Origin of the sequence: Micromonospora citrea (assembly GCF_049629545.1) — a bacterium.
Lineage (GTDB): Bacteria > Actinomycetota > Actinomycetes > Mycobacteriales > Micromonosporaceae > Micromonospora > Micromonospora citrea_A.
In genome coordinates, this window is the sequence record NZ_JBNADX010000003.1 from 55,821 (window position 1) to 112,168 (window position 56,348).

Here is a 56,348-nt window from a genome sequence, read left to right on the forward strand (position 1 = left end):
CTCGTTCGGGGTGGACTCGGGAGTATCGGTCACTGTTAACCCTTATCAGACTCAGAGTCGTTTTCGTGCTGTGGATAACGGCTGTGGAAACCGGCCAAGCTGTGGATAACTCTGTGGACCGGCGGGCCTGCCGGTGGATGCCGGCCGACCCGCCCGCGCCGTCAGATGTCGAGGAAGCGCACGTCCTTGGCGTTGCGCTGGATGAACGATCGGCGCGCCTCGACGTCCTCGCCCATCAGCACGCTGAAGAGCTCGTCGGCGGTGGCGGCGTCGTCGAGCGTGACCTGGCGCAGCGTACGGGTGGCCGGGTTCATCGTGGTCTCCCACAGCTCGGGATAGTTCATCTCGCCGAGACCCTTGAACCGCTGGATGTCGTCCGGCTTGGCATTGGCCTTCTTCTGCTGGCGCAGCGCGATCAACCCGTCCCGCTCCCGGTCCGAGTACGCGTACTGGGCGTCGTCGCCCTTCTTGTTCCACTTGATCTTGTAGAGCGGCGGGGCGGCCAGGTAGACGTGGCCCAGCTCGACCAGCGGTCGCATGAAGCGGAAGAGCAGGGTCAGCAGCAGCGTCTGGATGTGCTGGCCGTCGACGTCCGCGTCGGCCATCAGCACGATCTTGTGGTACCGCAGCTTCTCGATGTCGAAATCGTCGTGGATGCCGGTGCCCAGCGCGGTGATCAGCGCCTGGACCTCGTTGTTCTTCAGCACCCGGTCGATCCGGGCCTTCTCCACGTTCAGGATCTTGCCGCGGATCGGCAGGATGGCCTGGGTACGCGGGTCCCGGCCCTGCTTGGCCGAGCCGCCGGCCGAGTCGCCCTCGACGATGAAGACCTCGGACTCGCGCGGGTCGGTGGACTGGCAGTCGGCCAGCTTGCCCGGCATCGAGCCGGACTCCAGCAGCGACTTGCGGCGGGCCAGCTTGCGCGCCTGCTGCGCGGCGATCCGGGCCCGCGCCGCCTGGGACGCCTTCTGGATGATGATCTTCGCCTCGGCCGGGTTCCGGTCGAACCAGTCGACCAGCCACTCGTTGCAGACCCGCTGCACGAAGCTCTTCACCGGGGTGTTGCCCAGCTTGGTCTTGGTCTGGCCCTCGAACTGCGGGTTGGCCAGCTTGACCGAGATGATCGCCGCCAAGCCCTCGCGGATGTCCTCGCCGGAGAGCTTCTCGTCGCCCTTGAGCAGCTTCTTGTCCGCGCCGTAGCGGTTCACCACGCTGGTCAGCGCGGCCCGGAAGCCCTCCTCGTGGGTGCCGCCCTCGTGGGTGTTGATCGTGTTGGCGAAGGTGTAGACCGACTCGCCGTACGACTCGTTCCACTGCATGGCGATCTCGACCGACATGCCCTCCTCCTCGGCGCCGAACTCGACCACCGTCTTGTGGATCGGGTTCTTCGAGGCGTTGAGGTGCCGGACGAAGTCGGCGATGCCGCCCTTGTAGCAGAAGGTGACCTCGCGGAGCTTGCCCTCCTCACCCTCCGGCACCCGCTCGTCGAGCAGGTGGATGGTGAGGCCCCGGTTGAGGAAGGCCATCTCCTGGAGACGGCGGTAGATGGTCTGGAAGTCGAAGTCGACGGTCTCGAAGACGTCCGGGTCGGGCCAGAAGGCGACCGCCGAGCCGGTGCGGTCGGTGGTCTCACCCTTCTCCAGCGGCGTCGGCTTGGAGTTGGCGTACTGCTGCCGCCAGACGAAGCCGGACTTGTGGATCTCCACCGCCATCTTCGTCGAGAGGGCGTTCACCACGGAGACGCCGACGCCGTGCAGACCGCCGGAGACCGCGTACGCCTTGCCGTCGAACTTGCCGCCCGCGTGCAGCACCGTCAGCGCGACCTCGACACCCGGCTTCTTGAGCTTCGGGTGCAGGTCGACCGGGAAGCCACGGCCGTTGTCGGTGACCCGGACGCCGCCGTCGGCCAGCAGCACCACGTCGATGGTGTCGCAGTGGCCGGCGAGCGCCTCGTCCACGGCGTTGTCCACGACCTCCCACACGAGGTGGTGCAGACCGCGCTCACCGGTCGACCCGATGTACATACCGGGCCGCTTGCGGACCGCCTCGAGCCCCTCGAGGACGGTGATCGACTCGGCGCCGTACTCCTGCTTGTCCTGCGCTGCCACCCTCGGCCACTTTCTCGCACCGGGCGCGCCAGGGGCGCGTCAGGCGCGGGTTCGGCGGACAGGACGCGACGTCGGCGCACGGACCGGCCTCCGGGGATCGCCAGGTCGCGGATCGTGTGCGCCGGTCGCCGCGGTTGCCCGCGGATCGCGATCGGCTCGACCCGACACAGGACTTTGATCAAGGGCCAGCCGGGCCCCTGTCCGTCGCTCCGCGTCGGGTCTTCGTCTCGCCCCCAATCCTACTGTGCGCAACCGACGAAGACGCCACTCGGCACCCCCTGCGCGGCGTCTGAGACCTCCGTAGCGGGCCGAACCGTGCTGTCCGCGACTCCCCCTACGTGCCAGGGCCCGATCTCCGGCGGCGTCGCCCGGGAATCGGGTGCGACGGCCGGTCGGCCGGGGGTCGCGCGCGGAGCGGCCGTACCGTACCTTTGCGGCGCCACCGGTGCTTGTCTTGATCTTTACCGTCCACAACCGGGACGATCGACCCGATCGATCCGACACGTGCTCACAAGGGGTGACGCCAGATGGGGCTGGACAACGTCGCGGTGCACTGGCCGCGGACCGGCCGCTTCTACGATCCGGTCGCGCCGGCCGAGTTCGTGGACTTCAGCGAGATCGCGGACATTCCCAGGATCTCCGCGCCCACCGCCGCGCTCGCCGAACACATCGCCAAGACCGGCACGGTCCGGGCCACCGCGTACACCGAACTGGTGGACCTGATCCTCGGCCTGGAGAATGTGCTCTACGCCACAGAGGCCGCCGCCGAGGACGAGGATCCGGTGATCGACCCGGACGGCTGCTCGTGGATCGCCGGCGGGGTGGAGAAGTTCGTCGCCCAGCACCGGCCGTACGGCGAGGTGGTCACCTTCGAGTCGGTCAGCGAGGTGCTCCGCTCGCTGCTGGCCGACGGGCGGTTGGCCGAGCAGCAGCTGCGCTGGCTGGACAGCCGGCTCGACCGGCTGCGCGACGAGAGCGGCGACCCGCCGCAGTGGGACTTCACCTGCGCCGAACTCGGCGTGCTCGCCGCCTTCTACCGGCGCTGCGCCGACCGTGGCTTCGCCGTCTACGCCGACGCCGAACCCGGCCGCCGCCCCGGCGCCCAGCCGTAGTCGTCCCCCGCGTCGCGGGCGGGCGGCTCGCCGCCCGCGACCAGGTCGACCACGACCGGCCCGGTCAGCCGTAGGTGTCGCGGGGGCCCCGGCCGCGTACCCGGCGCGGGCCCCTCGACCAGGACGGCGCCGCCGGGCCGTGGATGTGCAGCTTGCGGACCACGTTGTGGCCGACCTCGCCGGCGATCCGCTTCAGCAGCGACCCGGCGAGCAGCCGGAGCTGGGTGGCCCAGGCGGTGGAGCGCGCCTCCACGGTCAGCTCGCCGTCCTCCAGCTTGACCGGGCGGCTGTGCTGGGCGATCTCCGGCCCGACCACCTTCTCCCAGGCGCCGAAGACGGTCGCCTCGGCGGCCGGCTGCTGCCAGCCACGCGCCTTCATCAGCCGCTCCAGCACCACGCCGAGCGGCTGCGGGTCCCGCGGGTCCGGTCCCGGCCCGGAATAGCCGCGCAGCCGCCGCTCGCCGCCGTCACCGGAGACCGCGCTGCGGCGGCGGGTCTTCGCGGCGGCCTCCCGGCGGGACCTCGCGGCGTCCAGCACCGCCCGCGCGAGCTGCGGCCCCGACGCGTCGGCCGGACCCGGCCCACCGGCCGCCTCACCGGCGACCGGACCGTCGCCCGCCGGCCGGACCGCGGCGTCCCCGCCGGCCCGCGCGGCGTCCGCGCCGCCGTCGGCCGAACGCGCCGCGCCGGCCCGGTCGCCGCCGCCGGCTCCCCCGGAGGTACGCGCACCGCGCCGGCCACCCCCGGCCACGCGGCCCGCACCCGCCGCGCCGGTGGGTGCGCCGCCCTCGGCAGGGCGACCCGGTCCACCGGTGCGGCGGGCCGGTGTGTCCCCCTCGCTGTCGCGTCCCGGTTCAGTCGACACGTCGTACCGTCCCCTCGCCCACCGCGTACCGGGCGCCGCGCAGGGCCGCCGGCACGTCGTCGTCGACGGCGCAGGTGACCAGGAGTTGACCGGCCCCGCCCACCAGCTCCGCCAGCCGCTCCCGCCGGCCGGCGTCCAGCTCGGCGAAGACGTCGTCCAGCACCAGCACCGGCTCGATGCCGTCGGCGCGCAGCAGGTCGTACCCGGCCAGCCGCAGGGCCAGCGCGTACGACCACGACTCGCCGTGACTGGCGTACCCCTTGGCGGGCAGCGGCCCGAGGGTGAGGCTGAGTTCGTCGCGGTGCGGGCCGACCAGCGTGGTGCCCCGCTCGATCTCGGCCGACCGGGACTCGGCCAGCGCGGCGGTCAGCGCCTCGGCCAGCACCGTCCGGTCGGTGGTCGGCTCGGCCAGCTCCACCGACGGCCGGTACGCGATCCCCGCCGCGCCCTTCCCGGCCGCCACCGCGTCGTACGCCTTGGCCACGTGCGGGGTGAGCGCGTCGACCAGCTCCAACCGGCCGGCCAGCAGCTCCGCGCCGTGGTGCGCCAGGTGGGTGTCCCAGACGGCCAGGGTCGACAGGTCCCCGCCCCGCGACCCGCCCGTCTTGCGGGCCAGGTACGCCGTCCGGAGCAGGGCGTTGCGCTGCTTGACCACCCGGTCGTAGTCGGCGCGTACGCCGGCGTACCGGGGCTGCCGGAGCACCAGCAGGTCGTCCAGGTAGCGGCGGCGCTCGGCCGGGTCGCCCCGGACCAGCTCCAGGTCCTCCGGGGCGAAGAGCACCAGCCGCAGCGCGCCGAGCACGTCACGGGCCCGCCGGGCCGGTGAGCGTCCCAGCCGGGCCCGGTTGGCCTTGCCCGGGACGATCTCCAGCTCGATCAGGAGTTCCCGGCCGTCGTGCACGACCGCGCAGCGGATCACCGCCGAGGCGGCGCCCATCCGGACCAGCGGGGCGTCCGTGGCGACCCGGTGCGAATCCAGGGTCGCCACGTAGCCCAGCGCCTCGACCAGGTTGGTCTTGCCGACGCCGTTGGCGCCGATCAGGACGTTCGGTCCCGGCTCCAGGTCGACGCCGACGCGCTCGTACGAGCGGAAGTCGACCAGTTCGAGCCGGCGGACGTACACAGGTGCGTGGCTGCCGGGTCAGCGCTTGCGGACGGCGTGCCCGCCGAACTGCTGGCGCAGCGCGGCGACGGCCTTCATCGCGGGCGAGTCGTCCTGCCGCGAGGCGAACCGGGCGAAGAGCGAGGCGGTGATGACGTTCAGCGGCACGGCGAGCCGGACCGCCTCGTCGACCGTCCAGCGCCCCTCGCCGGTGTCCTCGGTGTAGCCGCTCAGCTCGGCCAGCTCCGGGTCCTCGTCGAGTGCCCGGTCGAGCAGGTCGAGCAGCCAGGAACGGACCACGGTGCCCTCGCGCCAGGACTTGAAGACGCCCGGCACGTTGGTGACGATCTCGGACTTGGAGAGCAGCTCGAAGCCCTCGGCGTAGGCGTGCATCAGGCCGTACTCGATGCCGTTGTGCACCATCTTGGCGTAGTGGCCGGCACCGACCGGGCCGGCGTGCACGAAGCCGAACTCGCCCTCCGGCTTGAGCGCCTCGAAGACCGGCATGAGCCGGTCGACGTGCTCCTGCGCACCGCCGACCATCAGGCCGTACCCGTTCTGCTTGCCCCAGACGCCGCCGGAGACGCCCACGTCGACGTAGCCGATGCCCTGCTCGGCGAGGCGCTCGGCGCGGGGGGCGTCGTCGCTGAACCGCGAGTTGCCGCCGTCGATGATGATGTCGCCCTCACCCAGCACGGCGGCGAGCTCGTCGATGGTGGCGTCGGTGACCCCGGCCGGGACCATCACCCAGACGGCGCGCGGCGACTCCAGCTTCCCGGCCAGCTCGGCGAGGCCGGCGACGTCGCTCAGCTCCGCGTTGCGGTCGAAGCCGACCACCTCGTGCCCGGCGGCGCGCAACCGATCGCGCATGTTGCCGCCCATCCGGCCGAGTCCTACCAGGCCGAGCTGCATCTGCTCCTACCTCCGTGCGTCTGGTCGTGCGGGGCTGCGATCAGCGGGAGACGCGGATCGGCATGATGAGGTACCGGTACCCCGGGATGACCTCGCCATCCTCGCCGGCGGGAGAAATCACCGCGGGCTTGAAGGCGTCGACGAACGCCAGCTGCGCGAACTGGGCGCCCAGGTTGGCCAGGCCGTCGATCAGGTACTGCGGGTTGAAGCCGATGGTCAGCGGCTCACCGGTGAAGGTGGCCTCCATCGCCTCGCTGGCCCGCGCCTCCTCGGTGCCGCCGGCCTCCACCACCAGCCCGTCGGAGCTGAAGCTCAGCAGCACCGGGGTGGTCCGCTCGGCGACCAGCGCGACGCGCTTGACGACCTCGATGAGCGTGCTGACCGGCACCCGGGCCTCGGCGTTGTGGGTGGCCGGGAAGAGCGAGCGCACCGGCGGGTAGTTCGCCCCGTCGAGCAGCCGGCTGGTGGTACGCCGGGTGCCGCCCGCGAAACCGATCATGCCCTCACCGGCGGAGCCCTGGGAGAGCGCCATGACGACCTGGCCGCCGAGCGGGCCGAGCGCCTTGGCGGTGTCGTTCAGGGTGCGCGCCGGCACGAGGGCGTTGATGCTGATCTCCGCGTCGTCCGGGTTCCACTCCATCTCGCGCAGGGCGAGCCGGTAGCGGTCGGTGGCGAGCATGGCCAGCGTGCCGCCGGAGAGTTCGAGCCGTACGCCGGTCATCATCGGCAGCGTCTCGTCCCGGCCGGCCGCCACGGCGACCTGGGCGACGGCGGCAGCGAAGGCGGCCGCGTCGACGGTGCCGGTGCTCTCCGGCATCTCCGGCAGGGTCGGGTAGTCCTCCACCGGCATGGTCGGCAGGGTGAACCGCGCGCTGCCGCAGACCAGCTCCAGGTGGGCGCCGACCGCGGCGATGTCCACCGGCTTGGCCGGCAGCGCCTTGGTGATCTCGGCGAGCAGGCGGCCGGAGACCAGGGCGGCGCCGTCGGCGTCCCCCTGCACCTCGACGGTCACCTGGCTGGAGACCTCGTAGTCGAAGCCGGAGACCTGCAGGTTGCCGTCGGTGACCCGGAGCATCACGCCGGCGAGCACCGGTACGGACGGCCGGTTGGGCAGGCTCTTCGCGGTCCACGCCACCGCTTCGGCGAGCGCGTCGCGCTCCACTCGGAACTTCATCAATGCCTCCGCGTCGACGTCAGCGACAACTCTCTCATGCCGACCGCTGCCCACCGTCCCGCCCGACCGTGCGGGTACCCATCGCACCTTAGGGCGCGCGGGCATCGGCTGTGCGCCCGACCCCGTGGATCCAGGTGCCGGGGCGACTGCCGACGGCAGCGCTCCGGCCCGATCCACAGGAAGTCCAACGGTGATGATTGGTTTTTGATTCTTTTGAAGAGATAACTCATCGTCTTCATCGCACCTGTGCAAACTGTGGAGAACCCGCGTCTGCGCAGTTCAGGCAGGTTATCCACCGGTGGTTTGGCTGTGGAGAACCGGGGGGTAAACCCGGGTGCGGATCCACAGGACGTCCGTTCCCCCGAGTTGTCCACGGTTGTCCACCGGTTGTCCACCGGTAATCCACCGGGTTTCTCCCCAGAGCTGTGGACACCGCCGACGACTCCGGTCGAGGTTGTCCCCAGAACCTTCAACAGGCTGCCCACAGGTGGACCGTCGTCGGTGGACGACGACGCCGTCGTCCCCAGGCGTCCACAGCCTCGTCCCCAGGGTTTGTCCACAGTCTGTGGGTAACCGACCCGAAGCGGAGCGTGGTTTTCCACCGCCTGTGGAACAGGGGGTGTGGACAACCGGGTCGACCTGTGGACGAACATGACACCGATCCTGGGCCCTCGACCGGGTCGAGGGTCGAGTCCGCCGCCGCGCGAGGACACGGAAGCGCCCGGCCGGTGTGGCTCGGCCGGGCGCTGCGGGTGCGAGGGGGCGTGACGTACGCAACGACTGCTTCGGTCCGGCGCGGCCGACGCCGCGCTGCGACCCGAAGCCGTCAGGTGGTCTGCTTGATCCGGTTGGTCAGCTCGGCGATCTGGTTGTACAGCGAGCGGCGCTCGGCCATCTGCTGACGGATCTTGCGGTCGGCGTGCATCACCGTGGTGTGGTCCCGGCCGCCGAACGCCTGCCCGATCCGGGGCAGCGACAGGTCGGTCAGCTCCCGACACAGGTACATGGCGACCTGGCGGGCGTTGACCAGCACCCGCGAGCGGGAGTGCCCGCGCAGGTCCTCCAGGCTCACCCCGAAGTACTCCGAGGTGGAGATCATGATCTGGTCGGCGGTGATCTCCGGACCGGTGCCGTCCGGGATGAAGTCCCGCAGCACCTCCTCGGCCAGCGACAGCTCGACGTTGGAGCGGGTCAGGCTGGCGAAGGCGGTGACCCGGATCAGCGCCCCCTCCAGTTCCCGGATCGAGTTCGACACCCGCGAGGCGATGAACTCCAGCACGTCCGGCGGGGCGAAGAGCCGCTCCTGGGCGGCCTTCTTCTGCAGGATCGCGATCCGGGTCTCCAGGTCCGGCGGCTGGATGTCGGCGAGCAGACCCCACTCGAACCGGGTCCGCAGCCGGTCCTCCAGCGTCGCCAGCTGCTTCGGCGAGCGGTCGGACGTGATCACGATCTGCTTGTTGGCGTTGTGCAGCGTGTTGAAGGTGTGGAAGAACTCCTCCTGCGTCCGCTCGCGGTTCTCCAGGAACTGGATGTCGTCGATCAGCAGGATGTCGACGTCGCGGTAGCGGCGCTGGAACGCGCTGGTCTTGTCGTCGCGCAGCGAGTTGATGAAGTCGTTGGTGAACTCCTCGGTCGAGACGTACCGGACCGAGCGGGCGTTGCCCAACGTCGTCGCGTAGTGCCCGATGGCGTGCAGCAGGTGAGTCTTGCCCAGCCCCGAGCTGCCGTAGATGAACAGCGGGTTGTACGCCTTCGCCGGCGACTCGGCCACCGCGACGCTCGCCGCGTGCGCGAACCGGTTGGACGAGCCGATGACGAACGTCTCGAACATGTACTTCGGGTTGAGCCGGTTGCCGCCGCTCTCCGTGCCGCCGGGGCGCCGGTCGGCGCCGCCACCGGGGCGGCGGTCGACGCCGGTCCGACCGGGGCCGCTGTCCGTACCCCCGTCGCGGGGAAGCTCACGCGGCGGGCGGGCCTCGCCGCGGTAGGCCGGCTCGAAGCCGCGCCCGTCGCCGCCGCGCCCGTCGCCGCCCCGCCCGTCCGGGGTCGACCGCTCCTCGAAGCCGCGCCGCTCCGGTGTGGGGCGGTTCACCCGCATCGGCTCGGTGAAGGCGGCGCCGAAGAGGGTGTCCTGACCGCCGTCCCGACTCGCCGGGATCCGGCCCGTCGGACGGTGTCCGTCCTGGTGCGCCGGCCCGGCCGACGACTCGGGCGGCGCCGGCCGTTCGCCGTACGGCTCGTCGGAAAAGCCCTGCCCGGGGTAGGCGGCCTCGGGCTCGAAGGCGGACTGCCGTCCAGTGGTGAAGTCGTCCTGCGGAGCTTCGGGCTCGGTCTCCGGCGCGCTGCGGTAGACGGTGCCGGCGGGACGGCCGGAGGCGTCCTCGGCGACCCGTACGGTCACCGCCACCTGGATGGGGCGGCCCAGCCGGCGGGTCAGCGCCTCGGTGATCGCCGGGCGCAGCCGGGACTCGATCACGTCCCGGGTGAAGGCGTCCGGCACGGAGAGCAGAGCGGTGTCCTCGACGATCGCCCGCAGTCGGGTGAGCCGCAGGTACGCGCGCTGCTGCGCGGAGATGATCTCGTCGGCGAGTTCGTCCGTCGCCGCGGTCCACACCGCGGCAAGGTCGGTCGTACCGGCCACCGTCGTGCCACCCCCTCGCCTCTGCTCCCGGCCGCCGCTGTGGTCCAGTCGACCGTTCCGGGCCCGCCACCGCGTTCGAGCGGGTGGTTCCGCACTCCACCGGGCGGATCACCGACCGGCATCCACAAGTTATCCACAGCCTGTGTGTACCGACCGATTGTGCCGTCCGCCGGACGCGGGCCGGACCGTGGCCCCCCATGTCCCCGAGGGCGTTGAAGCGGGTTCACCGTGCCGAACGATTCACTGCCTTGTCCGGTCTTGCCCGTCAGCGACGTACCGGACCCGACGATGACCGCAATCGGGCACGGTAACAGCGACGAAGGGCGACCATCAACCGCCGCCGCCCGGCTCCGGGCGGCGGCGGTTGTCGGCATCAGTGAAAAGCGCCGGTTCGGTCGCCTCCCCGCCCTGCTCCTGCCCCTCGGTGGGGTGTTTGACGGTCATTGCCCCCCTGCGTAGGCTGGAACGGCTGCTCTGTCGCCCTCTGCTAGGGTGATGGGTGCTTGCTGTCCGCGGTCGGATCCCCGCACCGCCGAGGTCCCGCGTCGCCGGGCAGCACCGATCGGGGGCCACCGCCGAGGTGGCCTGGACCACCACACGACCCCGGCGATCCCGCGCCGTGGACGTACGAAAACGGAGAGCCTGACGTGAGCAAGCGCACCTACCAGCCGAACAACCGCCGGCGCGCGAAGACCCACGGCTTCCGGCTGCGCATGCGCACCCGTGCCGGCCGCGCCATCATCTCGACCCGCCGCGCCAAGGGCCGCGCCCGCCTGTCGGCCTGAGCCGACCGGGCCCGATCCGGGGGACGTGGGCAGTCGTGCTGGCGGCCGCACAGCGACTGCGGCGCAGCACCGACTTCGCCGCAGCGGTCCGCGGTGGCCGACGGGCCGGCCGTGGCGCCGTCGTCGTCCACCTGAGCCTGCCGACCACCGAACCCGCCGCGACAACCTCGCCGGAGCCGGCGTGGGACACCGACACGGAGCTGATCTCCCTGTCGACCCGCGCCGGCTTCGTCGTGTCCAAGGCGGTCGGCCCCGCCGTGGTCCGTAACAAGGTCCGGCGCCGGCTGCGGCACCTGGTCCGCGAACGGCTCGCCGCGCTGCCCGAGGGGACCACCCTGGTGGTACGCGCGCTGCCCACCGCGGCCGAGGCGTCGTACCAACGACTCGGGGCCGACCTGGACGCGGCGGTCGCCGCCGCCCGGGCGCCTCGGGGACGGCGGTCGCGGTGAGCGACGGATCCGCCGCCACGCGGCCCACGACCTGGGGTGCCCGAATGCTGAGTGGCCCCATCATCGCGTACCGTCGTTGGATAAGCCCGGCGCTGCCGGCCCGCTGTCGGTTCTACCCGTCGTGCAGTGCGTACGCCCTGGAGGCGGTGGCCCGCCATGGCGCGCTCCGGGGAGCCGGCCTGACGGTCCTGCGGCTGTTGCGCTGCCAGCCCTTCCACCCAGGTGGACATGACCCGGTGCCGGAGCCGGGCGGCCGCCGCCGTGCCGACCTGACTGGAGCCTGAGAATTGAGTCTCGACTGGATCTACTTCGCGATCTCGTGGATCCTGCTGACCTGGCACTCGGCCTGGGACGCCATCGGGGTGCCCGTCGGCGCGGTCATCGGCACGAACTGGGCCTGGATCCTGGCCATCGTGTTCCTGGTGGTCACCGTCCGGGTGATCCTCTTCCCGGTCTTCGTCAAGCAGATCAAGTCGCAGCGGGCGATGCAGGCGCTCCAGCCCAAGGTCAAGGAACTCCAGGAGAAGCACAAGGGTGACCGGGAGACGCTCCAGAAGGAGATGATGGAGCTCTATCGGAAGGAAAAGGCCAACCCGCTCATGGGCTGCCTTCCGATGTTCCTCCAGATCCCGGTCTTCCTCGGTCTCTTCCACGTGCTGCGCCGGCTCAACCCGGACAAGAGCGAGGCCGGCAAGACCCTCTACGGCTGGACGGTCGGCCAGTTCGACAGCGCCTCCAGCGCCACGATCTTCACCGCGCCGATCGCCGGCAAGTTCGGCTCCACCGCCGAGGAACTGGCCCGGCTCGGTGCCAACGGCACCACCGTGAAGGTCATCGCCGGCATCCTGGTCCTGGTCATGATGGGCACCACCTACCTGACCAGCCGCCAGATGATCCTCAAGACCGGCTGGGCGGAGGACCCGCAGCAGCGGATGATCCAGCGACTCATGCTCTACGGCATCCCGCTGTCGCTGCTGATCTCCGGCGCGATCTTCCCGATCGGTGTGATCATCTACTGGGTCACCAACAACCTGTTCACCCTGGCCCAGCAGCAGTGGGTGCTGCGCAAGTTCCCGCCGCTGGTGACCAACACCAAGCCCGGCGCCACGGCCGCCCGCAACCCGGTGCAGCCGGCCAAGACCGGTGGCTTCCTCAACCGCAACAAGCCGGCCGCGCAGGCCCCGGTCAAGCCGGCCGCGCCGAAGGTCGCCGGGCCGAAGCCGGGCGCCAAGCCGACCAACCCGAAGAAGGGGGGCCGGCCCGCCAAGCGGCAGGGCTGACCCACCGGCCGCCGTCGGCACGACCGGCGGCGGCCTTCCGGTACCGCGCAGCCGCCGTACGGCCGGCGCCGGGCCGGAACCGCCGCGCACCGCGCGATCACGGGCGAGACTGCCCGTACAGACGTGCCCGTGGGCACCGGCCATCTCCCGCCGGCGCCCCGGGAAACCAGCGGACCCGACGGTCCGGCCGAGCGAGTACGGAGATGAGACCGTGACCGAGACCAGCATCCCCAGCGCGGAGCAGTCCGTGGACGAGGTGAACGAGCCCACCGCCGCCACGGGTGAGGGCGAAGCCGCGGAGACCGGGGCGGGCACCTCGAAGAAGGCGGCCAGCGAGAGCGAACTGTTCGCGCAGAGCGAGATCGCCGCCGACTACATCGAGGGACTGCTCGACATCCTCGACTACGACGGCGACATCGACGAACTGGTCTCCGGTGGCCGCCCCGTCGTCGAGGTGGTCGGTGGCCGGCTGCAGAACCTGGTCGGCCAGCGCGGCGCCACCCTGGAGGCGCTCCAGGAGTTGGCCCGGCTGGCGGTGTTCCGGCAGACCGGCACGCCGAGCCGGCTGCTGCTGGACGTCGGTGGCTACCGCGCAACCCGGCGCAAGGAGCTCGCGGCCGTGGCCAAGAACGCGGTGGAGAAGGTCAAGGAGCACGGCGAGCCGGTCCGGCTGGAGCCGATGTCCGCCTTCGAGCGCAAGTGCGTGCACGACGTCGTCAACGCCATGAGCGGCGTGGAGAGCGAGTCCGAGGGCGTCGAGCCGAACCGGCGCATCATCGTCCGGCCGGCGGACTGACCGGGTGACCCACGACGACACGGCGGACGCCGTGACCGGCCCGGGTGGCACGCCGCCCGGGCCGTCGGCTGTCCGCCCCCAACCGTCCCCGGCCGACGCCGTCCTCCCGGCCGAGTTGGCCGACTCCGCCCGGACGCTCTTCGGCGACCGGCTCGACCTGGCCGCCGCGTACGCCGAGCTGCTCGCCACCGACGGCGTGGTCCGCGGTCTGATCGGCCCGCGCGAGGCACCCCGGATCTGGGACCGGCACCTGCTCAACTGCGCGGCCGTGGCGGAACGGATCGCGCAGGGCGCGACGGTGATCGACGTCGGCTCCGGGGCCGGGCTTCCCGGCCTGGTGCTGGCGATCGCCCGCCCCGACCTGCAGGTGACCCTGGTCGAGCCGCTCGCCCGACGCACCTCCTTCCTCATCGAGGCGGTCCAGCACCTCGGGCTCGCGAAGATGGTCCGGGTGTTCCGAGGCCGGGCCGACGAGGCCGCCTCGGGCGAGACCGGCGTCGGACCGCTGAGCGCGGACGTCGTCACCGCCCGCGCGGTCGCCCCGCTCGATCGGCTCGCCGGCTGGTGCCTGCCGCTGGTGGTGCCGGGCGGGCGGCTGGTCGCCCTGAAGGGGTCCTCGGCCGCCGACGAGATCGCCGAGCACGCCGCCACGGTGGAGCGGCTCGGCGGTGGGGAGCCGACGGTGCATCTCTGCGGTGTGGGAGTGATCGATCCCGCCACCACCGTGGTGGAGGTCGTCCGGGAGCGGGTGGTCCGGCCCCCGTCGGTCAAGAAGGCGCCCAAGCGGTCGCGCGGCGGCCGCAAGAAGGCGCGCTGACGCCTCGGCATCCTGTTAGCTCGCCCTCCGGCGCGGCCGGACGGCCGACCCGTCGGTGCGTTCGGCCTCGTCGTGGGCCGGAGGCGAGACTCGTCGTGGGTCGGCGGTGAGAACGGAGATGGACCCGCCGCGCCCGTCCCCCGTAGGCTGGCCGCGCGTCGATAGTGTGGAGCGGGCGGGCGCCGGGCGCACCGAATCCCGACCGCTCCCGCCGGGCCGTACGCACCGCGGCGCGAGCGCGCGTGCGGTCAGTTGACGGGGTGCGGACCGACCATCCGGAGCGGGCAGGGATGACAGGTGCATGACGACGACAGGTACGACGATCCACGGGTGAGTCGCCCCGAGGGCCTTCCCCCCGGTGCGGAGCCTGTTTCACGTGAAACCGAGCAGCAGCCGTGGCCCTCGGGCGGACAGCCCGGCCCTGCCGCCCGTCCGCCGGACTGCGATCCGGTGGTACGGCGGGACGTGCCCGCCGTCGGCGCGGCGCGCCCGTCGCCGGAGTCGTACGTGCCGCCACCGTCCACCGCCGACGGTCGACCGTCCAACGCCCCGATCGGCAGGGCCGCTCCGGTCCAACGCAACGCCGGAGTGCCCTCGCGGTTCGAGCTCCCGGTCGGCGGGAACGTGCCGCCGCCCGTACCGCAGCAGCCGCACCCGGGCGCGGTGCCGGACTCGGTGTCCGTCACCATCGACACGCCGGCTCCGGTGTCCGGGGTCGTCGCCGCCGACCCGGCCAGTGCCGCGTACGTTTCACGTGAAACCCCGACGCGCGAAGAGGATGACCCACCGTTGGCTATGGAGGCGATGCGCGCCGTGCAGATCCTTAACCCGAGCGGCGAGGTGACCATGCCTCGTCCCGAGCGGACGCGGGTGATGTGCGTCGCGAACCAGAAGGGCGGCGTGGGTAAGACCACGACCACGGTGAACCTGGCGGTGGCGTTGGCCCTGCACGGCAACCGGGTCCTGGTGGTCGACCTCGACCCGCAGGGCAACGCCTCGACCGGGCTGAACGTCCCGCACCACACCGGTGTGCCGGACGTCTACGACTGCCTGATCAACAGTGTGCCGCTCGAGGAGGTGGCGCAGGAGGTCGAGGGCATCCCCAACCTCTGGTGCGTACCGGCCACCATCGACCTCGCCGGCGCGGAGATCGAACTGGTGTCGGTCGTGGCCCGGGAGTCGCGCCTGGCCCGGGCCATCGCCGCGTATCCGGGCCACTTCGACTACGTCTTCATCGACTGCCCGCCCTCGCTCGGCCTGCTGACGGTCAACGCCCTCGTGGCCGCGCAGGAGGTGCTGATCCCGATCCAGTGCGAGTACTACGCGCTCGAAGGGCTCAACCAGCTCATCAACAACATCAACCTGGTCCGTCAGCACCTGAACCCGAAGCTGGAGGTGTCCACGATCCTGCTCACCATGTACGACCGCCGTACCCGGCTGGCCGACGCGGTGGAGCAGGACGTGCGGAACCACTTCGGCGACAAGGTGCTCCAGGCGGTCATCCCCCGCAACGTCCGCGTGTCCGAGGCACCCAGCTACGGCCAGTCCGTCATGACCTACGATCCCGGATCGCGGGGGGCGACGAGCTATTTCGAGGCCGCCCAGGAGATCGCCGAGCGTGGCGTCAAGGAGCCGGTGAGCCGGAATGCGTAGTGCGGACGAGTCGCTGGGAGGCGTCGCATGAAGAACCGACCCCGTGGCGGTCTGGGTCGAGGACTCGGGGCGCTGATCCCGACCGGTCCGGTGGCGGGCGCGCCGGGCACGGTGGTCGCGCCGGCCGAGCCGGACGCCGATCGTACGGTGGCCGAGGCGCCCGTCGAGGCGGTCGCGGAGCCGGTGCCGTTCGCCCCGCCCGCGCCGCCCGAGCCGCAGCCGCAACTGAGCCCGGTACCGGGGGCCCGCTTCGCCGAGATCCCGGTCGACGCGATCGTGCCCAACCCCAAGCAGCCCCGGCAGGTCTTCGACGAGGAGGCGCTGGAGGAGCTGAAGACCTCGATCCAGGAGGTCGGCTTCCTCCAGCCCATCGTCGTCCGCGCGCTCGACGGCGAGAAGTACGAACTCGTCATGGGTGAGCGCCGGTGGCGGGCCGCCCAGGCAGTGGGCCGGGAGCACATCCCCGCGATCGTCCGGGACACCAAGGACGACGCGATGCTCCGGGACGCGCTCCTGGAGAACATCCACCGGGCCAACCTCAACCCACTCGAAGAGGCCGCCGCGTACCAGCAGCTGCTGGAGGAGTTCGGCGCCACCCACGAGGAGTTGGCCCGGCGGATCGGCCGGAGCCGGCCGCAGATCTCCAACACCATCCGGCTGCTGAACCTCCCGGCCCAGGTGCAGCGACGGGTCGCCGCCGGGGTGCTCTCCGCCGGCCACGCCCGGGCGCTGCTGAGCCTGGAGGAGCCCGAGGCGCAGGAGCAGCTCGCGCTGCGGATCGTGGCCGAGGGCCTCTCCGTACGCGCGACCGAGGAGATCGTGGCCCTCGCCCTCGCCGACGGGCCGGCGAAGACCCCGGCCGCCAAGCGGCGGACCAAGCCCCACGCGCCCGCGCTCACCGATCTGGCCGATCGTCTCTCCGACCGCTTCGACACCCGGGTCAAGGTGGACATCGGCCGGAGCAAGGGGAAGATCACCATCGAGTTCGCCACCGTGGACGACCTGGAGCGCATCGTCGGCATCATCGGCGTCGGCCAGGAGGAGCCCGAAGAGGGCTGAGCGGCGATCTGACGGCATGAACGGCCGTGTCTCCCCCCGTACCGGGAGGCACGGCCGTTGGCATGCGTGCGGCCCGCTCAGCGGCATCTGCACGTGTCTCTCCCGGTTCGCTGATCGTCAGACGGCCGGGCGACGTGGCAAGTCACTCCTCGCCGACGACTGCGGAGCGGGCGACCGGACCACAGCGCCGACCGGACCACAGCCGATGGGTCGGGCGGTGCGGGTGACGGTGTCGTCGGGGTCGCACAGGGGCCGAGGCGTCAGACGTCGGCCGCCACCGATCGGCTGCCCGCCATCGGCTGCGCCTACCGCGTCGATCCGACCCGACGGCGACCAGTGTTCGGCGTGGCCGTCCCCGCTCAGGGTCTGTCACTCGACGCGGGGCGTCTCGGTGGGCCGAGGGCCTATCGCCCGGCGTCCAGGAACTCGCTCAGTCGCAGGGCCAGTCGTGCCATTTCCCGGCTCGCCTCGATCACGAAGAGGACCGTGGCCGACCAGGGGGCGACGGCCGGGTCGGCGTCCGCCGTCCGCAGGGTCACGCCGAGCGAGACGTGTGACGTCCCGTCGTGGGTGGCTTCGAGGACGAGCTGTCGCTGGCTGGAGGTCCAGTACCGGACACCCTCCCACCCACGCCAGTCGGCGGCGAGGCCGGTGAGGAAATCCGGCAGCCTGACCGCCTTCGGGTTGACGAAGATGCCGTCGAGTTCGACGACGGTGGCCGCGGCCAAGCCGTCGCCGTACAGCTCGGTCGAGAGCATGAGGACGTAGCCGTCCCCGTACGGGTCGAGCGGGGCATGGAGCACCCAGCGCGAACCGAGGCCGGATCGCAGGACGAAGGGCTCGTTCATCGCGGCCCAGCGTAGGTGGAAGCTGCCCGGGCTGTCGTGCCCCGTGCTCTGTGGCCGTCCCGTCTGCCTGGCCGCCGGTGGGACGACGCCGACCGGGTCGGTCCAGTCGCCGGCGATGGACTCGCCCTCAGCGCCGCCGGTCCGGCGGCGCTGACGGCTGCCGGTGGGGCCGTGGATCCGCGGTGTGTCTGTCAGCTGGCGGCAGCCTCAAAGACAGGGCCCCCGGTTTCACGTGGAACCAGGGCGCGGGCTCGGGGTTTGGCCGCTTCGATGGGCCGGCCGCATCCTGAGGATGCACCGGCGGAGCGTTCTGTGCCGCTCCGGCCGGGGTCGGTCCGACGGGTTGCTGCCAGCGTGTGTCGGGCTGACGGTGACCCGCCTGACGGCGGGCAACCCGGTGGAGACAACGACCGGTCCAGACGCGGATCAGCCGTCGCTGGGCATCGGTACCAATCGCCATGAGCCGCGCCCGTGCTTGTTTCACGTGGAACCGGATCGGCTCAAGACACTGGGCCACGAAAGATGTTGCGTGCGGTGCGTGCCCGGTCCGGGGAGCGGCGCGTGCGGTAGAGCGACTGGCGGGTGAAGACGCATGACCGACCGCAATCGGCGACGCCGGACCCGCAGGGCGCGATCACGTTGAAGCGGCCCGTCAGCCGCACGGGTCGGACCGCCCGATCAGCGTTTCACGTGAAACACGCCCCTCGGCTTTCCGGCACCCGGCACCACGTGACGCGTGACGCCAGATGGGTCGGGCGGTCTTGCGCCTGGAGCATGGGCATCCTGATGACCGCGCCGTCAACCGTCCTCAGGATCGGCGTGGCGTCGCGCGAAACCGCGTGCGGGCGCGGTTGTGGATATCGCCGACCGGACCGGTGCGCCGCTGCGGCCTGAGATCGGTACATCCGATCACCGCGCGGCACCTGGCCGTTTCACGTGGAACCAGCATCCTCGACGCGGCCGGTCTCGCCCGGACTCGATGATCGGGACGGCCCGGCGTCGCCAGGGCGCGGGGCAGGGGCCGCGCGCCGCGTGCCGGTCCCGCTGCCGCTGGCAACCGTGGAAGGTGCCCACCGACCGTGGCGCGGAGCGCGCCAATTCGGAGGCTCAGAGCAGCAGCCGATCGACCGTCTGGATCGTTGGACGGACGGGCCCCTCCAACCCTGTGACCGACGTTGTGGATGGGCCGATAGTTATCCACAGCGGTTTTCCACAGGCGCACCCTGTTTCACGTGAAACAGCGCTCAGCGGAGGTGCTCTGACCTGTGGATGACGTGGAGTGGTGGTGATCTCATCAGCCTGTGGACAACTCCTCTCCGCCGGCTCTCGACCGCCCTCGGTCACCACGTCCGGCGGCGTGAGACCGGCTCATGATCAGCGTCGTTCGGAGTAGGGACAGGGGTGCAAGACTCGGTTAGGGTCAGCCTCGTGCACGACACCCCTCCCGCGCTTCCGGACTTCACCCAGTGGCCTTCGTTCCCCTTCGAGGGCGAGATCCGTATCAAGCAGCTCGACGACCCGGTCCCGGTCGAGCCGCCCCGCAAGGGCGAGGCGCATCGGGAATGCACCGCCTGCAACGCCCCCGACGACGCGTACATCTGGGTGGGCGAGCGATGGCGGGTACGTGCCATGGACCGTCCCACCGGTCTGCCCATGGTGCTGATCCTGGAGTCCCGTTCCCACCTCGACCTCGGGGACCTGCCCAACCTGCTCGCCGCCGAACTGGGGGTGATGACGGTACGGCTGGAACGCGCCATCCGATCGCTGGACGGGGTCGCCCGCGTGCACGTGAACCGTTGGGGCGACGGCTCGGCGCACCTGCACATGTGGTTCCTGGCCCGACCGTACGGGCGGCTCCAACTGCGGGGCACCTTCCTATCCCTGTGGGACTCGATCCTTCCGCCCATCTCCGAGTCGCAGTGGCGGGAGAACCTGGCCATGGTCGCCGCCTGGCTCGCCGAGTTCGGTGGGCGGCCGCTCGCCGAGCCGCCGCGCATCCAGTGGCAGGCGCCGTCCAGCCTCGCCGACCAGTCCGACGCGGCGCAGAGGTCCGGGGATGAGGACGCTGTGTCGGTGATCGAGGCCGAGGAGGAGATCCCGGTTCCGGCCGACGGGGAGATCACCGACGACGTCGGACAGACCGCCGCCCGGCCGGCCGCGAACGAGTCCGCCACCGCCCGCTCCACCGGCGGCTCCGACGTCACTGAGCCCGACGTCACTGAGCCCGACGCGGTCGAACCCGACACTGCTGAACCTGACACTGCGGGCAGCGGCACCGGCGCGTCGGCGGAGGACGTCCGGTCGGGCACGGAGAGCGGCAGTCCCCGGACCGGTACGGCAGCGAGCGGCGACGCGAAGACGGGCGACTCGCCGGCCGTCGACGGCCGCTGACCATCGCGGCCACCACCGGCGATCAGTGCGTCAGGCCCACGCCGTCGGCCGGCCCGCGGTGGTCAACGACCGCTGACCACCGCGGGCCGGGCAACGAGCTGCCACCGGCGATCAGTGGAACCAGGGCCCACGCCGTCGCCGTCGTGAGCGGGAACCGACCGGCACGAGACGCGGCCCGCCGGGGAGTGGAGGCGATACGCCGCCCGATCCCCGACCGGAACCGAGGGGCCAGAGTTCAGGCGGCGAGACCCGTTCGGGTCAGGACCGTCGGGTGGCGGCCCGCGCCACCAGCGACCCGAGCACCCGCCCGAAGTCCAGGCCCGCCGCCTGGACGGCGAGTGGCAGCAGCGACGTCTCCGTCATGCCGGGCGAGACGTTGACCTCCAGCACGTGGGGCCGTCCCTCGGCGTCGACGATCATGTCGACCCGGGAGAGGTCCCGCAGACCGAGCGCGGTGTGCGCGGCGAGAGCCACCTCGGTGACCGTCTCGGTGACGGCCTTGTCCAGCCGGGCCGGGGCGTGCCAGGTGGTCCGGCCGGCGGTGTAGCGGGCGGCGTAGTCGTACACGCCGTTGCGCGGCACGATCTCCACCGGCGGCAGCGCATGCGGCCCGTCGCCCAGGTCGACCACGGAGACGGCCACGTCCATGCCGGGCACGTACCGCTCGACCAGCGCCGTCGAGTCGTACGCGAAGCAACCCACCATCGCGGCCGGGAGGGCCGCGACGTCCCGGACCACGGCGGCGCCCAGGCCGGACCCGCCCTGAGCCGGCTTCACCATCAGCGGCAGGCCCAACCGGTCGACGATCCGGTCCAGCACGGCCACCGCGCCCAGCTCGGAGAAGCGGTCGTGCGGCAGGGCCACCCAGTCGGGGGTGGGGATGCCGAACTCGCGCAGCACCGCCTTCGCGGAGGGCTTGTCCCAGGCGAGCCGGGAGGCGCGGGCGTCGCAGCCGACGTACGGCACGCCGCAGAGGTCGAGCACACCGCGCAGCGAGCCGTCCTCGCCGGTGGCGCCGTGCAGCGCGATCACCACCGCGTCCGGCGGGTCGGCGGTCAGCGCGGGCAGCAGCGCCACGTCGGCGTCCCGCAGCTCCGCCTCGACACCGACCGTCTTCAGCGCGTCGAGCACGCGACGGCCGGACCGCAGCGAGACGTCGCGCTCGTACGAGAGGCCGCCGGCGAGCACCAGCACGTGCAGGTCGGTGGTGGCGGGGTCGGTCACGGAAACTCGGTCGGCAGAGGTGACAGCCATGCCGGAATCATGCCAAGTCGGGGCCCGGCGCGTCCGCGCCGCCCTGCCGGCGGCGGCCGGCCGGTGTGACCGTGCCGAAGACCTTGCGCATGGCGATGTCCTGCTCCATCACGCCGGCCAGCCGGCGGACGCCCTCCCGGATCCGCTCCGGCGGCGGGAAGGAGAAGTTGAGCCGCATGTTGCCCGTGCCGGATCCGTCGGCGTAGAAGCCGGTCCCCGGCACGTAGGCGACCCGGGCGGCGATGGCGCGCGGCATCATCGCCTTCGCGTCGAGCCCGTCGGGCAGGTTCGCCCAGACGAACAGGCCGCCGGCCGGGTTGGTCCAGGTGGTCCCCTCCGGCATCAGGTCCTCCAGGGCGGCGAGCATGGCGTCCCGTCGCTCCCGGTAGACCTCGCGGTAGACCTTCAGCTGCTCCCGCCACGGCATGGTCGACAGGTACGTCGCGACGGCGGCCTGCGCGTACCCGCTCGGGCAGAGGATCTGCGCCTCGCTGGCGATCACCAGCTTGTCGCGCACCGCGTGCGGGGCCAGGATCCAACCCACCCGCAGGCCGGGGGCGAAGGTCTTGGAGAAGGTGCTCAGGTAGAAGACCCCGTCCCGGCGGCGGGCGCGCAGCGGCGCGGGCGCCTCCCCCTCGAAGCCGAGCTGACCGTACGGGTCGTCCTCGACGACCAGCAGCCCGGCGCGCTCGCAGATGTCGAGGACCCGCTCGCGCCGCTCCTCGCTCAACGTCACGCCGGTCGGGTTCTGGTACGTGGGGATGGTGTAGAGGAACTTCACCCGGCGGCCGGCGCGCGCCAGGTCGGCGATCGCCACCTCCAGCGCCTCCGGCACCAGCCCCTCGTCGTCCATGGGCACGTGCACGACCTGGGCCTGGGCGGCCTGGAACACCCCGAGCGCGCCGACGTACGTCGGGCCCTCGGCGAGCACCACGTCCCCCGGGTCCAGGAAGAGGCGGGACACCAGGTCGAGGGCCTGCTGCCCGCCCACGGTGACCACCACGTCGTCCGGTGAGGCGCCGCAGGCCGCGTCGATGCCGGAGAGGGCCATCACCTCGCAGATCCGCTCGCGCAGCTCCAGGGTGCCCTGGCCGATGCCGTACTGGAGGGTGGTGACACCGTGTTCCGAGCCCAGCTTGCCGAGCATCTCGCCGACCGCGTCGAGCGGCAGCGCGGCGATGTAGGGGGCCCCACCGGCGAGCGAGACGACCTCCGGCCGGCTGGCCACCGCGAAGAGCGCCCGGATCTCGGAGGCTGTCATGCCCCGGACCCGCCGGGCGTAGCGGTCGGTGTAGTCGTCGAGCGTCGTGCCGGTCATGACATCACCTCGATCGGGTGTCGGTCGGGCTGCCGCGTGCTGGGGTACCCGCGGTGCCGGCGACCATGGCGGCGCGGGACGCCGTCCGCTCGATGGTAGTCCGCCTGCGCCGCATCCGGACCGGTGACTTCGGGTACGTCCACATCCCGGACCGGTCGTGGCCGGCTCGGGTGGGCATTCGCGCGTCCTCTCCCGTACGGTCGGCGGGGGGCGTACGATCGCTCGTCGGGGGCGGAGAGGCGGCGGTGGTCCGCGCTGGTTCCACCCCGAGCCTATTGTGGGGGCCCGCCGATGTCGCGACGTCTGGTCAGTCTGACCCTGGACACCTTGGAAGACCTGCCCCGCCCGTGCCGGGAGTGCGTGTACTGGGAGCTCGACCCGGTCTCCGCCGACCGGGCGTGCGCCGCCGGCGACCCGGGGCTCGAGAAGGAGGCCTGGGTCTCGCAGACCCTGCTGGAGTGGGGCTCCTGCGGCAAGCTGGCGTACGTCGACGGGATGCCCGCCGGGTTCGTCATGTACGCCCCGCCCGCCTACGTCCCCCGCTCGATGGCCTTCCCCACCTCCCCGGTCTCCGCCGACGCGGCGCTGCTGATGACCGCGAACGTGGTCCCCGCGTTCGCCGGCGGCGGGCTGGGCCGGATGCTCGTGCAGGGCGTGGCCCGGGATCTCACCAAGCGGGGCATCAAGGCGATCGAGGCGTTCGGCGACGCCAAGTTCGGCGACGACGCGGGGGACGCCACCCGGGCCTGTGTCGCCCCGGCCGACTTCTTCCTCTCGGTGGGCTTCAAGACGGTCCGCCCGCACCCCCGCTACCCCCGGCTGCGCCTGGAGCTGCGGACCGCGCTGAGCTGGAAGTCGGACGTCGAGTACGCGCTGGAGAAGCTGCTCGGCTCGATGAGCCCCGAGACGCTGCTCCGACCGGTCCGCCCCGCCCCGGCCACCCGCAGCACGTCGGGCTGACGCGGCCGGAGGTCCGGCTCAGTCGACCACCGCCCCGGCGGCCACCACCGCCCGCAGTTCGCTGACGTCGATCGAACCGGTCGGCACGTCCCGTTCGACGGGGAAGTACATCCGCTGCACGGCGGCCACGATCGCCTCCACCACCCGGTCGCGGAACCGGGGGTCGACGAGCCGTCCCCGGTCCCGGGGAGAGGTGAGGTAGCCGACCTCGACGCGGACCGCCGGCATCCTCGTCAGCCGCAGCAGGTCCCACGCCTTGGCGTGGGTACGGCAGTCCCGCAGCCCGGTCCGCGCGACGATCTCCCGCTGCACCAGGCCGGCCAGTCGTTCCCCGGTCGTCGAGGTGACGCCGTTGTCCGTGCCGTAGTGGTAGGTGGCCACCCCGTCCGCCTCCGGGTTGGCGTGTTCGTCGGTGTGCAGCGAGATGAACACGTCCGCGCCGAGCGAGTTGGCCAGCTGCGCCCGGTCGGCGTCCGGCAGGCAGGTCTGCGGCGCCGGTCCCCGGGTGAGCTGGACCCGTACGCCCGCGGCGGCGAGCCGCCCCTCCAGGCGGCTGGCCAGGTCGTGCACCAGGTCCGCCTCGGTCCAGCGCAGCGGGCCGTCCGGTACCACCACCCCCGGGTCGGTGCCGCCGTGGCCGGGGTCGATCACCACGGTCCGCCCGACGAGGGTCGGCCCGGACTGCCGGATCGCGTCGGACTCGCGCAGCCACTGGGGTCGCCCGCCGACGACCTTGCGACCGAGGCGGCGCAGCGCGCCCATGGTGTGCGGCCCGCAGGACCCGTCCGGCTTCAGTCCCACCTCCCGCTGGAACTGGGCCACCGCGCGGGAGGTGCGGATGCCGTAGATGGCGTCGGCGTGGCCGACGTCGTACCCCATCTCCAGCAGTCGCTCCTGGAGCGAGCGGACGTCCTCGCCGGTGAGGGGTTCGGGCACCGCGTGGTACAGGGTGCGGGCGCCCAGCCGCCAGCGGGCGGCGTCCAGGGCACGCCACGTCTCCGCGCCGACCCGTCCGTCGATGCTGAGCCCACGGGACTGCTGGAAGGCTCGCACGGCGCGCTCGGTGGCCCCGTCGAACTCGTCCCCGGTCGACGGGGGGAGCAGGTCGAGGCCGGTGAGGACCGTGCGGATCTCCGTCACCGCGGGTCCACGGTCACCGGGTCGGATCGGACGCACGTACGACCCCCTCTGCTGCTGGTTGGCCGGGTGCCACGGTCACGTGCTTTCGTGGCGGTCGGCACGCTCCGACCAACGGACGCTTACGGAGCGTATCGTGACCGGTCCTGCTCGGGGCGAGGGTTCGCCCAGGTCAGGAGCCGCAAGGACGCGACCCCCGCACCAGCGTGGGTGCGGGGGTCGCGGTGGTACGTCGTCTCAGAGCGCCGACTCGATGAGCCGGACCAGCTCGCCCTTGGGCTTCGCGCCGGCGATCGACTGCACCGGCTCCCCGTTCTTGAAGATGGTCAGGGTCGGCACGGACATCACCCGGTAGGCGCGGGCGGTCTCCGGGTTCTCGTCGATGTTGAGCTTGACGATGGTGACCTTGTCAGCCATCTCGCCCGCGATCTCCTCCAGCAGCGGGGAGACCTTGCGGCACGGCCCGCACCACTCGGCCCAGAAGTCCACCAGCACCGGCTTCGCGGACTTCAGCACGTCGGTGGCGAAGTTCGCGTCGGTGACGACCTTTGTTGCTCCCACTATGACCCTCCTCCTCAGGCGTTCGTTCTCGGTTGTTCAGCCCTGCAGCGTGGCGATGAAGCGTTCGGCGTCGAGGGCGGCGGCGCAGCCGGTGCCGGCGGCGGTGATGGCCTGCCGGTAGGTGTGGTCCACCACGTCGCCGGCGGCGAAGACGCCCGGCACGCTGGTCCGCGTGCTCGGGGCCTGGACCTTCACGTACCCCTCGTCGTCCAGCTCCACCTGACCCCGGAAGAGTTCGCTGCGCGGGTCGTGGCCGATCGCCACGAAGACGCCGGTCACGTCCAGCACCTTGGTCTCGCCGCTGTGCACGTTGCGGACCCGGACCCCGCTGACCTTGCCGTCCTCGCCGAGGATCTCCTCGACGGTGGTGTTCCACTCGACCTTGATCTTGTCGTTGCCGAGCGCCCGCTCCGCCATGATCTTGCTGGCCCGGAACGAGTCGCGCCGGTGGATGATGGTGACGGAGTCGGCGAACCGGGTGAGGAAGCTGGCCTCCTCCATCGCGGAGTCACCGCCGCCGACCACCACGATGTCCTGGCCGCGGAAGAAGAACCCGTCGCAGGTGGCGCAGGACGACACGCCGTGGCCCAGGTACTCCTGCTCCCCCGGCACACCCAGCGGACGCCAGGCCGAGCCGGTGGAGAGAATGACGGCCCTCGCCCGGTAGGCGGTCTGCCCGACCCAGACGGTGCTCACCGCGTCCGACCCGATCATGCCGGTGTCCTTGAGCTCGACCCGGGTGACGTCGTCGGTGAGGAACTCCGCGCCGAACCGCTCGGCCTGCTTGCGCATGTTGTCCATCAGCTCGGGGCCGAGGATGCCGTCCGCGAAGCCGGGGAAGTTCTCCACCTCGGTCGTGGTCATCAGCGCGCCACCGGACTGCACACCCTCGATGACGAGGGGCTTCAGGTTGGCTCGCGCGGCGTAGACGGCCGCCGTGTAGCCGGCCGGCCCGGAGCCGATGATGATCAGGTTGCGGACCTCGTCCACTGCCGTCTCCCGATGTGTGTGTTCGACATCTGTGCCGGCTGACCTGCCGCCGGGACGACGTCGATCCCGAGTACCGACGGCTCAGTGACGTCGGCGACTGACTTGCAGAACGTCATCGTACGAACCGGGGATTCCCGAACCGGTCATCCGGTGGGTCACGTCACGCGGCGACGGCCGACCGTTGACCGCGACCTCACCCTACCCGCGCCCGGTAGCGGGTGTCCGCGCCGGACCCCGGCACACCGCACTCCGCCCCGCTCACCCAGGCCCAGCGCTCGCTGGACGGGTCGGCGAACCGGAGCACCAGCGCCGGCTCACCCCGGAACGCGGCGTAGTCGACGAGTTCCACGGTGATCGGACCGCGTCCGTGCGCGGCGGATACCTCGGCAAGGCAGCCGTCCAGGGCGTCGGGCGCGCCGAGCCGGTCCAGCCCGCCCGGGCTCGCCCGCCGGCTCTCCCCGGGGACCTCGCCGGGCGCCAGCCCCGGCACCTCGGTGGCCAGCCGGGGCAGCACGCTCGCGGCGGCGCCGCCGGCCAGCGACTCCGGCGTCCAGTCGGTGCCACTGCGCTGTGGGGCCACGGTCACCCGGAACGGACCCTGGTCGGCGGCCGCGGCGGGACCGGCGACCGTCGACTCGGCGCTGTCGGTGGCGCCCGAGCGGTCGAGCAGGTGCCCGACGCCGAACCCGACGGCGGCGATGGAGGCCGCGGCGAGCGCGGTCGGGGCGGCGAGGTGGGCCCAGCGCCGACGTCGTCGGCCCGGCCCGGCGACGTCGTCCCGCCGGGATCCGGGGGTACGGGGGGCCGCGCCGCCGCCCTGCGTGGGCAGCACCGGGGATCCGGGCCGGTGGGCGGGGCCCGACCGGTCGGCGGGGGCGGTGACCGGCAGTGGGCCGGGGTCGCCCGGTCCCGCACCGGCCAGCACGGCGGTGAGTCGCTCCACGACGGCGGGGGGCATCTCCGGTGCGGCGAGCGCGCCCAGGTCGGCGGTGACCCGGGCGACGGCGGGGGCCAGCGCGCCGTACGCCTCGGCCCACGCCGGGTCCTGTGCGACCAGCCGTGCGACCGTCGCCTCCTCGGGGGTGCCGTCCAACGCCCCGCCCAGGTAGTCGGCGAGCAGGTCGTGGTCGACCCCGCTGAACTCCCCGGTCGTCACGTGTCCTCCTGGTTGGCGTCCCGCCGGGAGCGCCCCGACCCCGATCGGACGCCGTCCGGGGTCCGTGGGTTCCCGATGGTGACACCGGGCACGTCCCGGCCGGCGGGGTCCGGGCCCGGCGGGGCCGGATCGACGCCGGTCCGCAGGTGCCCGAGCTGTACCGCGAGCCGGGCCCGGCCCCGGGCGCAGCGGCTCTTGACCGTGCCCTCGGCGACGCCGAGGATCCGGGCGACCTCGGCGACCGGGTAACCCTGCACGTCCACCAGGACGAGCGCGGCCCGCTGCTCGACCGGCAGCGTCGCCAGGGCCTGCCGGACCACCAGCGCGGTGTCGTGGTCGGTGGCCGGGGCGGCCGGCTCGACCCCGCCGGTGCCCTCCTCCGTGCGGGTGCCGTCGGGCAGCGGCACGGTCGGATGGGCCTGACGGCGGCGGATCCGGTCCAGGCAGGCGTTCACCACGATGCGGTGCAGCCAGGTGGTGACGGCGGAGTCGCCCCGGAACCGGGCGGCGGCCCGGTGCGCGGACAGGAGCGCGTCCTGCAACGCGTCGGCGGCCTCCTCGCGGTCGCCGAGGGTACGCAGCGCCACCGCCCAGAGACGGTCCCGGTGCCGGTGGAGGAGTTCGGTGAAGGCGTCCCGGTCACCGGTGACGTGGGCGCGGAGCAGGTCCAGATCGGAGGCCTCGGCGGCCGACAGCGCCACCGGCGGGAGGGAGCCGGTCGCCGGGTCGGGCGTACGCCCGCCGCGACCCGCCATCACCACACCCGGCGGGGGCGGTGACGGGATCGCGACGGACGACTCACGAACCCTGGACCTTGATCTCCTGGACGCCGAGCTTCCAGCCGTCGCCGCTGTCCTTCTCCGGCAGTTCGGTGATCCAGAAGAGCAGGTACTGGTACGTCTTGTCGGCGTCGAACCCGTTGAAGGTCATCTTGGTGCCGTCGTGCCCCTCGAACGGCTGCCCGATCAGGGTGGTGTAGCTGGCGACGAGCTGCTTGTCGCCGGAGGAGCTGGACGGGAAGTCGGCGGTGCCCGCGCGCAGTTCGGCGGAGGCGCCGGTGGACGACAGGGTGGCCTGGAGCGACTTGACCGTGTGCGGGGCACCCAGGTCGATCCAGACGCCCATGCCCTTCTTGAGGCCGCCGAACTTGCCGTTGTTGCGGTAGCTGGCGGTCTCCCAGCCCTCGTCCTCGTCGCCGTCGATGACCTTCTCGGCGTCGCGCACCTCGGCACGGTCGCTGCTGTCCGGGTCGATGATCCGGACGTCCTCGATGCGGAGGTTGCGGACGGCCGGGGCGGGGGCCGGCGCGGTCGCACCGGCGGGGGCGCCGCTCACCGAGGGGCGGGCGACCGGCTGGGTGTCGGGGGACTTGTCCCCGCCGAAGGCGCTGATGCCGATGAGGAGGCCGACCAGGGCGACCGCCAGCAGGCCGGCGATGCCGATCGCCACCTTGCGGCCACCGGCGGCGGCCAGCGGCGAGGGGTCCTCGCCCGGGTCCGCGCTGAAGCGGATCGTGCCGGTCTGGTCGAGGAAGTGGTCCTCGGCCGGGATGTCGAGGCGACTCAGCTCGGCGGCGAGCACGTCCGACGAGGGCGAGGCGATCTCCGGGTCGAGGAGGTCCATGGTCAGGTCGTCGAGGTACGCCGGCACGCCGGCCCGGACCTGCCGGGGCGCGGCGATGGAGCCGCTGGCGTCGCGGACGGCGTCCACGATGGCGGCCCGGCCGTGCCCGGCCGTCGCGCCCCGCAGCGGGGCCTCGGCGTGCGGCCAGTGCCCGGTGAGGGCGAAGTAGAGGATGCCGCCGACCGCCCGGACGTCGTTCTCCTGGCTGTCGCCGCCGTCCGTGCGGGCGTCGGCCAGCACCACCCGGCCGTCGTCGCTGATCATCACGGTGCCGGGGTGCACGTTGCCGTGCACCATGCCGGTCGCGTGCACGGAGGCGAGCGCGCTGGCGACGGCGTTGCCGATGGCGGTGGCGCGGGCCGGGTCCAGCGGGCCGTCGGCGACCAGCTCGCGCAGCGACCGCCCGTCGACCCACTCGCGGACGACGTACGCCCGCTCGCCCTCGTCGATCGCGTCGTAGACGCCGACCAGGTTGGGGTGGATGACCCGACTGGCCGCCACCGCGGCCTGGAGCATCTCGGTGGCCGAGTCGCCGCCCGGGTAGCGCAGCACGACCGCGACCGGTCGGCGCAGCACGACGTCGACCCCTCGCCACACGAGTCGCCCGGCGCTGTCGTTGTTGATGTGCTCGACCAGTTCGTACCGCTCGGCGAGGATCTCACCGGCCGTGGGAGCACCGAAGGTCATGACCGGAGGAGCGGATTCTTCCGCCTCCTGACCCTCGCCGACCTGGGTCACCCGTCCTCCCTCGGTGATCGTGTCGATCGATGGACCCGCGCTGCTGGGCATGTGGCTTCCCGCTCTGCCTTCGATGGAACCGGTCGGCGCGTCGACGCGAGCCGTCGGCCACCTGCCGTGTCCGTCCAGAGCGACCTTACCCGGACTGCCCGTCATACCGACATGTCATCTTCCCGCCGCCCGCGGCGACGTGCCTGATGTGACCGACCTCGTCCGGTTGCGACCGTTGTCAGCCACGTTGCTGGCACATGTACTAGCCAATCTACGGGTTGACCGCAAGTAGCCGCCGCAGGGGCCGACCTGGGTGTGGCGGTCCGGCGACGTCCGGACGGGTTCCCGCCGTACGGCGTGCCATGCTCCACCGTACGGCTGGTTATCCACAGGCCCTTTCGGTGGCTGACCGGGGAATCGCGGAGTTATCCACAGCCGTGTCCCCAGGCTGGTGATCCTCGTTGACACTCCGTGTCCGCCGGCCGGAGCAGGGCGCGCCCGTCCCGCGTCAGCGGCCGAGGCGCCGTCGCACCATCCCGACCACCTCGGTGATCTCACCGATCCGCAGCACCATCGCCAACCCGAGGTACGTCCCGCCGATCACCGCGCCGCCGACCACGAGCTGGACCGCCGCCGCCACCCAGCTCAGCTCCTCCGGGTCACCCGGCAGCACGGCCACCACCAGCAGCCCGACCAGGGCCGCCCCGAGCGCGGCCACCAGCACCTTGCCCATCGTCCGCGTGATCAGGCCCAGACCGATCCGTCCCACCCGGGGACGCAGCAGCATCGCGGAGATCACCGCCGCGGCCAGGTACGAGATCGCGTTGCCGAGCATCATGCCCGCCGCCGCGAAGGTCGGTGAGAAGAGGACGAAGAGGCCCACCTGGACCAGCACCCGCAGCGCCACCACCGGGATGTTGACCAGCGCCGGGGTGCGGGTGTCCGGCAGGGCGTAGAAGGCGAAGGTGAAGAGCTGGCTGATCGCGAACGGCACCAGCCCCACCGCGGCGACCAGCAGCACCGTCGAGGTGGCCACCGCGTTGTCGCCGGTGAAGGCCCCGTACCGGAAGACCACCACCGAGATCGGCGCGGCCAGCACCGCGTAGCAGACCGCGATCGGGGCGAGCACCGCGGTGACCATCCGGGTGCCCCGGGACAGGTCGGCGGTGAGGTCGTGGAACCGGCCGTCGGCGGCGGCGCCGCTCATCCGGGGCATCAACGCGGTGATGATCGAGACGGCGATGATGCCGTGCGCCATCATCAGCAGCAGGAAGACGTTGTTGTAGATCAGCAGGCCGGCGCTGTTCTCGCCCGCCGCACGGGTGAGCAGGTTGACCACCACGAAGAGACCGAGCTGGTTGACCGCGACGTAGCAGAACATCCACGCGCCGAGCTTGGCCAGCTCACGCAGCCCCAGCTCGCGGAAGTCGAAGCGCCACTTCCAGCGGAAACCCACCTTGCGCAGCGCCGGCAGCAGGCCCGCGGTCTGCACCGCCACGCCGAGCAGGGTGCCCCCGCCGACCAGCAGGATCCGACCCCACCCCATCTGCTCCGGGCGCAACGCCTTCGCGCCGTAGACCACGATGTAGAGGCCGAAGACGCCGATCACCACGAGGTTGTTCAGGATCGGTGCCCACATCGGCGCGGCGAAGTGCCCCCGGGTGTTGAGCACCGCGGCGATCAGCGCGCTCACCCCGGTGAAGAACAGCATCGGCAGCATCAGGTACGACAGGTTCGTGACCAGGCCGGTGTAGTCCTCGTCCTTGCCGCCGGCGTAGATGGCGGTCAGGGTCGAGGCCAGCAGCAGCGCGATGACCACGGTGACGGCGAGCGCGAGCACCGCCAGGGTGAGCAGCCGCTGCGCGTACGCCTCACCCCGGTCCGGGTCGACCTTGCGGCGGCGTACCAGCACCGGGATCAGCACGCTGGTGAGCACCCCGCCGAGCAGGAACTCGTACACCTGGTTGGGCAGGAACAGCGCTGTGGTGAACGCGTCACCGACCAGGCTGCCGAGCGCCGCGCCGATCATCAGGTTGCGGATGAAGCCGGTGCCCCGGCTGACCAGGCTGCCGACCGCCATCACCGCGCTGTTCGCGGCGGCGCTGGTCTCCGCCACCACCTCCTGCGGGGGCGCGGTGGCCTCCACGCCGGGCTGGTTCAGCGGGTCGGCGGAGATGAAGGTGGCGTCGTCGCCCGGGGGCGGCCCGCCTCCCTGCGCGGCGTTCGCGCTGCGGTAGAGCCCGCCGCTCATCTCCAGCCTCCAAGGGGTACGTCGGAACCGGCGCCGGCCCGCACGCCATGACCATAGTCAACCCGGGTGGCATACCCGCGCCCGGCGGATCGGATCACGGCCCGGCCCGATAGGCTGGCGCTCCCATGTCCGAAGCCTCCGCTCCCCACGCCGCCGACCGCCGCGAACTCACCGCCGCGCAGCGCAACGCCGTCGCCGAACTGCTCCGCGTCTCCCCGGTCGCCGACGAGCTCGGCCGCCGGTTCGCGCGTGCCGGACACGAACTGCACCTGGTGGGCGGATCCGTCCGCGACGCCCTGCTCGGTCGGCTCGGCGACGACCTGGACTTCTGCACCGACGCCCACCCCGACGAGACGCTGCGGATCGTCAAGGGCTGGGCCGAGTCGATCTGGGAGACCGGCCGGGAGTTCGGCACCATCGGCTGCCAGCGCGACGGGCTCCGGCTGGAGGTCACCACCTACCGGGCCGAGGCGTACGACCAGGTCAGCCGCAACCCGATCGTCGAGTACGGGACCAGCCTCACCGAGGACCTGCGGCGGCGCGACTTTACCATCAACGCGATGGCGGTCAGCCTCCCCGACCACCGCTTCACCGACCCGCACGGCGGCCTCGACGACCTCGCCGCCAAGGTGATCCGTACCCCCGGCACGCCCCGGGAGTCGTTCGGCGACGACCCGCTGCGGATGCTGCGCGCGGCCCGGTTCGCCGCCCAGCTCCGCTTCGCCGTCCACCCGCAGGTGCGGGAGGCGATGACCCGGATGGCGGCCGACCTCGACCGGATCACCGCCGAGCGGATCCGGGACGAGTTCACCAAGCTGCTCTGCGGCGCCGATCCGATCACCGGGCTGCGGCTGCTGGTCGACACCGGGCTGGCCGAGCGTTTCCTGCCCGAACTGACCGGGCTCAAGCTGGAGATCGACGAGCACGCCCAGCACAAGGACGTCTACGAACACACGCTGACCGTGGTGAGCAACGCGGTCTCGTACGAGACCGACGGGCCGGACTTCGTCCTGCGGATGGCCGCGCTGATGCACGACGTCGGCAAGCCGGCGACGAAGGCGGTCGGGCCGGACGGCCGGGTCAGCTTCCACCACCACGAGGTGGTCGGGGCCCGGCTCACCAAGGCCCGGATGAAGGCCATGCGCTACCCCAAGGACGTCACCTCCCAGGTGACCAGGCTGGTCGGGCTGCACCTGCGCTTCTACGGGTACGGCCGGGGCGAGTGGACCGACTCGGCGGTGCGCCGGTACGTCACCGACGCCGACGACCTGCTGTCCCGGCTGCACAAGCTGACCCGCTCGGACTGCACCACCCGCAACCGCCGCAAGGCCGCCCAGCTCGCCGCGGACTACGACGCGCTGGAGGAGCGGATCGCCCGGATCGCGGCCGAGGAGGACCTGGCCCGGGTCCGCCCCGACCTGGACGGCAACGCCATCATGGAGCTGCTCGGCGTGCCGCCGGGGCCGGTGGTCGGCAGGGCCTGGCAGCACCTCAAGGAGCTGCGCCTGGAACGCGGCCCGCTGGACCGCGACGAGGCGGAGGCGGAGCTGTTGCGCTGGGCCCGCGAGCAGGGCCTGACCTGACGTACGCGACCTGACGTACGCGCGAAAGGGGCCGCCCGGTTCGCCGGGCGGCCCCTTCGTCGTCGTACCGTCAGCGGGTCTCGACCGCAGTGCCCTCGACGGGCGGCTTGCCGTTGGCCGGCGCGCCCGTCGCGGATGCCGAGCCCAGCCTGGCGAGCAGGCCGGCCAGGTCGATGCCGGTCAGGTCGCTGCCGAGCTGGAGCCCCTGGGCGACGTTGCCGGCCACCGACTTCGTCAGTGACGACGCGCCGTCGGTGGAGATGACGGTCATCTTGTCGATCGCGCCGATCGGGGCGCTGGCCGCCTCGACCACCTGCGGCAGCACCTTGACCAGCAGGTCCAGCACGGCCGCCTCGCCGTATGCGGCGAACGCCTCGGCCTTGCGCGCCATCGCGTCCGCCTCGGCCTGCCCCTTGGCGAGGATCGCCGCGGCCTCGGCCTGGCCCTCCCGCTCGACCGCCTCGGCGATCGCCGAGCGCCGGCGCTGCTCCGCCTCACCCTCCTTGGCGCCCTCGATCGCGTTCGCCTCGGCCAGCGCGGCCCGCCGGGCCCGCTCGCCCTCACCGGTGAGCCGGGACTGCTCGGCCGCGGCCTGGGCGGCGGCGATGACGGACTGCCGCTGCGCGTCGGCGTTCAGCACCGCCGCGTTGCGGGCCGCCTCGGCCTCCTGCTCCACCTTGTACCGGGCTGCGTCGGCGGGCTTGCGCACCTCCGTGTCGAGCTGGCGCTGCTTGAGTTCGGCGTTGCGCTCGGCCACCTTCTGCTGCTCGGAGAGGATCGCCTGGTCCCGCTCTGCCTGGGCGAGCGGCCCGGCCGCCGCGGACTTCGCCTTCGCCGCGTCGATCTCCGCCTGGATGGCGGCCTGCTTCAGCGACAGGTTCCGGTTGGCCTCGGCGATCGCCTCCTCGGCGAGCAGCCGCTCCTGCTCGGCCTGCTGCCGGGCCCGCGCCTCGGCGATGGCCGCGTCCTTGAGCACCCGGGCGGCCTCCGGACGGCCCAGGTCCTGCAGGTAGGAGCCTTCGGCCAGGATGTCCTGGAGCTGGAAGGTGTCCAGCACCAGGCCCTGGTTGGTCATCGAGTGCTCGGCCTCCTCGGCGACCGCGCTGGCGAACGCCGCCCGGTCCCGGATGACCTCCTCGACGGTGAGCCGGCCGACGATCGAGCGCAGCGCGCCGGCCAGCACCTCCCGGGTGAAGTTGTCGATCTCGTCCTGCTGGTGCAGGAAGCGCTGGGCGGCGGCGCGGATGGCGTCCTCGGTGCCGCCGACCTTGACGATGGCGACGCCGTGCAGGTCGGCCCGGATGCCCTGCTTGCTGACCGCGCCCCGGATGCCGACGTCGATGCGGCGGCTGGACAGGTCGAGCGACTGGAGCTTCTGCACCACCGGCAGCACGAAGACGGACGCGCCGAGCACGACCTTCTGCCCGGACATGTCGGTGGAGCGGCCACCGTCGGCGGTCTGCGTCGTCCGCCCCTTGCGGCCGGTGACGATGAACGCCTCGTTCGGACCGGCGACCTTGATCCGGGAGAGCACGAAGAGCACGAGGACGAGGACGAGGAGGACCGCGCCGCCGATGGCGATGGCGAGGGGCATGGGCAGGTTCCGTCTCTGCGAGGAGGAGAAGGGGGTCAGTAGGTCTCGACGAGGACGCTGGTCTCGCTCAGCGCCTGCACGACGAAGATCTGCGCGCCGACCGGGATCGGATGGTCCGCGCGGGCGTTGAGTTTCAGCGGCTGGCCGGCGACGCGTACCCGGACCTCGCCGTAACCGGCGGCGGGCACCGGCGTGACCACCAGGCCGAGCGCGCCGACCAGGTCGTCGCGGGTGGGGGTGGGGTCGGTGCGCATGTCCCGTGCGGCGCGGCTGAGGCGGGCCGCCAGCCAGGCGGTGGGCACGGCCGCGAGCGCGCCGCCGGCCACCGCCACCGCGACCGTCCCGGCGGTACGACCACCGAGCAGCTCGTTGACGATCGCGGCACCGAAGCCGAACGCGCCGAGGAACCCGGCCACCGCCTCGACGGAGACCGGCCCGTCGACGTCGGCGTGACCGAAGTGGAACAGTTCGGCGCCGAGTAGCGAGAGCGCCAGCACGGCGACGCCCGCCCCGCCGACGATCAGGAAGATGAAGGTCCCCGTGGCCACGACCTGCACCGTATCGACGTCGTGCAACATCTTCGGGCGGTCAACGTGGCGCCACCGTCACGTTGAGTTCGACCAGTTCACGGGGCAGCGGCTGCCGTTCCCGCTCACGGCCCTCCGGGTCGGCAAGGACGACGTCCCGGCTGCCGTACGGCCGCCGGTAGAGAAGCCGGTCGTTCGTGACCCAGGCGACGTCCGCCGACGGCAGTTTCCGTACGACGGTCCCGGTGGCGGCGTCGACGAGCACCGGATCGTGCTGGCCCTGCACCACCACCCGTCGGCCGTCCGGCGACCAGACCCACGGTCCGGCCGGGTCGCCGGGGATCTTCACGAACCGGGTCGGCCGGCCGTCCTCGGCGGAGAAGAACTGCACCCCCCACCGGGGGTGCCGTGCGCTCTCGGTCCGTTCCTTGAAGGCGTCGGTCAGCGGGAGGGTCACCTCCCGCCCATCCCGCGTCCAGGTGAAGGCGCAGTAGTCGGTACAGAAGAACTTCGTCCTGTCCACCGTGTACTGCTGGAATCTGCCGTTGAGGTCCAAGAGGCCGAACTGGGTGGTGTCCTGACGAAGCCCGGTCAGGAGCAGCCGGCGACCGTCCGGTGACCACTGGGGATCGGACCCCGGAGCGCGGTACCAGCGCACGGTCGCCTTCCGCGCGTCGATCAGCCCGATCTGCCCGGGGCGGTCCTCATCGGCCACTGCGGTGACCGTGCCGGTCGGCGCTGGCCACACCTCGTCGTACCCCTGGGTGCGGACGTAGCGGTCGCGGGTGCGGTCAAGGAGGTGGCCGGAGCCGTCGAGGACCCCGCCGGTGACCACCCAGCCGCCGGGCAGCACCAGCGGCGCGTCCTTCCACCGTGTGTCCGGCACGGGGTGCAGGAGGGTGGTCGGCTGCGGTTCCGGTATCGCGACCCGGGTGGCGGGTGCGGGTCGGAGCAGCACGAACGGCACGGTGACCGCGATCACCGCGACCAGCGCCGCACCGGTCGCGGTGGCACGACGCCGGGCCCGTAACCGCCGTCCACGACGCAGGGCCGAACCGGCCAGGTCCGGCACCGGCCGGACCTGGTCGGAAAGTTCGTGTACGGCCGCCCGCAGCGCGTCCTCCATCGGCCTGCTCATCGGTTCACCTCCCGACGGGTGGCGAGGTCGTCGAAGGCCGGCACCAGTTCCCGGAGCCGGGCCAGCGCACGGGATGCCTGGCTGGCGACGGTGCCCGCCCGGCAACCGAGGACCTCGGCGGTCTGTTCGAGGCTCATGTCCTCCAGGTACCGGAGGGTCAGCACCGCGCGTTGCCGGGGCGGCAGCGTCCGCAGCGCGTCCCCCAGCAGCAGCCGCAGGTCGGTGTCGTGGCCGCTGTCACGCCGGCCGGCCCGCTCGGGCAACTCGGCCACCGGCACCTCCCGCCGCCGGGCCAGCCTCCGCCACCCGGAGACCTGGTCGTGGTAGAGAATCCGCCGCACGTACGGCTCGGCGTCACCCCTGATCCGTGGCCAGCGGGCGTACGCCTTGGCCAGCGCGTTCTGCAACAGGTCCTCGGCGGCGTGCTGGCTGCCGGCGAGCGCGTACGCGACGCGCAGCAGCGCGTCACCCCGCTCGGTCACGAACGCGGTGAACTCCCCGTCGGTCACCTCGGTCACCCGCCCACCTCCGTACCACTGACGCCGGGGGGCGGCGGAACTTTGCCTTGCCGGCGAAGATCCCGCCGTGCCGACCGGTCCCGTACGTCCCGGAGACCGTCACGCCGGTCGGCGTTCGACTGTTCACAGGATGCCGCCCGACAGGGACGAGACGGAGGTACGGAGGTGTCGACGGACACGCTCACCACTGCCGGGATCCTGCTCATCACCAACCCGGTGCGGCGGGGGCTGTGGACCGCCGGCCACGCGCACGCCGGTGTCCTCGTCCTGATGGTCCTGGTCGCCCTGCCCTACCTCGACCGGGCGGACACGTCGGACGGCGTGCGGACGCTGCTGGTCGCGGCGCCGATCCTGATGCCGCTCGGCTTCTTCCTCTCGGTGCCGCGCCCCACCGACACCCGGCCAACAGGTTGATCTGGCTCGCCGTGGCCGGTGGGGTCAGCCTCAGCGTCGGAGGCGTGCTGCTGTGACGGCGACGCCGCGGTGACGGTCGCGGCCGGGGTGACGCCCGGCTGTGGCGACACGCGTGCTGCGGTGACCCACGCTGTGGGCCGCTTCCTGCGGTTAGGCCGCGCTGGTGGTCCGCCTCGAGCGGAGGAAGAATCGGTGCATGCGCTGGACCGTGCTCGACTCGCCGATCGGGGAGTTCTCCGTGGCCACCGACGACGAGGCGGTGTGCGGCGCGCACTTCGGCCGGGTGGAGTCGGCGGTCGACGAGCCCGGTGACGAGCTGGCCGGGCGGGCGGTGGTGGAGCTGCGCGCGTACTTCGCCGGTGAGCTGACCGAGTTCGGGGTGCCGGTGGCGGCGCGGCGCGGCTCCGAGTTCGAGCGCGCGGTGTGGCGGGAGATGGCGCGCATCCCGTACGGGGAGACGCTCACCTACGGCGAGGTGGCCCGGCTGGTCGGCGATGTTGGAGCCGCCCGGGCGGTCGGGGTGGCCTGCAACCGCAACCCGGTCCCGGTGCTCGTGCCCTGTCACCGCATCGTGGGGGCCGGCGGGAAGCTGGTCGGCTTCGGCGGTGGCGTGGAACGCAAGGTGAAGCTGCTGGAGTTGGAGGCCGGCGTCGCGTTGCGGCGCGCCTGGTCCTGAATCTGAAAGTTTCCGCCCCCGACTGCAACCTGATCGCCCGATCGCGCGTGCTTGAGGCACAGGATGCCTCGATCACCGGTACGACCGAGGCGTCATCCGGCAGGACCACACGGGGAGAGACATCGTGAACAAGGATCAGGACAGCGTCGTCGACCGCCGTCGCCTGCTGCGTCGGGCGGGCACCGTCGCCGTCGGCCTCGCCGGCACCGCCGCGGTGGGCGCGGCCGCCGCCGGCCCGGCCCGGGCCGCACCGGGCGATCCCGTGCTGCAGGGGCGGGTCAACGAGGCGGGCACACCCACCACGCTGCGCGGCGGCTCGGCCACCTCCGCGCCCCTGCGGCTGGAGAACACCCACGTCGAGGCCGATCCGGACGGCATCCCGAGGTCCGGTCCGGCCCTGCGGCTGACCCCCACCGGGAAGGGCATCGACTGGAGGGCCGAGGTGGGCTCGGTCTCGATGGACACCTCCGGGACGATCTGGGCGGTCACCAGCCCGGGCCTGCCGCCCATGGAGCACAACTTCGCCGAGTACGTCCGGACGAACGTCAACTCGAACGAGCTGGTTCCGGTCGTGCCGCAGCGGGTGATCGACACCCGGACCGCCGCCGGCCGGGCCCGCATCGGCGACCCCGCCGACAAACTGGACAGTTCGGGGCGGCTGCTGGCCGGTCAGACGATCGACGTCGACCTGGGAGACTTCGTTTACAACGGCGTCGCCGTGCACGGCAACCTGACCGTGACCGGTGCGCTGGCGGCAGGCTTCGTCCAGGTCTTCCCGCACCGCAGCCCACGTCCGCCGGCGTTCTCGACGATCAACTTCCAGGCCGGCCAGACCGTGTCGAACGCCTTCCTCACCGGCATCAGCAGCGTCATCGACTACATCTCGGTCTACACACAGCGCACCACCCACGTGATCCTGGACGTGGTCGCGTTCGTCGTCGCGTCCGGCAGCGTCAACCCGTCGATCCTGCCCTCGAACGGCGAACTGGCGGCGGAGGACCGGCGGGCGCAGCTGGCCCGGCGGACCAAGCCGTCCTGGGCGAAGTAGCCGTACGCGACGAGGGCCGGGTCCGTGCGGACCCGGCCCTCGGCCGTGCTGCTGGTCAGCGCGTCAGCGCTCGACCTCGCCGGCGATGAACGCCTCGACGGCGGCGTGCGCGTCGTGGTCGGCGTACTGCACCGGCGGGGACTTCATGAAGTACGAGGAGGCCGAGAGGATCGGGCCACCGATCTTCCGGTCCAGGGCGATCTTCGCGGCCCGGACGGCGTCGATGATGACACCGGCCGAGTTCGGCGAGTCCCACACCTCGAGCTTGAGCTCGGCGTTCAGCGGGGTGTCACCGAAGGAACGACCCTCCAGCCGGATGTACGCCCACTTGCGGTCGTCGAGCCACGGCACGTGGTCCGACGGGCCGATGTGCACGTCGCTCTTGCTCATCTCGTGCGGGATCTGCGAGGTCACCGACTGGGTCTTCGAGATCTTCTTCGAGACCAGGCGGTTGCGCTCCAGCATGTTCATGAAGTCCATGTTGCCGCCGAAGTTGAGCTGGTACGTACGCAGCAGCTCGACACCGCGGTCCTCGAAGAGCTTCGCCAGCGCGCGGTGCACGATGGTGGCGCCGACCTGGCTCTTGATGTCGTCACCGACGATCGGCAGGCCCGCGTCGGAGAACTTCTTCGCCCACTCGGGGTCGGAGGCGATGAAGACCGGCAGGGCGTTGACGAACGCGCAGCCGGCGTCGATCGCGGCCTGCGCGTAGAACTTGTCGGCCTGCTCGGAGCCGACCGGGAGGTAGGAGACGACGACGTCGACCTGGGCGTCACGCAGCGCCTTGGCCACGTCGACCGGCTCGGCGTCCGACTCCTCGACGATCTCGCGGTAGTACTGGCCCAGACCGTCGAAGGTCGGGCCGCGCTGCACGCTGACGCCGGTGGGCGGCACGTCGCAGAGCTTGATGGTGTTGTTCTCGCTGGCGACGATCGCCTCCGCGAGGTCCATGCCCACCTTCTTGGCGTCCACGTCGAACGCCGCGACGAACTCCACGTCCGATACGTGGTAGTCGCCGAAGGTGACGTGCATGAGACCCGGGACGCGGTCGTTCGGGTCGGCGTTCCGGTAGTACTCCACGCCCTGCACGAGGGACGAGGCGCAGTTACCCACACCGACGATGGCGACGCGGACGGAGCCCATAGCGTCTGCCTCCTTCTTCTTCATCACGGCCGCTCTGTCCTGGACTCTCCAGGCGGGGGCGGGCTGTTGTTGTCTCGTCGGCCGCCGGCCGTCCCGGGCTGCGGGACTGTCGGGGCACGGCCGGAGCGCTCGTTGGCGATGAGCTCCTCCAGCCAGCGGACCTCGCGCTCACAGGCGTCGAGCCCATGGCGTTGCAGTTCCAGGGTGTACGCGTCGAGGCGCTCGGCTGCCCGGCCCAGCACGTCACGAAGTCCTTCGCGACGCTCCTCGATCGTGCGGCGGCGACCCTCAAGGATGCGCAGGCGGGTCGCCTGGTCGGTCCGCGCGAAGAACGCGAAGTGCACGCCGAAACCCGTGTCGTCGTACGTCTCGGGCCCGGCCTGTGCGATGAGCTGGGCGAAGCGTTCCTTGCCCTCCGCGGTGATTTTGTAGACCACCCGACCGCGTCGGCTGGTCAACGCGGGAACCTCCTCGGCGGTCGCGGGTGTCTCGGCGGCTTCGGTTATCCATCCCGCCGCCTGCAGCCGGCGAAGGGTCGGGTAGAGCGAGCCGTAGCTGATCGCCGCCCGGATCGCTCCGAGCTTGGCGGTCAGCTCCTTGCGGAGCTCGTAACCGTGCATCGGAGACTCCTGCAGGAGGCCGAGGATGGCTAGCTCGAGCACGGGCCATCCTTCCTACCCCCGGCACAGGGCCGTTAACCGTCTCGATGTATCGGACCGATACATCGCACGTTAGTACCTCACCCGCGATCAGGGCAAACCCCCGTTCCGGGGTGTCGTCATCACGGATCGTGACGGCGGTCGCCTCGCCCGTCCGGACCGCGTACCCTTCACCGCATGCGTACGCAGCGCCAGGTGGTGGACTACTCGCTCCAGAAGCGGGCGGTGCTGCGTGAACTCCTCGCCGGTCGGGTCGGCACGTACGACGTCTGCGACGCCTCGCCGTACCTGAAGAACGCGGCTCGGTTCCACGGCGAGCCGACCGAGCAGCGCTGCCCGATCTGTCGCAGCGAGAACCTCACCCACGTCCACTACATTTACGGGGACGAACTCAAGCAGTCCGCCGGACAGGCACGGAACCTGGCCGAGTTGCCCGCTTTGGCGATGACGCTGCGTGAGTTCCAGGTCTTCGTGGTGGAGGTGTGCCTCGGCTGTGACTGGAACCATCTCGTCGAGCAGTTCCTGCTCGGCCGGGACGGGCTGGCCGAGGGCGGGTCGGAGCAGGGTGCGGCGGGCGTGAACGCCCCCGGTGCGGGCCCGGCCCACGGGCGAAGGCGAGAGGCGCAACGGTGATCCTGGCTGGACCGGTCCTTTCCGGCGTCGTCGACGCCGGGTGCCCGGACCGGCAGCTCGATGGCCCGATTGGTCCGATTGGTACGGATGCGGCGCTGCCCCCGCGGGGTGCGGCGTCACGTGTGTCAACTCACGGCAACCCGGTGGCGGCGCCCCCGCGCCCCACCGCGACCGGCAGGGTGTGAGGAATGAACTCGTACGGCGATCCCAGTTCCCCGCGTGCGCGGGCCCAGGTACCGGGTTCGAACGACGGCGCGGCCCCGGCGGGCCGCGCCTCGGTCGGCCCGGGCGGCGCGCCCACCGGCCGGGCCTCGGCGTCGGTGCCGCCGCGCCAACCCGGCGCGGCCGGCTCGGCCTCGGTGGGGCGGGCCGGTGCGGGGCGGGCCTCCGTGCCGGTGTCCCCGGCGCCCGGCGGACGCGCCGGCGCCGGACGCGCCTCGGTCCCGGTCTCCCCGGCCCCCGGCTCGTCCGGGCGGGCGAGCGTCGGCGCGGCGGCGGTCGGTGGCCGGGCGAGCGTCGGCTCGGCCTCTGTCGGCGGGCGGGCGGCGGTGGCCAGGGCGGGTGTCGCGCCGGTCTCCGGCGGCGGTCCGGGTGGCCCGGGGCTCGGAAGTCGCGGTGGTCGCGGTCCGGACAACTCGGCTGCGGCGGCGCGGGCGAAGAAGCGCAAGCGCGCCAACATGCTCATCGCCAGCTTCGCCGTCTTCATCATGATCGCCGGCATCGGGGTTATCGGCTTCACCTACTACTCGACCAACGTCGTGCTCCCCAACCAGATCGACCTGCCGCTGGCGACCACCATCTACGCCAGTGACAACAAGACGCAGATCGCCAAGGTCGGCGAGCAGAACCGCACCTTCGTCTCGATCAATCAGATCCCGCCACACATGCGGGACGCGGTGGCTGCGGCGGAGGACCGGAACTTCTACGAGCACTCGGGTGTGGACTACAAGGGCATCGCCCGTGCCGCCTGGAACAACCTCACCGGTGGCGACAAGCAGGGCGCCTCGACGATCACCCAGCAGTACGCCCGCAACGCCTACGAGAACCTCAAGGACGACTCCTACGGTCGCAAGGTAAAGGAGGCGATCGTCGCCTCCAAGCTCAACGATCAGTTCACCAAGGACCAGATCATGGAGCACTACCTCAACACGATCTACTTCGGGCGCAACGCGTACGGCATCGAGGCAGCCGCGCAGGCGTATTTCGGGAAGCCCGTGTCGAAGGTCGACGTGGCCGAGGCGGCGGTGCTGGCGTCGTTGATCAAGCAGCCGGAGCCCACCCCTGGTGGTCACCAAGGCTACGACCCGGCCGTCAACCCGACTGCCGCCAAGGACCGATGGAACTACGTCATCAATTCCATGGTCGAGGAGGGGTGGCTGGACGCGCCGGAGCGCCCGAAGCGTCCCACCGCATATCCGGAGAAGACGTTGCAGACGCCCAAGGAGTCGCGGGCCGGGCAGAAGTTCGGGGTGAACAACCCGATCGGCAACGTCATCAACTACCTGGTGCCGGAGATGCGGGATAAGAAGCTCTGCACCGACGACCAGGCGCAGGCCAGCGACCGCAAGCCATTCTGCGCGACCATGCTCAAGAGCGGTGGCTACCGGATCCGCACGACGATCGACATGAAGGTCCAGAATGCGATCATCAAGGCGGCCCAGCGCAGCACCAAGGGCTCTGAGTTGGACGGCGCGCGCAAGAACATCATGGCGGCTGCAGTCTCGATCGACCCTCGCAACGGCCGGGTGGTCGGCTACTACGGCGGTGACGACGGCACCGGCACCGACTACGCAGGCAAGAACACCGACTCGGCGGGCAACATCACCGGCGGACACTCGCCCGGATCGAGCTTCAAGATCTACACCCTGGCTGCGGCGATCGACGCCGGAAAGTCGGTCGAGTCGCGCTGGAAGGGCAAGGCTTTCACTCCCGAGGGCGTGAAGTTCAGGGTCAGTAACGCTGGCACCGACAACCCGAGCTGCGGTGACTCCTGCACCTTGCGCGAGTCGACACTGAAGTCGCTCAACGTGCCCTTCTACCACGTCAGCCTCGACATCGGTCCGGACAAGATTGTCGAGATGGCCAAGAAGGCCGGCGTGAGCATGATGTGGCAGACCAACGTCAACCCGCCGAAGGGGCACGACCTCACCAAGGCCGACCCGAAGGACCTGGCACCCGACCCCTTCTACCACGTGGTCGCCTACGGTCAGTACCCGATCACCGTGCTCGACCATGCCAACGGCATCGCCACCTTCGCCAACAAGGGCGTCTACCACAAGGCCCATTTCCTGGTCTCTGTCGAGAAGCAGAACAAGGACACCGGCAAGTGGGAAAAGCTCGGCGGCGAGCAGTTGAAGCCGCTGAAGCGGATCAACCCTGACGTGGTCGCCGACGTCAACGACGTGCTCAAGGACTACCCGGCCAAGGTCAACCACCGACTGGACGACGGCCGTGAGGCAACCGCGAAGACCGGCACCTGGGAGCTCCGCGAAGGCACCAACGAAAACGGCGACGCCTGGATGATCGGCTACACCCCGCAACTCGCCACCGCCGTCTGGGTGGGCAACAAGGGCAAGCGGGAAGCCATCAAGATGAAGGACGGCCGAAACATCAGTGGCTCCCTGATGCCGGGCGACATCTGGGAGCGGATCATGGACGGCGCGCTCAAGGGCGAGGAGAAGCTCCAGTTCCCGCCCCCGGCCAACTTCGGTGACGACACCGCCGGCAACGGGGTCATCCCCACACCGGAACCGCCTCCCGGCCCACCGCAGGACTGCGGACCGCTCGGTCTCTTCTGCCCGCAGAACCCCAACGGCGGCGGCAACCAGGGACCGACCACCCCGGGCACCCCGACCGATCCGCGCGGTCCAGGTGGCGGCAACGACGGTGGCGGCAACGGGGGCGGGCTCCTGCCGACACTGTCACCCCGCATCCGCGAATAGCCCCACGCGACACCGCCGTCGGCGGCCGGACCTCACGTCCGGCCGCCGACGGCTTTTTCGGGAACTTGCGCTCCGGGAGGGGACGGACACCCCCGCGGTACGGCAGGATGCCTCTCCATGAGCACCCAGTCGACGGCCGGCATCGACGACGCCGGGAGCAGCGACCACCCGTCCCGGTCCGACGGCTTCGTCCGCGGCGTCTCCGAGGCCATCGGCGGCCCACTCGGTGACCACGCCGTCGCGCTGGACCGGCCCGCCGGCCGCGAGCGACGGTTCTGGACGGCGACCCGGATCGTGCTGGCGCTGGCCTGCCTCACCCTGGCGCTGCACTGGGTGCAGAAGTCCCCCTGCCAGGACGGCGCCTGGCAGAACAACGTGCAGTACACCCGGCTCTGCTACACCGACGTGCTCGCCCTCTACTACGCCGAAGGGCTCAACGAGGGCAAGGTCCCCTACCGGGACCACCCCGTCGAATACCCGGTGCTCACCGGCTACTTCATGGGCGCACTGGGCCTGCCGGTGCACGCCCTCGGCGTCGACGACCCGCAGATCAACCAGGGCCGGTGGTTCTACAACCTCAACGCCCTGACGCTCAGCGCGTTGGCGGTGGCCACCGTCGCGATGATCCTGGCCCTGCGCCGACGACGACCCTGGGACGCCGCGCTCTTCGCGCTGGCGCCCGCGCTGCTGCTCACCGCCACGGTCAACTGGGACTTCCTCGCCATCGGGCTGGCGGCCTTCGGGCTCGCCGCCTGGGCCCGCCGCCACCCCGCGCTGGCCGGCGTGCTGCTCGGTCTCGCCGGCGCGGCCAAGATGTGGCCGCTGTTCCTGCTCGGGCCGATCCTGGTGCTCGCCCTGCGCGCCGGACGGCTCCGTGCCGCGCTGACCGCCCTCGGCACCGCGTTGGCGGCTCTCGTCCTGGTCAACCTGCCGGTGGCCATCCCGTACCGGGAGAACTGGAACCGGTTCTTCGAGTTGAACACCGAACGGCCCATCGACTGGGGCACGCTCTGGTACATCGGGCGGTACCTGGACGGCAAGGTGAACACCGGCGTGCCCGGCGACCAGGGGCCGTTCCAGTGGTTGAACGTCAACATCCCGACGTTGAACTACCTGTCGTACGCCCTCTTCGCGCTGGCCTGCCTCGGCGTGGCCGCGCTGGCGCTGCTGGCGCCCCGCCGCCCCCGGCTGGCCCAGCTCGCCTTCCTGGTGGTCGCCGCGTTCCTGATCTTCAGCAAGGTGTGGTCGCAGCAGTTCGTGCTCTGGCTGCTGCCGCTGGCCGTGCTGGCCCGCCCCCGGTGGGGCGCCTTCATCGCCTGGCAGATCGCCGAGATCGGCTACTTCACCGCGTTCTACGGCGAACTGCTCGGCGCGGCCACCAGCCGGCCCGTCTTCCCCGAGGGGGTCTTCGTGCTCGCGGCGACGCTGCGGCTCGGCACCGTCGTGCTGCTCTGCGTGCTGGTGATCCGGGACATCCTGCACCCCGAGCGCGACGCGGTGCGCCGCACGTACGCCGACGACCCGGACGGCGGCGTCCTCGACGGCGCCCCCGACGTCCCCTGGCTCGCCGATCGCCGCCACCGGCCCGCGGCCACCGAGCCGGTGCCTGCCAGCCCCTGACGACGCGCAAGTCCCGGACGATCCGGTACCCCACCGGCAGCGGCTCAGAGACGGAACACGACGGCGTCGCCGATCTCCTCGCGGGTGATCCCGAGCTGGTTGACCGGCGCGTCCACGGTGACCTCCCACGGCGTGCCGACGATCTGGCCGCGCAGCAGCACCACGTTGCGGACGCCGAGGACCCGCAGGTAGTCGACGCTGGTCCGGTCGGGGAAGGCGAGCGTCACCCGGCGCACCTCGTCGAGCTGCGTCGGGGTGAAGCCACTGCCGCCGTTGACCACGTCCTGGAACCGGCTGGTCGTCCAGAGCATCACCGGCTGGTCCAGGTTCTGGCCGCTCGGCAGCACCAGCATCGGGCCGTCCACCGTACGCATGGCCACCGGCTGCTCGGGCACCACCGGGTGCGGCGTGACGTTCAACCCCTCGACCGTCACCAGCAGCAGCGGGAGCAGGGCGACGGCACGCAGCCAGGGCGACGGGCGGGCGGCGGGCCCCTCGGCGGTGAGTTCGCGTACCCGCTCGGAGAAGGCGGTGACCGCACCGGCCGCGAGCAGGCCGAGCAGCAGGGTGGCCCAGAGCATCAACCGGCCCGGGGTGCGCAGGCCGTTCCAGCCGGGCAGGTGCTCGAAGAGCGGCGCGTAGGTGAAGGTGCCGTCGAAGAACCGGGTGCCCATCGCCAGCACCAGGGCGACCAGCACACCGGCGAGCAGCAGCAGTCGGTGCCGCAGCCGCCAGACCGAGACGAACAGGCCACCTGCGGCCAGCGCGTAGAGCACGAAGCCCGGCAGCAGGGTCATCTCCGGGTGCCAGGGCAGCGTCTCCCGGGCCCCCTCGTGCAGCGCGCCCCAGATCCGCGACTCGGGCGGCGCGGTGAGGAAGCCGATCGCCGGCGGCGAGTAGACGCCGATGTCGCCGAGCGTGCGCTCGGCGTTCGGGTGCAGCTCGGCCACCTTGAAGAACGGGATCGCCAGCAGCACGCCCACACCGGCGAAGGTCAGACCGCCGATCAGGTCGGCGACGAGCAGGCGGGTCCCGAACGGGCGCTTGACCGGCCGGAGCACGTACCGCCGCAGGAACCAGGTCACCGCCGCGACCAGCACGATCCCCGCGAGGACGTACGCGAACACGAGGCCGATCCCGAAGCCCAGGCTGAGCTGCCAGGCGGCCACCAACCAACCGGCGTGCGTCCAGCCGGTGTGCCGGCGTTCCGGCCGGTAGCCGTGGCGCAGCGACCAGCCGTGCCCCCGGGCCAGCATGGCCAGCGCCAGCGGGATGCCGCCGTTGGAGACGATGTGCAGGTGACCCGCCTGGGCGAGCAGCCACGGGGCGTAGGTGTAACTCACCCCGGCCACCGCCGCGCCGGCCCGACCCGCCCCCAGCTGACGGGCCAGCACGTACGCCCCGAACGTGGCGAGCGCGTGGGCCAGCACGAAGATGATGTTGTAGCGCAGCACCGCCGCCTCCGGGCCGGTGCCGATCATGCCGGCGGGCGCGTAGCCGAGCAGCATGTCGGAGAAGGCGAAGCTCCACGCCTCCGGGAAGAACGTGTTCGAGTGGAACAGTTGGCCCGGCTCGGTCCGCAGGGCGTGCCCGGACCAGGCCATCTGCCACGCCTGAAGGCTCGGGTCCCAGTAGTCCTGCGGCAGGGTGTAGAGCGGGTAGCGCAGCGTCGGCCAGGTCAGCGCGGCGGCGAGCGCCAGTGCGGCCAGGGCGGCGAGCGTCCACTCGTGCACGAGCAGCCGGCCGACCGTCCGCGCGGCGCGACGGGGACGCCCGGGGACCGGCTCCGGGGCGGGCGCGAACGCCGACCAGGGGTCTGCCGCTCCGTCCTTCTTCTCCGCGTCGGCCTTCGTACCCTCGGCGGCCTCGGACCCGGCGGCCTTGTCGCCGTCCGTGTCGTCACCGGCCTCGGTGCTGTCCCCTGCGGCGACGCCTCCGGCGGCCTTCTTCGCCGTGGTGGAGGCGGCCTTCCAGGTGCCTCCGGCGGCCTCTTCCGCGGTGGCGGTGGCCCTCTCCGGGGCGGAGGCGGCCTTCTGCGGGGCGGGAGCGGGTGGTGTGGTGCCCGTGGCGTCGGTCGTGTCGTCCGGGCGGGTGGCCCCGGTGGGGTCCCCGGCCGTGCTGCCGGCGGCGAGCCGGCCCGTGCCCGTGCCCGTGCCCGGACCCGGGCCTCCGCCGCTGCCGGTGGTCTCCGCCGGACTGTCCGGGCGGGCGGCCGGGGCTGCCACCGCGTCGCCGGACGCGGCGGCGGCTTGCGGGTCGGTGTGCGTGGTGTCGGCGTCGGGGGTGGTGCCCCGGCCGTCCGGTCCGTCGGTCTGCCCGGCCGGCTGGCCGCCGTCGGTCGTGTCGGTGGTCATCCGGCTCAGACCCCCGTCCCGAGTCGCTCCCGCAGGAAGGCGATGTCCGCCGCCTGTCCCGCTGCGCCGCCGGGTGTCTCGACGATCACCGGCGCGCCGGCCGCCCGGATCACCGCGACGACGAGGTCCGGGTCGATGGTGCCGCCGTCCAGGTTGTCGTGCCGGTCCTGACCGGAGTTGAAGGCGCCCTTGGAGTTGTTGGCGTGCACCAGGTCGATCCGTCCGGTGATGGCCTTGACCCGGTCGACCAGGTCGAGCAGTTCCTCGCCACCGGCGTGGGCGTGGCAGGTGTCCAGGCAGAAGCCGACCTCGTGGTCGCCGAGGGCGTCCCAGAGCCGGGCCAGCGCGTCGAGCCGCCGGGCGCAGGCGTTCTCACCGCCGGCGGTGTTCTCGATCAGCACCGGGAGCGGGAACCCGCCGGATTCCGCCGCGTACGCGAAGGTCTTGCGCCAGTTGTCGAAGCCCACGGCCAGGTCGTCGCCGGCGTTGACGTGCCCGCCGTGCACGATCAGCCCCTTCGCGCCGATCTCGGCCGCGGCGGCCGCGTGGCCGAGCAGGAGCTTGCGGCTGGGGATCCGGATCCGGTTGTTCAGCGTGGCCACGTTGATCACGTACGGGGCGTGGACGTAGAGGTCCACGTCGGCGGCGCGCAGCCGGTCGGCGTCCTCCCGCGGTTTCGGGGCCTTCCAGCCCTGCGGGTCGGAGAGGAAGAACTGCACCGCTCCGGCGGAACGGGAGGCCGCCTCCGCCAGCGGGTCGGCCTGGTCGACATGGGCTCCGATACGCATGCAGGGGAGCCTACGTCGCATCCCCGACGCCTGGGGTGACGGTCGTGGGGGAGTCCCGCCGCTCGCCGCGTCACCGTGCGGGCCGGTGGTCGTTGAGCCGGGTGGGATCGACGTTCGGCTCTCCCGGATCCAGCGGCCGCAGCCGTGGCGGTCGATCCCGATGCGGGTCACCCCCGTCGTGCGGCCCGGCACGTCGGGGGCGGGACCCGTTCCGCCGAGTCATCACTCGACGACAGAATCTCGGACGAATAGTTGCAATTCCACCATCTGGGTACGAGAGTCGTTGTACCGTCAGATAACAACAGGATGAAGCTCCGCGGGGCGTCCTCGATCCAACCTCATCGGTGTGGTCGTTCCTCCCCAGGTCCCACCCAAGGAATGCGGACGGGACGCCCCGCGGCCTCGTGGACAGGGGTCCGCCGCCGGCCTTCGGGAGCCGACGCGGGCCCCTGTCGCCGCGTCCGGACCGGCCGTCACCACCTGCCCGGGCATGATCGTCCGGACCGGGTATCCTGGTCCGGTTGTCCGCGTCCGGCCGGGTCCCCCCGGTTGGGAGCGGGCCACGACGCAGACCTCCTGCCACGGAAGGACCGTGGCCGCCTAGCCCACAGGAGGTGAGTACGTCTTGCGTCATTACGAAGTCATGGTGATCCTCGACCCCAGTCTCGAGGAGCGCACCGTCGCCCCGTCGCTCGACACGTACCTGAACGTGATCCGGACCGCGGGTGGCTCGGTGGAGAAGACGGACGTGTGGGGCCGCCGGCGCCTCGCGTACGAGATCAACAAGAAGGCCGAAGGCATCTACGCCGTGGTCGACCTCCAGGCGACGCCGGAGGCGGTGGCTGAGCTGGACCGTCAGCTTCGGCTCAACGAGTCCGTGCTGCGCACCAAGGTCATCCGGCCGGAGATGCGCTAAGCATTCAACCCGGTTCGCCCGGATCAGCCTCATCGGCGCTGTCAGAGGGTTCTGAGAGCCTGTACGGCAGAACGATGAGTGCGCGAGGAGATGGTCATGGCAGGAGACACCACCATCACGGTCATCGGCAACCTGACCGATGACCCCGAGTTGCGGTTCACCCCGTCCGGTGCGGCGGTCGCCAAGTTCCGGGTCGCTTCGACGCCCCGGTTCATGGACAAGGCCTCCGGCGAATGGAAGGACGGCGAGCCGCTCTTCCTGGCCTGCACCGTGTGGCGGCAGGCGGCGGAGCACGTCGCCGAGTCGCTCCAGCGGGGCGCCCGCGTGATCGTCTCGGGTCGACTGCGTCAGCGGTCGTACGAGACCCGCGAGGGTGAGAAGCGCACCGTCATCGAGCTCGAGGTCGACGAGATCGGCCCGTCGCTGCGCTACGCCACGGCGAAGGTGCAGAAGATGTCGCGCTCCGGTGGCGGCGGCGGTGGCTTCGGCTCCGGTGGCGGTGGTGGTCAGGGCGGCGGCGGAGGCAACTTCGACGACCCCTGGGCCTCGGCCGCGCCCGCCCCCTCGCGCGGTGGTTCGGGCGGCAACTTCGACGAGGAGCCTCCGTTCTAATGGCGCCGAGCGCCCGCGATCGCAAACCAGGAGCACGAGCAATGGCCAAGGCTGCGGCACTTCGCAAGCCGAAGAAGAAGGTGAACCCGCTCGACAAGGACGGGATCACCTACATCGACTACAAGGACACCGCGCTGCTGCGCAAGTTCATCTCCGACCGCGGCAAGATCCGCGCTCGGCGGGTGACCGGCGTCACCTCGCAGCAGCAGCGCCAGATCGCCCGTGCGGTCAAGAACGCCCGTGAGATGGCGCTCCTGCCGTACACGGCGACGGCCCGCTGAGAGGAGGCACCGACATGAAGATCATCCTGACCCAGGAAGTTTCCGGTCTCGGTGCCCCCGGCGACATCGTCGAGGTCAAGAACGGCTACGGCCGTAACTACCTGATGCCGCAGGGCTTCGCGATCGCCTGGACCAAGGGCGCGGAGAAGCAGGTCACGCTGATCAAGCGGGCCCGCTCGGCCCGCGAGATCCGCGACCTCGGCCACGCCAACGAGGTCAAGGGCCAGCTCGAGGGCCTGAAGGTCAGCCTGAAGGCCCGTGCCGGCGACGGTGGTCGGCTCTTCGGCTCGGTCACCCCGGCCGAGATCGTCGACGCCGTCAAGGCCGCCGGCGGCCCGGTCCTCGACCGGCGTCGGCTGGAGCTGCCCGGTCACATCAAGTCGACCGGCTCCTACCCGGTGCGCATCAAGCTGCACCCCGAGGTGACCGCCAAGTTCGACCTCAACGTCGTCCAGGGCTGACACCCGACAGCACGACGGAAGGGCCCGCACCGGCATCCGGTGCGGGCCCTTCCGCATGCAGCAGCAGCGGACCGTCCCCGAACCGGCTCCGGCGGGGTGTCGGCCAGCTCATCCGATCGGCTGGCCGGTGATCGCGCTGATCATCACGGTGGAGAGACCGCCACCGACCACGGCCGCCGCCAGCGCCACCGTCGCCGGCCGCCACGTCGTACCGACCCGGCGCAGCAGCCCCGCGACCACCAGGCTGCTCACGAACGCCAGCCCGAACCGCGGCGCCCCCGCCACCAGGGACCCGAAGGCGTGCGCCCGCGGCGAGTCGCACCCACCGCCGCTGATGTCCGTCACACAGCCGGCCGGCGCCTGACCGTCCAGGGTGAGCAGCCACAGGAAGACCAGCACCGCCGGCACCAGGTAACAGGCCGCGGTGTAGACCAGCGGACGCAGCGGACCACCCGGATCCGGGTCGAGCAGATCGTCCTCCAGCCGGCGGTTCCACACCCCGGCGCCACCCACGGACTCGATCCGGTCCCGCCAGGACGGCGCGGCGACCGGGGCGACCGGCTCCAGCCGACGCCGGGGCGTCGGCCGCGGACGCGGCGCACTGTACGCCACCGCCGGTGAACGCGGCGCCGACGGAGGCGGGTCCATCCACCGTGGATCGTCCCCGGCCAGGCGGGTGCCCGACCAGAAACCCTCCGGCTGCTCCGCCCACGGCCAGCCCTCACCCGTGCCCGGCTCCACCGACTGCGGGGGAATCGTACGGTCCCAACGACCGACGTCGGTCCGGTCCTCGTCCCAGGGGCTCGTGTCGGCGTACCGGGCCCGCCGCCCGGTCCCGGCGTCCCGCAGCCCGGCGTCGGTCCGGTCCCACTGCGCGGTGTCGGTGAACCGGTCGAACTGGCCGGTGCTGTCCCCCCACCCGGCCGTGCCACCCGCCCGTTCCCAAGGGTCGTCGGCACCGGAGCGCTGCCAGACGTGCACCCCGGAGGCGTCCCAGGGGTCCACCGCAGGTCGGCGCTCCGGCTCCGGCTCGACGGCCCGCTCCGCACGGCTCCACGGATCCGCCGCCGGGCGGGACCAGGATTCGGCCGACGCCCGACGGCTGCGCCGGATCGGTCGCTCCGGCTCGCCGTCGTCCGTGGCCGGCTCACCCTCGGTCTCCTCCAGCCCGGACCAGATCACCTGTGGACGACGGGCGGCGGAACGGCGCGGACGGGTCGCCGGCGCGGGCGCGGAGACCGGGGAGTCATCGTCGTCGGCGCGCCGGCTGCCCACGTACCCCTGCTCCTGCGGACGGTCGAAGGTCCACTCGCGGGTGTGGTCGTCCGGCTCGGGGGCCGCGCCGATCTCCCGGACCTCACCCCAGGTGCGTTCGCTGCGTCGCCGTGCCGCGCGTCGTCCGGAGCTGGAGACGGGACGGTCGTCGTCCTCGTCGTCGTCCGGCGCGGCGTGTCGACCCCGACCGTCGGCGTGCGCGATTCCGGACTCCACGGCCCACGGCGGCAGGTACGCGTCCACCGGCTCCTGCTGGCCACGCTCGATCGCCCGACGGCGGCTCGGCGTACGGCGCCGCTCCGCTCGGGAGGCGTAGGGGTCGGCCGGGACCGGCTCGCCGGGGCCCTCCCACGGAGCGATCGGCCGGCCCTCGCGCGGGCTGCCCTCCCCGCGCTCCCAGTCCCGGTAACTCACGGCCGGAGCGTGACCCTTCTCAACCGAAAGTGCAATCCGCTGTCCAGGTGTAGCCGTTCGCAGGAGATAGTACGGGAAATCCGACCCGGAAGGCTCACCGGAAATTATTCGTCCACAGGGTGGGGATTGAGTTTTCCCAGGTCAGAAGGGTTTGGCCTGGAATTCCCCATCCGCTGTCCACAGGCTGTGCACACGCTACGCACACGCTTGTCCACCCACGTCCACAGGTTGTCCCGAGGCTCGTCCACCGCCGCTCTTGGTGCGCTGACCTCGGGTTCCGTATCGTGGGGCACCGACCGGTCGCGCGATGCCCCCCGATCGACCGGCCCGGTCCGATCGGAAGCTGTCGCACCTGGCCGGTAGAGCTGAACTCGACTCGACGCAGTGGAGGGGGATCCGTGTCGGTCACCGACGACATGCGGGCGGAGCCCCGGGCCGGCGGCGGGCAGCCGTCCGCCCCCGCGCAGCGTGAGGGGCAGTTCGACAAGACCCCGCCGCAGGACGTCGCCGCCGAGCAGTGCGTCCTCGGCGGCATGCTGCTCTCCAAGGACGCCATCGCCGACGTCGTCGAGATCCTCAAGACCAACGACTTCTACCGGCCGATCCACGCCACCATCTTCGACACGATCCTCGACATCTACGGCCGGGGCGAGCCGGCTGACGGGATCACCGTCGCGGCGGCCCTGGCCGACTCCGGTGACCTCGCCCGCGTGGGTGGCGCCCCCTACCTGCACACCTGCATGGCAGCCGTGCCGACCGCGGCGAACGCCGCCTACTACGCCCGGATCGTCAGCGAGCGCGCCGTGCTGCGTCGACTGGTCGAGGCCGGCACCCGGATCGTGCAGCTCGGCTACGGCACCGCCGCCGGCGGCAGCCGCGACGTCGACGACGTCGTCGACCTGGCCCAGCAGGCGGTCTACGAGATCACCGAGAAGCGGGTCAGCGAGGACTTCGCCATCCTGGCCGACATGCTCCAGCCGACGCTGGACGAGATCGAGGCGGTCGGGGCCCAGGGCGGGGTGATGACCGGTGTGCCGACCGGGTTCACCGATCTGGACCGGCTGCTCAACGGTCTGCACCCGGGGCAACTTATTATCGTTGCAGGCCGCCCTGGCTTGGGCAAATCAACCGCTAGTATGGACTTTGCCCGAAATGCGGCTATCCGCGCCAACCAGGCGGCGGCGATCTTCTCGCTGGAAATGAGCAAGGTCGAGATCGTCATGCGACTCCTCTCGGCCGAGGCCCGCGTCCCGCTGCACGTGCTGCGCAGCGGCCAGCTCTCCGACGACGACTGGACCAAGCTGGCCCGCTGCATGGGCGAGATCAGCGAGGCCCCGCTCTTCGTCGACGACACTCCGAGCATGAACCTGATGGAGATCCGGGCCAAGGCTCGGCGGCTCAAGCAGAAGCACGACCTCAAGATGATTGTGGTCGACTATCTCCAGCTGATGACCTCGCCGAAGCGGACCGAGAGCCGGCAGCAGGAGGTCGCGGACCTCTCCCGTGGCCTGAAGCTGCTGGCCAAGGAGGTCGAGTGCCCGGTCATCGCGGTGAGTCAGCTGAACCGTGGCCCGGAGCAGCGTACGGACAAGCGACCCCAGCTGTCCGATTTGCGTGAATCAGGCTCAATTGAGCAGGATGCTGACGTCGTCATCCTGCTGCACCGCGACGACTACTACGACAAGGAATCGCCCCGGGCCGGCGAAGCGGATTTTATTGTTGCCAAGCATCGGAATGGCCCTACCGACTCGATCACCGTGGCCGCTCAACTTCACCTGTCCCGCTTCGTCGACATGGCAGTCGTCTGAGTGCTGGGCGGACGGTCGCCCGACCGAGCAGCGGAGGCCAAGCGGGCCTGTCGCCCGCTCCCACCCGTGGTGACGCGACAAAGGCCCGGCCCCTGACGTGGGGGCCGGGCCTTCGTGGGTGCCGATCAGTGTCGCTTGGCGAAGCTGACGAATGCCTGCCAGGACTGCGGGTCGAACTGGAGGGTGCCGCCGTCCCGGTTCTTGCTGTCGCGGACGGCGACCACGCCGGGCAGATTGTCGGCCACCTCGACGCAGTCGCCACCGCTCGTACCGCTGCGAGTCGACTTCCTCCACTGTGCGCTACTGAGGTCCATGTTGGCTCTCGACTTGCTTCAACAGGGCGACCGACAGAGCTTGCGGGAGAGCGACGCCCCGCACGCTCTCCCATCTCGCCTGAAGCGTAGCCACTGCATCCTCGGCGTCGATTACTGAGCCGGCAAGCTGGTTCTCCAGGTGGCCGACCCAGCCACCGTCCGGAAGCATGGCCAGGGCCAGCGGGCCGGACAGGCCGACATGCAGGCCGGCGTCGGCGGGGATGACGTGGACGTGGACGTGCGGCAGCTCGGCCATGCGCAGCAGGTGCGCGAGCTGCTCGCCCATGATCGCGTCGCGGCGGCGCAGGGCGGACTCGTCCATCACGGCGACGACCTGGGGCGGACGCTCGCGGGTGAGGATGCTCTGCCGCTCCAGCCGGGCGGCCACCTGCTGCTCCACCTCGGCCTCCGGCCGGGTGTCGTCGAAGCGCAGCACCGCGCGGGCGTAGTTCTCCGTCTGGAGCAGCCCGGGGACCAGGTTGGGGTTGAAGTAGCGGAGCTGCCTGGCGGCCCGCTCCGCCTCCAGCCAGGGCTTGAACCACGAGGGCTGGCCGTCGCGCTGCGCCACGCGCTGCGGCTGCGGTGATGGCCCACAGGGTGATCCCGCACGTGGCGATGCGTCCGTTGTGGCGCTGCCGCAACTGCGGTGCCGAGTGGCC

At 71.7% G+C, this 56,348-nt stretch carries 51 protein-coding genes and 2 pseudogenes (2 of these 53 cut by a window edge); 24 read left to right on the forward strand and 29 right to left on the reverse strand.

What is annotated here, in order from left to right; genetic code table 11:
- Together gyrA and gyrB are read right to left on the reverse strand one after the other, a co-directional pair.
- A protein-coding gene (gene gyrA / locus ACPFP2_RS04645) for a DNA gyrase subunit A (RefSeq protein ID WP_424086436.1) crosses the window boundary here: on the reverse strand, positions 1-33 show its start. It extends 2,490 nt beyond the left edge of the window; only the first 33 of its 2,523 coding nucleotides appear in the window; its start codon is at positions 31-33; the stop codon falls past the left edge of the window.
- 128 nt (positions 34-161) lie between these two features.
- Positions 162-2,108 carry a DNA topoisomerase (ATP-hydrolyzing) subunit B gene (gene gyrB / locus ACPFP2_RS04650; protein WP_424086438.1) on the reverse strand — a complete coding sequence of 649 codons (1,947 nt, stop codon included), beginning with the start codon at positions 2,106-2,108 and terminating at the stop codon, positions 162-164.
- Positions 2,109-2,635: 527 nt separating this feature from the next.
- Between gyrB and ACPFP2_RS04655 the strand changes: the two genes are divergently transcribed.
- A complete protein-coding gene (locus ACPFP2_RS04655) occupies positions 2,636-3,220 on the forward strand; it encodes a hypothetical protein (RefSeq protein ID WP_424086439.1) in 585 nt (194 codons plus the stop codon).
- Between the two features lie 64 nt (positions 3,221-3,284).
- On the opposite strand, the gene ACPFP2_RS04660 is transcribed toward ACPFP2_RS04655, so the two are convergent.
- From ACPFP2_RS04660 to dnaA, 5 genes are all read right to left on the reverse strand, one after another.
- Positions 3,285-3,971, reverse strand: a complete 687-nt coding sequence (locus tag ACPFP2_RS04660; RefSeq protein ID WP_424086953.1) for a DUF721 domain-containing protein — start codon at positions 3,969-3,971, stop codon at positions 3,285-3,287.
- Between the two features lie 103 nt (positions 3,972-4,074).
- Positions 4,075-5,208, reverse strand: a complete 1,134-nt coding sequence (recF, locus tag ACPFP2_RS04665) for a DNA replication/repair protein RecF (RefSeq protein ID WP_424086442.1) — start codon at positions 5,206-5,208, stop codon at positions 4,075-4,077.
- A gap of 18 nt (positions 5,209-5,226) precedes the next feature.
- On the reverse strand, positions 5,227-6,099 hold the full coding sequence (gene gnd, locus ACPFP2_RS04670) for a phosphogluconate dehydrogenase (NAD(+)-dependent, decarboxylating) (RefSeq protein WP_424086444.1): 873 nt from the start codon (positions 6,097-6,099) through the stop codon (positions 5,227-5,229).
- A 40-nt stretch (positions 6,100-6,139) separates the two neighbouring features.
- Positions 6,140-7,273, reverse strand: coding sequence for a DNA polymerase III subunit beta (gene dnaN / locus ACPFP2_RS04675; protein WP_424086446.1), 1,134 nt, complete (start codon positions 7,271-7,273; stop codon positions 6,140-6,142).
- 826 nt (positions 7,274-8,099) lie between these two features.
- The gene (gene dnaA / locus ACPFP2_RS04680) at positions 8,100-9,914 is read right to left on the reverse strand and encodes a chromosomal replication initiator protein DnaA (RefSeq protein ID WP_424086448.1); all 1,815 of its coding nucleotides are present in this window, start codon (positions 9,912-9,914) and stop codon (positions 8,100-8,102) included.
- Between the two features lie 647 nt (positions 9,915-10,561).
- On the opposite strand from dnaA, the gene rpmH reads away from it, so the two are divergent.
- The 8 genes from rpmH (at position 10,562) to ACPFP2_RS04720 (ending at position 16,753) form a co-directional block, all read left to right on the forward strand.
- The gene (rpmH, locus tag ACPFP2_RS04685) at positions 10,562-10,699 is read left to right on the forward strand and encodes a 50S ribosomal protein L34 (RefSeq protein WP_013736606.1); all 138 of its coding nucleotides are present in this window, start codon (positions 10,562-10,564) and stop codon (positions 10,697-10,699) included.
- Between the two features lie 35 nt (positions 10,700-10,734).
- On the forward strand, positions 10,735-11,148 hold the full coding sequence (gene rnpA, locus ACPFP2_RS04690; protein ID WP_424086451.1) for a ribonuclease P protein component: 414 nt from the start codon (positions 10,735-10,737) through the stop codon (positions 11,146-11,148).
- A gap of 44 nt (positions 11,149-11,192) precedes the next feature.
- Positions 11,193-11,432, forward strand: coding sequence for a membrane protein insertion efficiency factor YidD (gene yidD / locus ACPFP2_RS04695; protein ID WP_231933298.1), 240 nt, complete (start codon positions 11,193-11,195; stop codon positions 11,430-11,432).
- A gap of 3 nt (positions 11,433-11,435) precedes the next feature.
- On the forward strand, positions 11,436-12,428 hold the full coding sequence (gene yidC / locus ACPFP2_RS04700) for a membrane protein insertase YidC (protein ID WP_424086453.1): 993 nt from the start codon (positions 11,436-11,438) through the stop codon (positions 12,426-12,428).
- Between the two features lie 211 nt (positions 12,429-12,639).
- Positions 12,640-13,224 carry a protein jag gene (locus tag ACPFP2_RS04705; protein WP_424086455.1) on the forward strand — a complete coding sequence of 195 codons (585 nt, stop codon included), beginning with the start codon at positions 12,640-12,642 and terminating at the stop codon, positions 13,222-13,224.
- Between the two features lie 31 nt (positions 13,225-13,255).
- Positions 13,256-14,041 carry a 16S rRNA (guanine(527)-N(7))-methyltransferase RsmG gene (gene rsmG, locus ACPFP2_RS04710; RefSeq protein WP_424086955.1) on the forward strand — a complete coding sequence of 262 codons (786 nt, stop codon included), beginning with the start codon at positions 13,256-13,258 and terminating at the stop codon, positions 14,039-14,041.
- Positions 14,042-14,338: 297 nt separating this feature from the next.
- Positions 14,339-15,694: an AAA family ATPase gene (locus ACPFP2_RS04715; protein ID WP_424086457.1), complete on the forward strand. Its 1,356-nt coding sequence runs from the start codon at positions 14,339-14,341 to the stop codon at positions 15,692-15,694.
- Positions 15,695-15,721: 27 nt separating this feature from the next.
- The gene (locus tag ACPFP2_RS04720) at positions 15,722-16,753 is read left to right on the forward strand and encodes a ParB/RepB/Spo0J family partition protein (protein WP_424086459.1); all 1,032 of its coding nucleotides are present in this window, start codon (positions 15,722-15,724) and stop codon (positions 16,751-16,753) included.
- Between the two features lie 404 nt (positions 16,754-17,157).
- Here the strand turns inward: ACPFP2_RS04720 and ACPFP2_RS04725 are convergent, their stop codons facing one another.
- The gene (locus tag ACPFP2_RS04725) at positions 17,158-17,601 is read right to left on the reverse strand and encodes a DUF6228 family protein (protein ID WP_424086461.1); all 444 of its coding nucleotides are present in this window, start codon (positions 17,599-17,601) and stop codon (positions 17,158-17,160) included.
- Between the two features lie 1,428 nt (positions 17,602-19,029).
- Between ACPFP2_RS04725 and ACPFP2_RS04730 the strand changes: the two genes are divergently transcribed.
- On the forward strand, positions 19,030-19,992 hold the full coding sequence (locus ACPFP2_RS04730; protein ID WP_424086463.1) for a hypothetical protein: 963 nt from the start codon (positions 19,030-19,032) through the stop codon (positions 19,990-19,992).
- Positions 19,993-20,250: 258 nt separating this feature from the next.
- Here ACPFP2_RS04730 and ACPFP2_RS04735 read toward each other — a convergent pair whose 3' ends face one another.
- Positions 20,251-21,246, reverse strand: coding sequence for a D-alanine--D-alanine ligase family protein (locus tag ACPFP2_RS04735; protein ID WP_424086465.1), 996 nt, complete (start codon positions 21,244-21,246; stop codon positions 20,251-20,253).
- Positions 21,247-21,253: 7 nt separating this feature from the next.
- Positions 21,254-22,564 carry a PLP-dependent aminotransferase family protein gene (locus tag ACPFP2_RS04740; protein ID WP_424086467.1) on the reverse strand — a complete coding sequence of 437 codons (1,311 nt, stop codon included), beginning with the start codon at positions 22,562-22,564 and terminating at the stop codon, positions 21,254-21,256.
- Between the two features lie 291 nt (positions 22,565-22,855).
- Between ACPFP2_RS04740 and ACPFP2_RS04745 the strand changes: the two genes are divergently transcribed.
- On the forward strand, positions 22,856-23,524 hold the full coding sequence (locus ACPFP2_RS04745; protein WP_424086468.1) for a GNAT family N-acetyltransferase: 669 nt from the start codon (positions 22,856-22,858) through the stop codon (positions 23,522-23,524).
- An 18-nt stretch (positions 23,525-23,542) separates the two neighbouring features.
- Here the strand turns inward: ACPFP2_RS04745 and ACPFP2_RS04750 are convergent, their stop codons facing one another.
- The 7 genes from ACPFP2_RS04750 to murJ form a co-directional block, all read right to left on the reverse strand.
- Positions 23,543-24,700: an N-acetylmuramoyl-L-alanine amidase gene (locus ACPFP2_RS04750; protein WP_424086469.1), complete on the reverse strand. Its 1,158-nt coding sequence runs from the start codon at positions 24,698-24,700 to the stop codon at positions 23,543-23,545.
- 198 nt (positions 24,701-24,898) lie between these two features.
- Positions 24,899-25,222 carry a thioredoxin gene (gene trxA / locus ACPFP2_RS04755; protein ID WP_424086471.1) on the reverse strand — a complete coding sequence of 108 codons (324 nt, stop codon included), beginning with the start codon at positions 25,220-25,222 and terminating at the stop codon, positions 24,899-24,901.
- 36 nt (positions 25,223-25,258) lie between these two features.
- On the reverse strand, positions 25,259-26,212 hold the full coding sequence (gene trxB, locus ACPFP2_RS04760) for a thioredoxin-disulfide reductase (protein WP_424086473.1): 954 nt from the start codon (positions 26,210-26,212) through the stop codon (positions 25,259-25,261).
- Positions 26,213-26,405: 193 nt separating this feature from the next.
- Positions 26,406-27,368: a hypothetical protein gene (locus ACPFP2_RS04765; RefSeq protein WP_424086474.1), complete on the reverse strand. Its 963-nt coding sequence runs from the start codon at positions 27,366-27,368 to the stop codon at positions 26,406-26,408.
- Complete coding sequence (gene sigM / locus ACPFP2_RS04770) at positions 27,365-28,129, reverse strand: RNA polymerase sigma factor SigM (protein WP_424086476.1); 765 nt, start codon at positions 28,127-28,129, stop codon at positions 27,365-27,367. Before sigM ends, ACPFP2_RS04765 begins: the two co-directional genes overlap by 4 nt.
- Positions 28,130-28,166: 37 nt before the next feature.
- Positions 28,167-29,780: a protein kinase family protein gene (locus tag ACPFP2_RS04775; RefSeq protein WP_424086478.1), complete on the reverse strand. Its 1,614-nt coding sequence runs from the start codon at positions 29,778-29,780 to the stop codon at positions 28,167-28,169.
- A gap of 448 nt (positions 29,781-30,228) precedes the next feature.
- Positions 30,229-31,971, reverse strand: a complete 1,743-nt coding sequence (gene murJ / locus ACPFP2_RS04780; protein ID WP_424086480.1) for a murein biosynthesis integral membrane protein MurJ — start codon at positions 31,969-31,971, stop codon at positions 30,229-30,231.
- A 125-nt stretch (positions 31,972-32,096) separates the two neighbouring features.
- Between murJ and ACPFP2_RS04785 the strand changes: the two genes are divergently transcribed.
- On the forward strand, positions 32,097-33,554 hold the full coding sequence (locus ACPFP2_RS04785) for a CCA tRNA nucleotidyltransferase (protein WP_424086482.1): 1,458 nt from the start codon (positions 32,097-32,099) through the stop codon (positions 33,552-33,554).
- Positions 33,555-33,624: 70 nt separating this feature from the next.
- Here ACPFP2_RS04785 and ACPFP2_RS04790 read toward each other — a convergent pair whose 3' ends face one another.
- From ACPFP2_RS04790 to ACPFP2_RS04805, 4 genes are read right to left on the reverse strand one after another with little or no spacing between them, the layout of a single operon-like run.
- A complete protein-coding gene (locus tag ACPFP2_RS04790) occupies positions 33,625-35,148 on the reverse strand; it encodes a flotillin family protein (protein WP_424086485.1) in 1,524 nt (507 codons plus the stop codon).
- Positions 35,149-35,183: 35 nt separating this feature from the next.
- Positions 35,184-35,726 carry a hypothetical protein gene (locus ACPFP2_RS04795; RefSeq protein WP_424086486.1) on the reverse strand — a complete coding sequence of 181 codons (543 nt, stop codon included), beginning with the start codon at positions 35,724-35,726 and terminating at the stop codon, positions 35,184-35,186.
- Between the two features lie 10 nt (positions 35,727-35,736).
- Complete coding sequence (locus tag ACPFP2_RS04800) at positions 35,737-36,813, reverse strand: TolB family protein (protein WP_424086488.1); 1,077 nt, start codon at positions 36,811-36,813, stop codon at positions 35,737-35,739.
- Positions 36,810-37,331, reverse strand: a complete 522-nt coding sequence (locus ACPFP2_RS04805; protein WP_424086489.1) for a SigE family RNA polymerase sigma factor — start codon at positions 37,329-37,331, stop codon at positions 36,810-36,812. The genes ACPFP2_RS04800 and ACPFP2_RS04805 overlap by 4 nt, the downstream gene beginning before the upstream one ends.
- 165 nt (positions 37,332-37,496) lie before the next feature.
- Here ACPFP2_RS04805 and ACPFP2_RS04810 point away from each other — a divergent pair.
- The 3 genes and pseudogenes from ACPFP2_RS04810 to ACPFP2_RS04820 all read left to right on the forward strand — a co-directional run bounded on the left by ACPFP2_RS04810 (position 37,497) and on the right by ACPFP2_RS04820 (position 39,469).
- Positions 37,497-37,801, forward strand: a pseudogene (locus ACPFP2_RS04810) (hypothetical protein).
- Positions 37,802-37,941: 140 nt separating this feature from the next.
- Positions 37,942-38,421 carry a methylated-DNA--[protein]-cysteine S-methyltransferase gene (locus ACPFP2_RS04815; RefSeq protein ID WP_424086490.1) on the forward strand — a complete coding sequence of 160 codons (480 nt, stop codon included), beginning with the start codon at positions 37,942-37,944 and terminating at the stop codon, positions 38,419-38,421.
- 124 nt (positions 38,422-38,545) lie between these two features.
- The gene (locus tag ACPFP2_RS04820; protein ID WP_424086492.1) at positions 38,546-39,469 is read left to right on the forward strand and encodes a hypothetical protein; all 924 of its coding nucleotides are present in this window, start codon (positions 38,546-38,548) and stop codon (positions 39,467-39,469) included.
- 63 nt (positions 39,470-39,532) lie between these two features.
- On the opposite strand, the gene ACPFP2_RS04825 is transcribed toward ACPFP2_RS04820, so the two are convergent.
- Together ACPFP2_RS04825 and ACPFP2_RS04830 are read right to left on the reverse strand one after the other, a co-directional pair.
- Positions 39,533-40,612 (reverse strand): inositol-3-phosphate synthase, encoded by a 1,080-nt coding sequence (locus ACPFP2_RS04825; RefSeq protein WP_424086495.1) that lies wholly within the window; start codon positions 40,610-40,612, stop codon positions 39,533-39,535.
- Positions 40,613-40,635: 23 nt separating this feature from the next.
- On the reverse strand, positions 40,636-41,274 hold the full coding sequence (locus ACPFP2_RS04830; protein WP_424086497.1) for a PadR family transcriptional regulator: 639 nt from the start codon (positions 41,272-41,274) through the stop codon (positions 40,636-40,638).
- Between the two features lie 174 nt (positions 41,275-41,448).
- On the opposite strand from ACPFP2_RS04830, the gene ACPFP2_RS04835 reads away from it, so the two are divergent.
- On the forward strand, positions 41,449-41,904 hold the full coding sequence (locus ACPFP2_RS04835) for a DUF5318 domain-containing protein (protein WP_424086499.1): 456 nt from the start codon (positions 41,449-41,451) through the stop codon (positions 41,902-41,904).
- A 130-nt stretch (positions 41,905-42,034) separates the two neighbouring features.
- On the opposite strand, the gene ACPFP2_RS04840 is transcribed toward ACPFP2_RS04835, so the two are convergent.
- Positions 42,035-42,583 (reverse strand): hypothetical protein, encoded by a 549-nt coding sequence (locus tag ACPFP2_RS04840; protein ID WP_424086501.1) that lies wholly within the window; start codon positions 42,581-42,583, stop codon positions 42,035-42,037.
- On the opposite strand from ACPFP2_RS04840, the gene ACPFP2_RS04845 reads away from it, so the two are divergent.
- Positions 42,582-44,846 (forward strand): transglycosylase domain-containing protein, encoded by a 2,265-nt coding sequence (locus ACPFP2_RS04845; RefSeq protein ID WP_424086503.1) that lies wholly within the window; start codon positions 42,582-42,584, stop codon positions 44,844-44,846. The genes ACPFP2_RS04840 and ACPFP2_RS04845 overlap by 2 nt on opposite strands.
- 117 nt (positions 44,847-44,963) lie before the next feature.
- Entirely contained in the window at positions 44,964-46,466 is a 1,503-nt protein-coding gene (locus ACPFP2_RS04850) for a glycosyltransferase family 87 protein (protein WP_424086505.1), read from the forward strand.
- Positions 46,467-46,510: 44 nt separating this feature from the next.
- Here ACPFP2_RS04850 and ACPFP2_RS04855 read toward each other — a convergent pair whose 3' ends face one another.
- Together ACPFP2_RS04855 and ACPFP2_RS04860 are read right to left on the reverse strand one after the other, a co-directional pair.
- Complete coding sequence (locus ACPFP2_RS04855; RefSeq protein WP_424086507.1) at positions 46,511-48,820, reverse strand: hypothetical protein; 2,310 nt, start codon at positions 48,818-48,820, stop codon at positions 46,511-46,513.
- Between the two features lie 5 nt (positions 48,821-48,825).
- Positions 48,826-49,608, reverse strand: a complete 783-nt coding sequence (locus ACPFP2_RS04860; RefSeq protein ID WP_424086508.1) for a deoxyribonuclease IV — start codon at positions 49,606-49,608, stop codon at positions 48,826-48,828.
- Positions 49,609-50,233: 625 nt separating this feature from the next.
- Between ACPFP2_RS04860 and rpsF the strand changes: the two genes are divergently transcribed.
- From rpsF to rplI, 4 genes are all read left to right on the forward strand, one after another.
- Positions 50,234-50,524 carry a 30S ribosomal protein S6 gene (gene rpsF / locus ACPFP2_RS04865; RefSeq protein ID WP_088643630.1) on the forward strand — a complete coding sequence of 97 codons (291 nt, stop codon included), beginning with the start codon at positions 50,234-50,236 and terminating at the stop codon, positions 50,522-50,524.
- A 78-nt stretch (positions 50,525-50,602) separates the two neighbouring features.
- Positions 50,603-51,136, forward strand: a complete 534-nt coding sequence (locus tag ACPFP2_RS04870; protein WP_170839349.1) for a single-stranded DNA-binding protein — start codon at positions 50,603-50,605, stop codon at positions 51,134-51,136.
- A gap of 41 nt (positions 51,137-51,177) precedes the next feature.
- Positions 51,178-51,417: a 30S ribosomal protein S18 gene (gene rpsR / locus ACPFP2_RS04875; RefSeq protein ID WP_007073789.1), complete on the forward strand. Its 240-nt coding sequence runs from the start codon at positions 51,178-51,180 to the stop codon at positions 51,415-51,417.
- A 14-nt stretch (positions 51,418-51,431) separates the two neighbouring features.
- Positions 51,432-51,878, forward strand: a complete 447-nt coding sequence (rplI, locus tag ACPFP2_RS04880; protein ID WP_424086516.1) for a 50S ribosomal protein L9 — start codon at positions 51,432-51,434, stop codon at positions 51,876-51,878.
- A 108-nt stretch (positions 51,879-51,986) separates the two neighbouring features.
- Here rplI and ACPFP2_RS04885 read toward each other — a convergent pair whose 3' ends face one another.
- Positions 51,987-53,567, reverse strand: coding sequence for a hypothetical protein (locus ACPFP2_RS04885; RefSeq protein ID WP_424086518.1), 1,581 nt, complete (start codon positions 53,565-53,567; stop codon positions 51,987-51,989).
- A gap of 398 nt (positions 53,568-53,965) precedes the next feature.
- Here ACPFP2_RS04885 and dnaB point away from each other — a divergent pair, with 398 nt between their 5' ends.
- On the forward strand, positions 53,966-55,375 hold the full coding sequence (gene dnaB / locus ACPFP2_RS04890) for a replicative DNA helicase (RefSeq protein ID WP_424086520.1): 1,410 nt from the start codon (positions 53,966-53,968) through the stop codon (positions 55,373-55,375).
- 125 nt (positions 55,376-55,500) lie between these two features.
- On the opposite strand, the gene ACPFP2_RS04895 is transcribed toward dnaB, so the two are convergent.
- Together ACPFP2_RS04895 and ACPFP2_RS04900 are read right to left on the reverse strand one after the other, a co-directional pair.
- Entirely contained in the window at positions 55,501-55,689 is a 189-nt protein-coding gene (locus tag ACPFP2_RS04895; protein ID WP_091294152.1) for a DUF397 domain-containing protein, read from the reverse strand.
- A pseudogene (locus ACPFP2_RS04900) lies at positions 55,676-56,260 on the reverse strand (DUF5753 domain-containing protein); the annotation flags it as partial. The gene ACPFP2_RS04895 and the pseudogene ACPFP2_RS04900, both read right to left, overlap by 14 nt.
- A gap of 14 nt (positions 56,261-56,274) precedes the next feature.
- Here ACPFP2_RS04900 and ACPFP2_RS04905 point away from each other — a divergent pair.
- Positions 56,275-56,348, forward strand: partial view of a flavin reductase gene (locus tag ACPFP2_RS04905; RefSeq protein ID WP_424086522.1) — the start only. It continues 190 nt past the right edge of the window; 74 of the gene's 264 nt are visible here — the first part of the coding sequence; the start codon lies at positions 56,275-56,277; the stop codon falls past the right edge of the window.

What these genes read in the sequence shown, in the direction of transcription:
- ACPFP2_RS04860 (WP_424086508.1), bottom strand. Translation starts at nt 49,608, where the DNA reads ATGCGTATCGGAGCCCATGTCGACCAGGCCGACCCGCTGGCGGAGGCG.
- ACPFP2_RS04855 (WP_424086507.1), bottom strand. Translation starts at nt 48,820, where the DNA reads ATGACCACCGACACGACCGACGGCGGCCAGCCGGCCGGGCAGACCGAC.
- gnd (WP_424086444.1), bottom strand. Translation starts at nt 6,099, where the DNA reads ATGCAGCTCGGCCTGGTAGGACTCGGCCGGATGGGCGGCAACATGCGC.
- ACPFP2_RS04655 (WP_424086439.1), top strand. Translation starts at nt 2,636, where the DNA reads ATGGGGCTGGACAACGTCGCGGTGCACTGGCCGCGGACCGGCCGCTTC.
- ACPFP2_RS04740 (WP_424086467.1), bottom strand. Translation starts at nt 22,564, where the DNA reads ATGACCGGCACGACGCTCGACGACTACACCGACCGCTACGCCCGGCGG.
- ACPFP2_RS04895 (WP_091294152.1), bottom strand. Translation starts at nt 55,689, where the DNA reads ATGGACCTCAGTAGCGCACAGTGGAGGAAGTCGACTCGCAGCGGTACG.
- ACPFP2_RS04845 (WP_424086503.1), top strand. Translation starts at nt 42,582, where the DNA reads ATGCTCATCGCCAGCTTCGCCGTCTTCATCATGATCGCCGGCATCGGG.
- ACPFP2_RS04775 (WP_424086478.1), bottom strand. Translation starts at nt 29,780, where the DNA reads ATGCCCAGCAGCGCGGGTCCATCGATCGACACGATCACCGAGGGAGGA.
- ACPFP2_RS04840 (WP_424086501.1), bottom strand. Translation starts at nt 42,583, where the DNA reads ATGTTGGCGCGCTTGCGCTTCTTCGCCCGCGCCGCCGCAGCCGAGTTG.
- murJ (WP_424086480.1), bottom strand. Translation starts at nt 31,971, where the DNA reads ATGAGCGGCGGGCTCTACCGCAGCGCGAACGCCGCGCAGGGAGGCGGG.
- ACPFP2_RS04850 (WP_424086505.1), top strand. Translation starts at nt 44,964, where the DNA reads ATGAGCACCCAGTCGACGGCCGGCATCGACGACGCCGGGAGCAGCGAC.
- ACPFP2_RS04725 (WP_424086461.1), bottom strand. Translation starts at nt 17,601, where the DNA reads ATGAACGAGCCCTTCGTCCTGCGATCCGGCCTCGGTTCGCGCTGGGTG.
- ACPFP2_RS04800 (WP_424086488.1), bottom strand. Translation starts at nt 36,813, where the DNA reads ATGAGCAGGCCGATGGAGGACGCGCTGCGGGCGGCCGTACACGAACTT.
- dnaN (WP_424086446.1), bottom strand. Translation starts at nt 7,273, where the DNA reads ATGAAGTTCCGAGTGGAGCGCGACGCGCTCGCCGAAGCGGTGGCGTGG.
- ACPFP2_RS04795 (WP_424086486.1), bottom strand. Translation starts at nt 35,726, where the DNA reads ATGTTGCACGACGTCGATACGGTGCAGGTCGTGGCCACGGGGACCTTC.
- ACPFP2_RS04745 (WP_424086468.1), top strand. Translation starts at nt 22,856, where the DNA reads ATGTCGCGACGTCTGGTCAGTCTGACCCTGGACACCTTGGAAGACCTG.
- ACPFP2_RS04735 (WP_424086465.1), bottom strand. Translation starts at nt 21,246, where the DNA reads ATGGCTGTCACCTCTGCCGACCGAGTTTCCGTGACCGACCCCGCCACC.
- ACPFP2_RS04790 (WP_424086485.1), bottom strand. Translation starts at nt 35,148, where the DNA reads ATGCCCCTCGCCATCGCCATCGGCGGCGCGGTCCTCCTCGTCCTCGTC.
- yidD (WP_231933298.1), top strand. Translation starts at nt 11,193, where the DNA reads ATGCTGAGTGGCCCCATCATCGCGTACCGTCGTTGGATAAGCCCGGCG.
- ACPFP2_RS04835 (WP_424086499.1), top strand. Translation starts at nt 41,449, where the DNA reads ATGCGTACGCAGCGCCAGGTGGTGGACTACTCGCTCCAGAAGCGGGCG.
- ACPFP2_RS04785 (WP_424086482.1), top strand. Translation starts at nt 32,097, where the DNA reads ATGTCCGAAGCCTCCGCTCCCCACGCCGCCGACCGCCGCGAACTCACC.
- ACPFP2_RS04825 (WP_424086495.1), bottom strand. Translation starts at nt 40,612, where the DNA reads ATGGGCTCCGTCCGCGTCGCCATCGTCGGTGTGGGTAACTGCGCCTCG.
- rplI (WP_424086516.1), top strand. Translation starts at nt 51,432, where the DNA reads ATGAAGATCATCCTGACCCAGGAAGTTTCCGGTCTCGGTGCCCCCGGC.
- ACPFP2_RS04815 (WP_424086490.1), top strand. Translation starts at nt 37,942, where the DNA reads ATGCGCTGGACCGTGCTCGACTCGCCGATCGGGGAGTTCTCCGTGGCC.
- ACPFP2_RS04720 (WP_424086459.1), top strand. Translation starts at nt 15,722, where the DNA reads ATGAAGAACCGACCCCGTGGCGGTCTGGGTCGAGGACTCGGGGCGCTG.
- rpsR (WP_007073789.1), top strand. Translation starts at nt 51,178, where the DNA reads ATGGCCAAGGCTGCGGCACTTCGCAAGCCGAAGAAGAAGGTGAACCCG.